This window comes from Sphingobium sp. CFD-2, from assembly GCF_024611135.1.
Classification (GTDB): Bacteria; Pseudomonadota; Alphaproteobacteria; order Sphingomonadales; family Sphingomonadaceae; genus Sphingobium; species Sphingobium fuliginis.
In genome coordinates this window covers 4,050,957-4,106,571 of the sequence record NZ_CP084405.1, presented here as the reverse complement: position 1 = coordinate 4,106,571, position 55,615 = coordinate 4,050,957, and the positions used below count along the sequence as shown (strand labels likewise).

General features: G+C 64.6%; 55 protein-coding genes, 2 tRNA genes and 1 pseudogene (2 of these 58 only partly in view). 36 read left to right on the top strand and 22 right to left on the bottom strand.

All coding sequences use genetic code 11. From position 1 onward, the window contains the following. Positions 1–619 carry the 5' portion of a bifunctional DNA-formamidopyrimidine glycosylase/DNA-(apurinic or apyrimidinic site) lyase gene (gene mutM / locus LDB29_RS20305; RefSeq protein WP_025551635.1) on the bottom strand. It extends 194 nt beyond the left edge of the window, so 619 of the gene's 813 nt are visible here — the first part of the coding sequence; the start codon lies at positions 617–619; its stop codon lies off the left edge, out of view. A gap of 123 nt (positions 620–742) precedes the next feature. Here mutM and LDB29_RS20300 point away from each other — a divergent pair, with 123 nt between their 5' ends. Both LDB29_RS20300 and ubiB read left to right on the top strand, forming a co-directional pair. Further along, positions 743–1,474, top strand: coding sequence for a class I SAM-dependent methyltransferase (locus tag LDB29_RS20300; RefSeq protein WP_025551633.1), 732 nt, complete (start codon positions 743–745; stop codon positions 1,472–1,474). A gap of 49 nt (positions 1,475–1,523) precedes the next feature. Next, positions 1,524–3,065, top strand: a complete 1,542-nt coding sequence (gene ubiB / locus LDB29_RS20295; protein WP_044661614.1) for a 2-polyprenylphenol 6-hydroxylase — start codon at positions 1,524–1,526, stop codon at positions 3,063–3,065. Positions 3,066–3,138: 73 nt separating this feature from the next. Here ubiB and LDB29_RS20290 read toward each other — a convergent pair whose 3' ends face one another. Next, a complete protein-coding gene (locus LDB29_RS20290; protein ID WP_025551631.1) occupies positions 3,139–3,888 on the bottom strand; it encodes a hypothetical protein in 750 nt (249 codons plus the stop codon). Positions 3,889–3,921: 33 nt separating this feature from the next. Continuing rightward, a complete protein-coding gene (gene rlmB / locus LDB29_RS20285; protein ID WP_025551629.1) occupies positions 3,922–4,662 on the bottom strand; it encodes a 23S rRNA (guanosine(2251)-2'-O)-methyltransferase RlmB in 741 nt (246 codons plus the stop codon). Positions 4,663–4,766: 104 nt separating this feature from the next. On the opposite strand from rlmB, the gene LDB29_RS20280 reads away from it, so the two are divergent. The 3 genes from LDB29_RS20280 to LDB29_RS20270 all read left to right on the top strand — a co-directional run bounded on the left by LDB29_RS20280 (position 4,767) and on the right by LDB29_RS20270 (position 9,661). Continuing rightward, a tRNA-Tyr gene (locus LDB29_RS20280) sits at positions 4,767–4,853 on the top strand. Between the two features lie 133 nt (positions 4,854–4,986). Further along, entirely contained in the window at positions 4,987–7,278 is a 2,292-nt protein-coding gene (locus LDB29_RS20275; RefSeq protein WP_025551669.1) for a glycoside hydrolase family 3 N-terminal domain-containing protein, read from the top strand. Between the two features lie 502 nt (positions 7,279–7,780). Further along, a complete protein-coding gene (locus tag LDB29_RS20270; RefSeq protein WP_025552016.1) occupies positions 7,781–9,661 on the top strand; it encodes an ABC-F family ATP-binding cassette domain-containing protein in 1,881 nt (626 codons plus the stop codon). Positions 9,662–9,756: 95 nt separating this feature from the next. On the opposite strand, the gene LDB29_RS20265 is transcribed toward LDB29_RS20270, so the two are convergent. Beyond that, entirely contained in the window at positions 9,757–10,854 is a 1,098-nt protein-coding gene (locus tag LDB29_RS20265; protein WP_025552018.1) for an AI-2E family transporter, read from the bottom strand. A gap of 42 nt (positions 10,855–10,896) precedes the next feature. After that, positions 10,897–12,144: a YceI family protein gene (locus LDB29_RS20260; RefSeq protein WP_025552020.1), complete on the bottom strand. Its 1,248-nt coding sequence runs from the start codon at positions 12,142–12,144 to the stop codon at positions 10,897–10,899. Positions 12,145–12,359: 215 nt separating this feature from the next. Between LDB29_RS20260 and LDB29_RS20255 the strand changes: the two genes are divergently transcribed. Then, positions 12,360–12,797, top strand: a complete 438-nt coding sequence (locus LDB29_RS20255; RefSeq protein ID WP_025552022.1) for a thioesterase family protein — start codon at positions 12,360–12,362, stop codon at positions 12,795–12,797. A gap of 37 nt (positions 12,798–12,834) precedes the next feature. Here the strand turns inward: LDB29_RS20255 and LDB29_RS20250 are convergent, their stop codons facing one another. Further along, positions 12,835–13,218, bottom strand: a complete 384-nt coding sequence (locus LDB29_RS20250; protein WP_257555596.1) for a DUF983 domain-containing protein — start codon at positions 13,216–13,218, stop codon at positions 12,835–12,837. 93 nt (positions 13,219–13,311) lie between these two features. Here LDB29_RS20250 and pabB point away from each other — a divergent pair, with 93 nt between their 5' ends. The 7 genes from pabB to LDB29_RS20215 all read left to right on the top strand — a co-directional run bounded on the left by pabB (position 13,312) and on the right by LDB29_RS20215 (position 20,068). Beyond that, positions 13,312–14,487, top strand: coding sequence for an aminodeoxychorismate synthase component I (gene pabB / locus LDB29_RS20245; RefSeq protein WP_025552026.1), 1,176 nt, complete (start codon positions 13,312–13,314; stop codon positions 14,485–14,487). A 45-nt stretch (positions 14,488–14,532) separates the two neighbouring features. Beyond that, positions 14,533–15,156, top strand: a complete 624-nt coding sequence (locus LDB29_RS20240) for an aminotransferase class IV (protein WP_025552028.1) — start codon at positions 14,533–14,535, stop codon at positions 15,154–15,156. Between the two features lie 305 nt (positions 15,157–15,461). Beyond that, the gene (locus LDB29_RS20235) at positions 15,462–16,403 is read left to right on the top strand and encodes an IS110 family transposase (protein WP_193666736.1); all 942 of its coding nucleotides are present in this window, start codon (positions 15,462–15,464) and stop codon (positions 16,401–16,403) included. Between the two features lie 197 nt (positions 16,404–16,600). Further along, positions 16,601–17,803, top strand: a complete 1,203-nt coding sequence (locus LDB29_RS20230; protein ID WP_257555592.1) for a pyridoxal phosphate-dependent aminotransferase — start codon at positions 16,601–16,603, stop codon at positions 17,801–17,803. A gap of 316 nt (positions 17,804–18,119) precedes the next feature. After that, positions 18,120–18,281 (top strand): hypothetical protein, encoded by a 162-nt coding sequence (locus LDB29_RS20225; protein ID WP_167706728.1) that lies wholly within the window; start codon positions 18,120–18,122, stop codon positions 18,279–18,281. Continuing rightward, complete coding sequence (gene msrA, locus LDB29_RS20220) at positions 18,268–18,939, top strand: peptide-methionine (S)-S-oxide reductase MsrA (protein WP_025549916.1); 672 nt, start codon at positions 18,268–18,270, stop codon at positions 18,937–18,939. The genes LDB29_RS20225 and msrA overlap by 14 nt, the downstream gene beginning before the upstream one ends. A 13-nt stretch (positions 18,940–18,952) precedes the next feature. Further along, positions 18,953–20,068 (top strand): zinc-binding dehydrogenase, encoded by a 1,116-nt coding sequence (locus LDB29_RS20215; RefSeq protein ID WP_025549917.1) that lies wholly within the window; start codon positions 18,953–18,955, stop codon positions 20,066–20,068. A 188-nt stretch (positions 20,069–20,256) separates the two neighbouring features. On the opposite strand, the gene LDB29_RS20210 is transcribed toward LDB29_RS20215, so the two are convergent. Then, positions 20,257–20,574 (bottom strand): 2Fe-2S iron-sulfur cluster-binding protein, encoded by a 318-nt coding sequence (locus LDB29_RS20210; RefSeq protein ID WP_025549918.1) that lies wholly within the window; start codon positions 20,572–20,574, stop codon positions 20,257–20,259. 76 nt (positions 20,575–20,650) lie between these two features. Here LDB29_RS20210 and LDB29_RS20205 point away from each other — a divergent pair, with 76 nt between their 5' ends. Genes LDB29_RS20205 through LDB29_RS20195 form a run of 3 tightly spaced genes read left to right on the top strand, consistent with a single transcriptional unit; the run spans position 20,651 to position 22,007 of the window. Beyond that, positions 20,651–21,268: a DNA-3-methyladenine glycosylase gene (locus LDB29_RS20205; protein WP_099186239.1), complete on the top strand. Its 618-nt coding sequence runs from the start codon at positions 20,651–20,653 to the stop codon at positions 21,266–21,268. After that, a complete protein-coding gene (locus LDB29_RS20200; protein WP_025549919.1) occupies positions 21,269–21,544 on the top strand; it encodes a hypothetical protein in 276 nt (91 codons plus the stop codon). It begins immediately after the preceding gene. 25 nt (positions 21,545–21,569) lie between these two features. Next, complete coding sequence (locus tag LDB29_RS20195; RefSeq protein ID WP_044661542.1) at positions 21,570–22,007, top strand: response regulator; 438 nt, start codon at positions 21,570–21,572, stop codon at positions 22,005–22,007. Here the strand turns inward: LDB29_RS20195 and LDB29_RS20190 are convergent. Both LDB29_RS20190 and murA read right to left on the bottom strand, forming a co-directional pair. Then, the gene (locus LDB29_RS20190) at positions 21,952–23,475 is read right to left on the bottom strand and encodes a sensor histidine kinase (RefSeq protein WP_025549921.1); all 1,524 of its coding nucleotides are present in this window, start codon (positions 23,473–23,475) and stop codon (positions 21,952–21,954) included. The two genes, LDB29_RS20195 and LDB29_RS20190, sit on opposite strands and share 56 nt — an antisense overlap. After that, on the bottom strand, positions 23,468–24,751 hold the full coding sequence (gene murA / locus LDB29_RS20185; protein WP_025549922.1) for a UDP-N-acetylglucosamine 1-carboxyvinyltransferase: 1,284 nt from the start codon (positions 24,749–24,751) through the stop codon (positions 23,468–23,470). The genes LDB29_RS20190 and murA overlap by 8 nt, the downstream gene beginning before the upstream one ends. Before the next feature lie 205 nt (positions 24,752–24,956). Here murA and LDB29_RS20180 point away from each other — a divergent pair, with 205 nt between their 5' ends. Continuing rightward, the gene (locus LDB29_RS20180; RefSeq protein WP_044661539.1) at positions 24,957–25,694 is read left to right on the top strand and encodes a Crp/Fnr family transcriptional regulator; all 738 of its coding nucleotides are present in this window, start codon (positions 24,957–24,959) and stop codon (positions 25,692–25,694) included. A gap of 103 nt (positions 25,695–25,797) precedes the next feature. Here the strand turns inward: LDB29_RS20180 and LDB29_RS20175 are convergent, their stop codons facing one another. Beyond that, a complete protein-coding gene (locus LDB29_RS20175) occupies positions 25,798–26,364 on the bottom strand; it encodes an HNH endonuclease (RefSeq protein WP_025549923.1) in 567 nt (188 codons plus the stop codon). Between the two features lie 124 nt (positions 26,365–26,488). On the opposite strand from LDB29_RS20175, the gene gluQRS reads away from it, so the two are divergent. From gluQRS to LDB29_RS20150, 5 genes are all read left to right on the top strand, one after another. Further along, on the top strand, positions 26,489–27,364 hold the full coding sequence (gene gluQRS, locus LDB29_RS20170) for a tRNA glutamyl-Q(34) synthetase GluQRS (protein WP_244968634.1): 876 nt from the start codon (positions 26,489–26,491) through the stop codon (positions 27,362–27,364). Positions 27,365–27,373: 9 nt separating this feature from the next. Next, entirely contained in the window at positions 27,374–27,607 is a 234-nt protein-coding gene (locus LDB29_RS20165; protein WP_025549925.1) for a twin transmembrane helix small protein, read from the top strand. Positions 27,608–27,621: 14 nt separating this feature from the next. Next, entirely contained in the window at positions 27,622–28,191 is a 570-nt protein-coding gene (locus LDB29_RS20160) for a cob(I)yrinic acid a,c-diamide adenosyltransferase (RefSeq protein ID WP_025549926.1), read from the top strand. Between the two features lie 117 nt (positions 28,192–28,308). Then, entirely contained in the window at positions 28,309–29,184 is an 876-nt protein-coding gene (locus LDB29_RS20155; protein WP_025549927.1) for a GGDEF domain-containing protein, read from the top strand. 235 nt (positions 29,185–29,419) lie between these two features. Then, on the top strand, positions 29,420–30,577 hold the full coding sequence (locus LDB29_RS20150) for an IS4 family transposase (protein ID WP_087575690.1): 1,158 nt from the start codon (positions 29,420–29,422) through the stop codon (positions 30,575–30,577). Between the two features lie 88 nt (positions 30,578–30,665). On the opposite strand, the gene infC is transcribed toward LDB29_RS20150, so the two are convergent. Then, positions 30,666–31,199, bottom strand: a complete 534-nt coding sequence (gene infC / locus LDB29_RS20145) for a translation initiation factor IF-3 (RefSeq protein ID WP_013039295.1) — start codon at positions 31,197–31,199, stop codon at positions 30,666–30,668. A gap of 127 nt (positions 31,200–31,326) precedes the next feature. Beyond that, positions 31,327–33,324 (bottom strand): threonine--tRNA ligase, encoded by a 1,998-nt coding sequence (gene thrS / locus LDB29_RS20140; protein ID WP_025549928.1) that lies wholly within the window; start codon positions 33,322–33,324, stop codon positions 31,327–31,329. A gap of 173 nt (positions 33,325–33,497) precedes the next feature. Here thrS and LDB29_RS20135 point away from each other — a divergent pair, with 173 nt between their 5' ends. The 3 genes from LDB29_RS20135 to LDB29_RS20125 all read left to right on the top strand — a co-directional run bounded on the left by LDB29_RS20135 (position 33,498) and on the right by LDB29_RS20125 (position 36,212). Continuing rightward, entirely contained in the window at positions 33,498–33,935 is a 438-nt protein-coding gene (locus tag LDB29_RS20135) for a biopolymer transporter ExbD (protein ID WP_025549929.1), read from the top strand. Positions 33,936–34,056: 121 nt separating this feature from the next. Then, complete coding sequence (locus tag LDB29_RS20130) at positions 34,057–35,133, top strand: YjgN family protein (protein ID WP_025549930.1); 1,077 nt, start codon at positions 34,057–34,059, stop codon at positions 35,131–35,133. A 5-nt stretch (positions 35,134–35,138) separates the two neighbouring features. Further along, positions 35,139–36,212 (top strand): M48 family metallopeptidase, encoded by a 1,074-nt coding sequence (locus LDB29_RS20125; protein WP_025549931.1) that lies wholly within the window; start codon positions 35,139–35,141, stop codon positions 36,210–36,212. A 107-nt stretch (positions 36,213–36,319) separates the two neighbouring features. On the opposite strand, the gene rpmB is transcribed toward LDB29_RS20125, so the two are convergent. Continuing rightward, positions 36,320–36,613 (bottom strand): 50S ribosomal protein L28, encoded by a 294-nt coding sequence (gene rpmB, locus LDB29_RS20120; RefSeq protein WP_025549932.1) that lies wholly within the window; start codon positions 36,611–36,613, stop codon positions 36,320–36,322. A gap of 148 nt (positions 36,614–36,761) precedes the next feature. On the opposite strand from rpmB, the gene LDB29_RS20115 reads away from it, so the two are divergent. Both LDB29_RS20115 and LDB29_RS20110 read left to right on the top strand, forming a co-directional pair. Then, positions 36,762–36,983, top strand: coding sequence for a hypothetical protein (locus LDB29_RS20115; protein ID WP_025549933.1), 222 nt, complete (start codon positions 36,762–36,764; stop codon positions 36,981–36,983). Positions 36,984–37,059: 76 nt separating this feature from the next. Further along, complete coding sequence (locus LDB29_RS20110) at positions 37,060–37,518, top strand: nucleoside deaminase (RefSeq protein ID WP_025549934.1); 459 nt, start codon at positions 37,060–37,062, stop codon at positions 37,516–37,518. Here LDB29_RS20110 and LDB29_RS20105 read toward each other — a convergent pair. Next, positions 37,480–39,381: a hypothetical protein gene (locus tag LDB29_RS20105; RefSeq protein ID WP_025549935.1), complete on the bottom strand. Its 1,902-nt coding sequence runs from the start codon at positions 39,379–39,381 to the stop codon at positions 37,480–37,482. The genes LDB29_RS20110 and LDB29_RS20105 overlap by 39 nt on opposite strands. A gap of 142 nt (positions 39,382–39,523) precedes the next feature. Between LDB29_RS20105 and LDB29_RS20100 the strand changes: the two genes are divergently transcribed. Then, positions 39,524–39,940 carry a GtrA family protein gene (locus tag LDB29_RS20100; RefSeq protein ID WP_061936530.1) on the top strand — a complete coding sequence of 139 codons (417 nt, stop codon included), beginning with the start codon at positions 39,524–39,526 and terminating at the stop codon, positions 39,938–39,940. A 48-nt stretch (positions 39,941–39,988) separates the two neighbouring features. Here the strand turns inward: LDB29_RS20100 and LDB29_RS20095 are convergent, their stop codons facing one another. From LDB29_RS20095 to LDB29_RS20085, 3 genes are all read right to left on the bottom strand, one after another. After that, entirely contained in the window at positions 39,989–40,789 is an 801-nt protein-coding gene (locus tag LDB29_RS20095) for a LytTR family DNA-binding domain-containing protein (protein ID WP_020821166.1), read from the bottom strand. Continuing rightward, entirely contained in the window at positions 40,786–41,892 is a 1,107-nt protein-coding gene (locus tag LDB29_RS20090) for a sensor histidine kinase (RefSeq protein WP_025549936.1), read from the bottom strand. Before LDB29_RS20090 ends, LDB29_RS20095 begins: the two co-directional genes overlap by 4 nt. Before the next feature lie 146 nt (positions 41,893–42,038). Then, the gene (locus LDB29_RS20085) at positions 42,039–42,518 is read right to left on the bottom strand and encodes a helix-turn-helix domain-containing protein (RefSeq protein ID WP_025549937.1); all 480 of its coding nucleotides are present in this window, start codon (positions 42,516–42,518) and stop codon (positions 42,039–42,041) included. Positions 42,519–42,630: 112 nt separating this feature from the next. Between LDB29_RS20085 and LDB29_RS20080 the strand changes: the two genes are divergently transcribed. Further along, on the top strand, positions 42,631–44,736 hold the full coding sequence (locus LDB29_RS20080) for a bifunctional (p)ppGpp synthetase/guanosine-3',5'-bis(diphosphate) 3'-pyrophosphohydrolase (RefSeq protein ID WP_044661528.1): 2,106 nt from the start codon (positions 42,631–42,633) through the stop codon (positions 44,734–44,736). A gap of 372 nt (positions 44,737–45,108) precedes the next feature. Here the strand turns inward: LDB29_RS20080 and rplL are convergent, their stop codons facing one another. Both rplL and rplJ read right to left on the bottom strand, forming a co-directional pair. Then, positions 45,109–45,489, bottom strand: a complete 381-nt coding sequence (gene rplL, locus LDB29_RS20075) for a 50S ribosomal protein L7/L12 (protein WP_007687446.1) — start codon at positions 45,487–45,489, stop codon at positions 45,109–45,111. 84 nt (positions 45,490–45,573) lie between these two features. After that, positions 45,574–46,089 (bottom strand): 50S ribosomal protein L10, encoded by a 516-nt coding sequence (gene rplJ, locus LDB29_RS20070; protein WP_025551854.1) that lies wholly within the window; start codon positions 46,087–46,089, stop codon positions 45,574–45,576. Between the two features lie 727 nt (positions 46,090–46,816). Here rplJ and clpS point away from each other — a divergent pair. Both clpS and LDB29_RS20060 read left to right on the top strand, forming a co-directional pair. Next, positions 46,817–47,176: an ATP-dependent Clp protease adapter ClpS gene (gene clpS, locus LDB29_RS20065; RefSeq protein ID WP_244968633.1), complete on the top strand. Its 360-nt coding sequence runs from the start codon at positions 46,817–46,819 to the stop codon at positions 47,174–47,176. Positions 47,177–47,434: 258 nt separating this feature from the next. Continuing rightward, entirely contained in the window at positions 47,435–47,800 is a 366-nt protein-coding gene (locus LDB29_RS20060; protein WP_257555567.1) for a hypothetical protein, read from the top strand. 71 nt (positions 47,801–47,871) lie between these two features. Here LDB29_RS20060 and istB read toward each other — a convergent pair whose 3' ends face one another. Together istB and istA are read right to left on the bottom strand one after the other, a co-directional pair. Then, positions 47,872–48,639, bottom strand: coding sequence for an IS21-like element helper ATPase IstB (gene istB, locus LDB29_RS20055; protein WP_054944222.1), 768 nt, complete (start codon positions 48,637–48,639; stop codon positions 47,872–47,874). Continuing rightward, a complete protein-coding gene (istA, locus tag LDB29_RS20050) occupies positions 48,636–50,132 on the bottom strand; it encodes an IS21 family transposase (protein ID WP_082430708.1) in 1,497 nt (498 codons plus the stop codon). The genes istB and istA overlap by 4 nt, the downstream gene beginning before the upstream one ends. A 127-nt stretch (positions 50,133–50,259) precedes the next feature. Between istA and LDB29_RS29430 the strand changes: the two are divergent. The 3 genes and pseudogenes from LDB29_RS29430 to LDB29_RS20040 all read left to right on the top strand — a co-directional run. After that, positions 50,260–50,406: pseudogene (locus LDB29_RS29430) on the top strand (beta-L-arabinofuranosidase domain-containing protein); the annotation flags it as partial. Continuing rightward, positions 50,392–51,450, top strand: coding sequence for a DUF6805 domain-containing protein (locus LDB29_RS29425; protein WP_373886355.1), 1,059 nt, complete (start codon positions 50,392–50,394; stop codon positions 51,448–51,450). The pseudogene LDB29_RS29430 and the gene LDB29_RS29425, both read left to right, overlap by 15 nt. A 198-nt stretch (positions 51,451–51,648) precedes the next feature. Further along, positions 51,649–53,034, top strand: coding sequence for a glycoside hydrolase family 43 protein (locus LDB29_RS20040; RefSeq protein ID WP_257555566.1), 1,386 nt, complete (start codon positions 51,649–51,651; stop codon positions 53,032–53,034). A gap of 390 nt (positions 53,035–53,424) precedes the next feature. On the opposite strand, the gene LDB29_RS20035 is transcribed toward LDB29_RS20040, so the two are convergent. Beyond that, positions 53,425–53,515: transfer RNA gene (locus LDB29_RS20035), tRNA-Ser, on the bottom strand. A 52-nt stretch (positions 53,516–53,567) separates the two neighbouring features. On the opposite strand from LDB29_RS20035, the gene LDB29_RS20030 reads away from it, so the two are divergent. Both LDB29_RS20030 and ald read left to right on the top strand, forming a co-directional pair. Next, positions 53,568–54,497, top strand: a complete 930-nt coding sequence (locus tag LDB29_RS20030) for a peptidylprolyl isomerase (RefSeq protein ID WP_099185192.1) — start codon at positions 53,568–53,570, stop codon at positions 54,495–54,497. A gap of 91 nt (positions 54,498–54,588) precedes the next feature. Next, positions 54,589–55,615, top strand: the 5' portion of a protein-coding gene (gene ald, locus LDB29_RS20025; protein ID WP_025551745.1) for an alanine dehydrogenase. 89 nt of this gene lie beyond the right edge of the window; the window shows 1,027 of its 1,116 coding nt (coding positions 1–1,027); it begins with the start codon at positions 54,589–54,591; its stop codon lies beyond the right edge, outside the window.

Here is a 55,615-nt window from a genome sequence, read left to right as displayed (position 1 = left end):
CCTCCCGAATCGCGTCGACCAGCAGGGCGAGGCGGGCGCGGCCGATCCGGCCCGCTTCGCGCGTCGGGGCGATGCCGGCCATGTGGAGCGCCTCGCAGACATAGATATTGCCCAGCCCGGCAACGATGCGCTGGTCGAGCAGCGCGGCCTTGATCGACGCCGCCTTGCCCTTGAGGGCGGCGGCCAGCGCGTCGGCCGTGAAATCCGGCCCCAGCGGCTCGGGTCCCATGCGGGTGAAGGGGTTATGGGCCTCCCACGCCTCGCTGCGGACCAGGTCGAGCGAGCCGAAGCGGCGCGGGTCGTTGAGCGACAGAAGCCGCCCTCCCCCGGTCCCGATCAACAGATGGTCATGCGGCCCGATCTCCGCCGGATCGATTCGCCAGCGGCCCGACATGCCGAGGTGGAAGATCAGCGTGTCGCCGCGGTCGGTGTCGATCAGGCCGTATTTGGCGCGGCGCGACAGGCCGGTGACGGTGGCGCCGGTCAGCCGCTGGCGCAGGTCGACGGGTATCGGAAAGCGCAGGTCGGCGCGGCGCGGCTCGACCCGCGTCAGGAGCGAGCCCTGCAGGACCGATCGCAGGCCCGCGACGGTGGTTTCGACTTCGGGAAGTTCGGGCATGGCCCTCTATGGAGCGCCCCGGACCGCCCGGCAACAGGCCTCTTGCCGCATGCGGCGCCATGGACATTTTACCCGATCTCGGAGGTTTCCTCTCCCCGGAAAAATGCTCTAGAGCGTGCGCCCATGAGTGAAACCGCTTCCTTTGGCTATCGCGATGTCGAAGCCGCCGAAAAACAGGGGATGGTCCGCGCCGTCTTCTCCAATGTGGCGTCCAAATATGATCTGATGAACGACGCCATGTCGGGCGGCGCGCATCGGCTCTGGAAGGACCAGTTCGTCAGCCGGGTGAAGCCGCGCCGGGACGAGCTTATCCTGGACATGGCGGGCGGCACCGGGGACATCGCCTTCCGCATGCATCGCCATGGCGCGCGGGTGACGGTTTCCGACATCAATCCCGAAATGCTGGCCGTGGGCGTCGATCGGGCGAGGAAGAAGGGGCTGGAAGGCCTCATCTGGTCGGAGCAGAATGCCGAGGAGCTGAGCTTTGCGGACCGGGCGTTCGACGCCTATACGATCGCCTTCGGCATCCGCAACGTGACCCATGTCGACAGGGCGCTGCGCGAGGCGCATCGGGTGCTGAAGTTCGGCGGGCGCTTCTTCTGCCTGGAATTTTCCACCACGACATGGCCGGGCTTTTCCGACGTCTATGACGTCTATTCGCACCGGCTGGTGCCCAGGCTCGGCAAGCTGCTGGCCGACGATGAGGACAGCTATCGCTATCTGATCGAATCGATCCGCCGCTTCCCCCCCATGCCGGCGTTCGAGCGGATGATCCGCGACGCCGGCTTCGTGCAGACGAAGGTGGAACCGATCCTGGGCGGGCTGGTGGCGATCCATAGCGGGTGGAAAATCTGATGGGGCGCCCGTCACGTCCTTCTCCCGCAGGGGAAGGGCATAAATAGCGATGCCTTCCCACCTCACGCATATCTGGCGGCTGCTGAAATGGGGCCGCACCCTGGCGCGGCATGGCGCGCTGACCGGGATCGAGCGCGATCCGCTGACGCCGACGCCGGTGCGGCGGCTGGTGCGGGTGGCGCGGCTGGGCGCGCGGGTGCCCCGGCAGCCGCGCTATGCCGACGCCTTCCAGTCCATCGGCCCGGCGGCGATCAAGCTGGGCCAGACGCTGGCGACGCGTCCCGACCTGGTGGGGGAGGATGCGGCGAACGACCTGCTGCGCCTGCAGGACGCCCTGCCCCCCGTGCCGTTCGCCACCATCCGCGCGCAGATGGAGCAGAGCTTCGGGCGGCCGCTGGAAACGCTCTACAGCCGCTTCGACGAGGTGCCGGTGGGCGCCGCCTCCATCGCGCAGGTGCACCGCGCGGTGACGACGGACGGGCGCGATGTCGCGGTGAAGGTGATCCGCCCCGGCGTCATCGACCAGTTCAACCGCGACATCCAGACCTATGAATGGGCCGCCGCCCATGTCGAGATGCTGGGCGGCGAAGTGGCCCGCCTCCGCCCCCGCCTCGTCATCGCCAACATGAAGCGCTGGACCGCGCGCGAACTCGACCTGCGGCGGGAAGCGGCCTCGGCTTCGGAACTGGGCGAGGCGATGGAGGCCATGCCCGGCTATCGCGTGCCCGCCATCGACTGGGACCGCACGACCGGCAAGGTCATGACGATGGAGTGGATCGACGGGGTCAAGATCTCCGACCGGGACGCGCTGATCGCCGCCGGCCATGATGTGAAGGAAATCGCGGCAAGGCTGGTCAACGCCTTCCTGCGCCAGGCGATCGCCGAAGGCTTCTTCCATGCCGACATGCATCAGGGGAACCTGTTCGTCACCGCCAATGGCGACATCGTCGCGATCGACTTCGGCATCATGGGCCGCATCGACCGGCGCGCGCGCATGTGGCTGGCGGAAATCCTCTACGGCCTCATCACCGGCAATTACCGCCGCGTGGCGGAAATTCACTTCGAGGCGCAATATGTGCCGGGCCATCACAATGTAGAGGAATTCGCCACCGCGCTCAGAGCCGTGGGCGAACCGATGCGGGGCAAGCCGGTGCGCGAACTGTCGGTCGGCGGCATGCTGGACGGCCTGTTCGCCATCACCCGCGATTTCGACATGCAGACCCAGCCGCACCTGCTGCTGCTCCAGAAGACGATGGTGATGGTGGAGGGCGTCGCGACCGCGCTCGACCCCGACATCAACCTGTGGGAGACGAGCGGCCCCTATGTGAAGGAATGGCTGCGCGCCGAACTGGGGCCGGAGGCGAAGGCCGCCGACGCGCTGATCGAGAATGTCCGGATCTTGCAGCGCCTGCCGGGCCTTGTGAAGCGGATCGAGGAAGCCTTTCCGGAAAAGGGCGGCGCCCCCCCTCCGCCGCCCCTGACGGAGGTCAGGCTGATCCGGGTGGGCAGCGGCTGGCGCTATATGCTCGTGGCCTTGCTGGCGGGGATGGCCGGCGCGGGCGCGATGGCGGCGGCTACGACCTTTTGGTGACGGCCGGCTCCTGGTTGCGAGCCCGCCGTCGGGCACGGCCTCGACGCCAACCCGCCAGTAATGCGTCCTCAGCCTAGGGCCTGAACTTCAGCGTGGCCGCCGGCGCCTCGCCGGTCAGCGGCGTGATCTTCCAGACGATCCGTTTCCCCTGCGCCACGTCCTGCGCGCCGTCTTCCTGGTTCTGGCTGACGATCTCCGCATCGGTGGTGAGGGTGAAGGTGCCGTCCAGCGCCTTGGCGGCATCGTCGCCGCCATTGCCGCCCATCGGGTTCTGGCTCTTGTCATAGCCGTTGGAATAGCCCGGCGCCTTCACCCGCGCCCGGTCTTCCCCACGCAGTTCCACCGCCACGAAGGGCAGCACGATCTGCGCGTCGCTGTTGAAGGGAAAAAGGAAGGCGTGGGTCAGCCGGCCGCTGATCGCATAGTCGATCTCGAACCGGCGATTGCCCATGTAGCGGGCCGACCGAAAGCCCTTCTCCTTCGACAGCGCCGCCGCGATCGCCTGCATCTGCTGATCGTCGCCCTTGTCGTCCTTGACGTCGAAACGCTCCTCGGCCTTGCCCTGCGTCCCGGACCGGAGCGCCGTGCGCAGGCTGCTCTGCTGGTCCCTGGGCGTCGCGCCGTCGATCGGATCGTCATTGCCCGGCATCGAACCCAGGCCCTTGCCCATGTCCGATGCCAGTATCTCGCCCTTATAGGTAAAGCTGAAGCTCCGGTCGGCGCGGATGTCGAGCGTGGAATCGAACCTGCCCGGCGTCACCAGGCAGGCGGAGAGCAGCAGACTGGCCGCCAGCACGGCGGCCGAGCGCAGAAAGACCGTCACGATCGAACCCCCTGTCGTCCGTGGCCCCGGCCGCTACCGGCTGGCAGCCGCGTAGAGGGCGATCGCCGCCGCATTGGAGACGTTCAGGCTCTCCATGCGCGGGCTGATCGGCAGTTTAGCCAAAATGTCGCAATGCGCCATGCTGTTGTGACGCAGCCCTTCGCCCTCGGCCCCCAGCACCAGCGCGACGCGGGACGTGCCGATGGCCTCGCCCAGCGTCTGCTCCGCCTCGCCGTCCAGCCCGATGCGCCAGTAACCGGCTTCCGCGATCTCATCCAGCGCCCGGGCAAGGTTCACGACCCGCACCCAGGGCACGATCTCCAGCGCGCCCGACGCGGCGCGCGCCAGCACCCCCGATTCGGGCGGCGCATGGCGGTCCTGCGTCACGATGCACAGCGCGTCGAACGCCGCGGCGGACCGCAGGATCGCGCCGACATTATGCGGGTCCGTCACCTGGTCCAGCACCAGCACGGGCCTGTTATCGTCCTGCCCCGCCTCCAGCACGTCGCCCAGCCAGACATCGTCCAGCGGCTCCACCTCCGCCACGATCCCCTGATGCGGCGCGTCCGACGGCACCATGCGGCCCAGATCGGCGCCATCGGCATAGACGATGGGCAAGACGGGCGGCAGGTCGAGCGCGTTCAGCGCCTCCCTCGTCCCCCATATCTTGCGCACCACCCGGTCCGGATTGGCGAGCGCGGCGATGACGGCATGCCGTCCATAGAAGCGGGGAAAGGTCCCTTTGGCCTTTCCGGTGCGATTTCCTCTTTTCATGGGAAGCGCTCTTTTCACATTGGGCCATTGACAGGCAAGTCTCCTTTCGCCATTGGAGCGCCCTCCAGCCGGTCGGGGCACCCTCCGACGCCGGTTAGGCGACTGGACAGGTGGCCGAGTGGTTAAAGGCAGCAGACTGTAAATCTGCCCGGGTTTCCCGTACGCTGGTTCGAATCCAGCCCTGTCCACCATCGCTGATCATAGGCGCCGCCGCCGGGCCGAATTGATCCGCTTCAGGGCTCATCCCATCTCTCCACAGCTTGCTTTCCTGCGCGCATTGACGGGATAAGTGCGGTTCATCCGGAATCTGTTACGCTCCCCTTGATGACCCCAGTTCCTCCCGCGACCCGCCGCGCCGTCCTGACCGCCGCCCTTGCCGGCTTCCTGACCCTTCCCCTGCCCCGCCGCGCCCTTGCCGCGACGGAGGTGGAGCGCGTGGACGATCTGATCGCGCGCATGACCATAGAGGAGAAGGCAGGGCAGATGACCTGCCTGGCCGACAGTTTCCGCCCCTATAATCCCCCCAATCCGCAGGTCGGCATCCAGAATGAAAGGCAGCTTGCCGACGAAATCCGCAAGGGCCGGGTCGGCTGCCTGTTCAACGGCATCGGCGTCGCGGGCGCGCGCCGCGCGCAGGAAATCGCGCTGAGGCAAAGCCGCCTCGGCATTCCGCTGCTGTTCGCGGGCGACGTCATCCACGGCCTGAAGACGATCTTCCCCGTGACCCTAGCCGAATCCGCCAGTTTCGATCCGTCGCTGGCGGAACGCACGGCGCGCGCCATGGCGGTGGAGGCGACGGCGGCCGGCCTGCACCTGACCTTTGCCCCCATGGTCGACGTCGCCCGCGACCAGCGCTGGGGCCGGGTGGTCGAGGGAGCCGGGGAGGATGTCGCTCTGGGCGGCCTCTTCGCCGCCGCCCGCGTGCGCGGCTTTCAGGGGCGCGACCTGCGCCGCGACGATTCCCTGCTCGCCTGCCCCAAGCATTTCGCCGCCTATGGCGCCGTCGCCGGGGGCCTCGAATATGGCAGCGTCGACATCAGCGACGAAACGCTGCGCGAAACCCATCTCCCGCCCTTCGGCGCCGCCTTCGCGGCGGGGGCGCTCACCACCATGGCGGCGTTCAGCGAGATCAACGGCGTGCCCGCCACCGCCGACCGCGACCTGCTCACCGACACGCTGCGCGGCGAGATGAAGTTCCGCGGCTTCGTCTTTTCCGACTATACGGCGGACGAGGAACTGATCGCCCACGGCTATGCCGAGGATGAGCGCGACGCCACCCGCCTCGCCATATTGGCCGGGGTCGACATGTCGATGCAGAGCGGCCTTTACATCCGCCACATCCCCGATCTGGTGAAAAGCGGCGCGGTGCCGATGGAAACGGTCGACGTCGCCGTCCGGCGCATCCTTTACGTCAAGACCGCCATCGGCCTGTTCGACAATCCCTGGCGCTCGCTGGACGAGGAAGCGGAAAAGACCCGCATCTCCACCCCCGCCCATCGCGCCTTGGCGCGGGAGGCGGCGGCGCGTTCCATCGTGCTGCTCCAGAATGATGGCGTCCTGCCGCTCGATCCCGCCCGGGCGCAGACCATCGCGCTCATCGGCCCGTTCGGCGAGGACAGGGAGAATGTCTACGGCCCCTGGGCCTTTTACGGCGACAAGGGCAAGGGCATCGACATCGCCACCGGCCTGCGCGCCGCCATGCCGGACCCGGCCAGATTGCTGGTCGCGCCGGGCAGCGGCATATTGACGCCCATCGACGGGGGCGTCGCCAAAGCGGTGGAAACGGCGAAGGCGGCGGACATCGTCATCCTGGCGCTGGGCGAATCGCAGGACATGTCGGGCGAGGCGCAGTCCCGCACCGCCATCGAAATCCCCGTCGTGCAGCAGGCGCTGGCCGATGCCGTCGCCGCGACCGGAAAGCCCGTCATCGTCCTTCTCCGCCACGGTCGCGCCCTGGCGCTGCATGACGGGGTGGCGAATGCGCAGGCGATCCTCGCGACCTGGTTCCTCGGCTCCGAATCCGGCCATGCCATTGCCGACATCCTGTTCGGCAAGGAGAACCCGTCCGCCAAGCTGCCGGTCAGCTTCCCCTGGGAATCGGGGCAGGAACCCTTCTTCTACGACCGCAAGTCGACCGGCCGCCCGGTGATCGACAACCGCACCGAATATCGCTCGCGCTACGCCACCACCGACAACAGCGCGCGCTATCCCTTCGGCCACGGTCTCAGCTACAGCGATTTCACGCTGGAAGGGTTGAAACTGTCCGACACGGCGCTGCGCTGGGACCGCGCCATCGAAATCACCGCCCGCCTCACCAACAAGGGCACCCGCAAGGGCAGCGAAGTCGTCCAACTTTATATCCGCGACCGCGTCGCCAGCCGTACCCGCCCGATCCGCGAGTTGAAACGCATCCAGCGCGTCACCCTCAACCCCGGCGAGAGCAGGACGGTGCGCTTCTCCCTGTCCCGCACCGACCTGCAATTTGTCGGCGCGGGCAGCAGGATCATCGCCGAACCGGGCCTGTTCGACCTCTGGCTGGGGCAATCATCCAATGGCGGCCTCCACAGCCAGTTCACGCTTTATGCGGCGGAAACCACGCCCGCTTTCCCCCAATAAACCATCATCCCCACCCCGGATCGCGTCCATCCCGATCCCGTCACCTCTTTCCCCATTTCGTCATCCCCATCTCACTCCCGTCATCCCCACCTCACTCCCGTCATCCCCGTCTCACTCCCGTCATCCCCCACCTCACTCCCGTCATCCCCGTCTCACTCCCGTCATCCCCGCGAAGGCGGGGACCCATCTCCTGCCCGTTCCCCTTGACGCCTCCCAAAGGACATGGACTCCCCCACCGCCCAACCCCCTGTCCTACACGGCCCCGACCATGCCATAACCCCACCGGCTCTTTCCACCGTCAACCCATTCCACCCGCCCTAAGCGGGCGCCCTCCGCACACCCATTCCGCAAAAATTCTCCTATTGCGAAATCAACGCCACCACTCCGCACCCACGCAAATGCGTCGGCCACAACGCCGTGAACTTCGCAGGCATGAGGCAGTCTGCAAAACTCCGCCTCAACGCCTTCACCACCCCACGCACCTCTGCTAGAGGCCCCCTCCATGCTCAACCTGAACGGCATCACCGTGCGCCTCGGCGGCCGCACTATTCTCGACCGCGCCAGCGCTTCCCTGCCGCCGCGCAGCCGCGTCGGCCTGATCGGCCGCAACGGCGCGGGCAAATCGACCCTGATGAAGGTGATGATCGGCCAGATCGACCCGGACGAGGGCAGTTGCGACATGCCCCGCGACACGCGCCTCGGCTATATCGCGCAGGAAGCGCCCTCGGGCACGGCCACCCCCTTCGACACCGTCCTCGCCGCCGACAGGGAACGCGCCGAACTGATGGCGGAGGCGGAACATACGCAAGACCCCGACCGCCTCGGCCATATCTACGAACGGCTGAACGCGATCGACGCCTATACCGCGCCGGCCCGCGCCGCCCGCATCCTCGTCGGCCTCGGCTTCGACGAGGAAATGCAGGGCCGCCCGCTCGACAGCTATTCGGGCGGCTGGAAGATGCGCGTCGCCCTCGCCTCGCTGCTTTTCTCCAACCCCGACCTGCTGCTGCTCGACGAACCGTCGAACCATCTCGACCTCGAAGCGACGCTCTGGCTGGAAAATTTCCTCAAGGCCTATCGCGGCACCGTGGTCGTCATCAGCCATGAACGCGACCTGCTCAACAATGTGGTCGACTATATCCTGCATCTGGAGGGCGGGAAGATCACCCTCTATCCCGGCGGCTACGACGCCTTCGAACGCCAGCGCGCCGAACGCCTCGCGCAGCAGGAGGCCGCCCGCGCGAAACAACAGGCCGAACGCGAGAAGTTGCAGGACTATGTCGCCCGCAACTCCGCCCGTGCCTCCACCGCGAAACAGGCCCAGTCCCGCGCCAAGGCATTGGCGAAGATGCAGCCCATCGCGGCGGCCATCGAGGACCCGACGCTGCATTTCGGCTTCCCCAGCCCGCCGGAACTGCGCCCGCCGCTCATCACCATGGACATGGCGGCGGTCGGTTACAACGACACGCCCGTCCTGCGCCGCGTAAATCTGCGCATCGACCCCGACGACCGGCTGGCGCTGCTCGGCCGCAACGGCAATGGCAAGACCACGCTCGCCCGCCTGATCGCCGCGCAGTTGAAGCCGATGGAAGGCGCGATGAACGCCTCGGCCAGGATGAATGTCGGCTATTTCACCCAATATCAGGTGGAGGAGCTGGACGTCGGCGACACGCCGCTCGAACATATGAGCCGGGTGATGAAGGGCGCCACCCCCGCCGCCGTCCGCGCCCAGCTGGGCCGCTTCGGCTTCTCCGGCGAGCGCGCGACGCAGAAGGTCGGCTCCATGTCGGGCGGGGAAAGGGCGCGGCTGGCCCTCGCCCTCATCACCCGCGACGCGCCGCATCTGCTGATCCTCGACGAACCGACCAACCATCTCGACGTCGACAGCCGCGAAGCGCTGGTGCAGGCGCTGAACGACTATTCGGGCGCGGTGGTCATCGTCAGCCACGACCGCCACATGATCGAACTGGTCGCCGACCGGCTGGTGCTGGTCGACAATGGCACGGCCCAGCCCTTCGACGGCAGCCTGGAGGATTATACCGACATCATCCTGCGCAAGGCCGACGGCAATGGCGGCAATGGGGGTACGGGGGGCGATGCCCCGAAGACCGACCGCAAGGCGGAAAAGCGCAACGCCGCGCAATGGCGCGAACGGCAGAAGGCGGCGAAGAACGCCGTCAGCAAGGCGGAAAAGGAGATGGCCATGCTGACCGCCGAACGCAGCCGCATCGACCAGGCGCTGTTCGACCCCAAAAGCGCGACCGGCGCGGAGGCGAAGATGACCATGACCGAATTGATGGTGAAACGCGCCGACCTGGAAAGGAAACTGGAAGCGGCGGAAGAAAGCTGGATGGAGGCCAGCGCCGCGCTGGAGGAGTTATAGATCGCGGAAACCAGGCTCCGTTCGGGCCGTTTTCACGAGCCACCTGTCCCGTTCAAATGTCGAAGCCCTTCACTTTCTTGAAGGGAAGCGCCTGATCATTCCGTCAAAGGCCCCTCCAGCCCATCCGCCCCCGTCCGCATCTTCGTCACGATGTTCCAGGTCGCGATGAACAGCGCCGCGATCACCGGCCCGATGACGATGCCGTTGAACCCGAACAGGTCGATCCCGCCCAGCGTGGTGATCAGCACCACATAGTCGGGAATCCGCGTGTCCCGCCCGACCAGTATCGGTCGCAGGATATTGTCCACCATCCCGATCACGAACATGCCGCAAAAGGCGAGTATCAGCCCCTTCGCCACCGCCCCGGTGACAAACAGATAAATGGCGACCGGCACCCAGATCAGCCCGGTTCCGACCGCCGGAATCAGCGAGAACGCCCCCATCAGCACGCCCCAGAGCAGCGCACCCGGCAAGCCCAGCGCCCAGAACACCACGCCGCCGATCAGCCCCTGGACGATGGCGACGACGATGCTGCCCTTGATCGTCGCACGCGTGACGACGACGAACTGATTGATCAGGGCCCGGCGATGCGCGGTCCGCATCGGCGCGGCCCTGTCCACCATCGCCGCCAGCTTCGGCCCGTCGCGCAACAGGAAGAAGGTAAGGTACAGCATCACGCCCAGCGCCATCAGGAAGCTGAACGCGCTCTGCCCGATCTGCAGCGCCTGCGTCGCGACCGTGCGGAAGCTCGACGCGACGCCGGCGCTCAGCATTTCGCGCACGGCGGCGAAGTTGGTTATGCCCAGCCGGTCGAGAAAGGCCGCGGCCCAGCCAGGCAGGCTCGCCTGGAACTGCGCGAACATCCGCGCGAAGTTGATCTCGCCGCTTTGCACCTTGGCGTAGAAGAGGGTCGCTTCCTGCACCAGCGCCATGGCCAGGATGATCGCCGGCACGATCACCAGCGCGACGATCAGCAACAGCGTCAGCGCCGCCGCGCTGTTCCGGTGCCGGGGCATCATGCCGATCAGCCCCTGGTTGACCGGCGCGAACAGGATGGCGGCGATCACGCCCCACAATATGGCGGCGAAGAAGGGCTCCACCACCAGCGCGAAGGCGACCGAGACGATGAGGACGAAGCCCAGGAAGACCCCATCCTCTATGCGCGCGCTTGGCTTTTCCGTGCTCCTGTCCATGACGCCGCTTTGGCAGAAGTGCAGCGCCAAATCCATGCCTGCTTATTCCGCCTGCGCACTGAACCCGAAGCTGACCGACACCTTGGGGTCCAGTCCCGCGCTGCTCTCGCCATTGCCGACGCCGAAGGACGCGCGCGCGATGGTGGCCGATCCTGAGACCTTCCGCGCCTTCCCGGTGCCGGAAAGGGTGAAGCGGATGCTCTGCGGCTTGCTTACCCCCTTGAGGTTCAGTGTGCCCGAAGCGCGATAGCCGTTCGTCCCCGTCTTCTCCGCGCCCCTCGCGGTGAAGACGGCCCTGGGGTGCGCCGCCACGCCGAAGAATTCGTCCCCGGCCAGCATGCCGTCCTTATAGCTGTCCCCGACGCTGGCGCTCGCCAGGTCGATCTCCACGCGGATGTCCGCGCTGTCCGGATGATCCGGGTCCATGACGATCTTCGCCGTCCATTTGGAGAAGCGGCCGCTGATCGTCTCGCCGCTGTTACCGACGGAAAAGCCGATGGTCCCGCCCGGCTGCACCGACCAGGCGGGCGGCGGCCCCACCGGTTCTTCCGCGACCGCCGCATTGCCGGCTTCGGCCGGGGCCGCGGCATTGCCGGCATTGACGGCATCGTCGGCCGGCTCAGCGGCATTGGCGGGCATTTCCTCTTCCTCCTCGGCCGCCGCCGGCAGGACCGGCAAGGCCACCGCCTTCGCTGCGGGCGCTGGCAGGACGGCGCGCCCAAGGACGAACCCCACCGCGATCAGCGCGGGCAAGGCTGCCAGCAACAGCGGCGAACGCGCCGGCATCATCCGCCACAGCAACCCATCGCCCATCAGCACATGATGCCGCAGCGCACCCCCGACGTGCAGGACGAACAGCGCGATGCCGATCCAGGCGATCAGGGCGTGTCCGCCCTCGGCCAGTTCATGCGCGCTCATGGGCAGGGGCAGATGAGGCAGGGGGACGATGCCGAAGATCAAGGTCGGCACCTTCACCTTCGCGGTCGACACCAAGGCCCATCCGGTGAGCGGCGCGCCCAGCATGAACAGATAGAGGCCCGCATGCACCGCCTTGGCCAGCGCGCCCTGCCAGCCGCGCTCGACCGGCGCGGGACGCGGCTTCCAATAGCGTATGGCGATGCGGGCGAAGGTCAGCAGCAGGATCGAGATGCCGATCGACTTATGCCACTGGAACAGCGCGAAGCCGCGCGCGCCAAGATCCTCGAGCGCCCATCCCACCGCGATCTGGAAGGCAAGCAGGGCGGCGATCGCCCAGTGCAGGAAAATGGCCAGCCGACTATAGCGTTGCATCGAAACCCCCATGCGCGACAATCCGGCCCGGAAGCTATGCTGCACCTGCGCCGAAGTCCACCGCCGCGCCCGGAAACGATCCGTTACCTCAGCAGAACGATAAGCTTCGCGCCTGTGTCATAAAGGTCGCAGTCCGATCAATTTCGACCCGATGATTGCATCCCCGCCGCCAAGGGCTAAGAGCATAGGAAAACAGGACATAGGACAAGCAGGACATGGCCAAACCCGAATCCTGGCGCCTCCGCCCGGAAGCTTATCGTTTCGTCACCAGCATCGACACCCGCTTCCAGGACATCGACACGATGGGCCACATCAACAATGTGGCGATCTCCGGCATATTCGAAACGGCCCGCATCCGCTTCCACCATCATCTGGGCCGCCATCCGCAGGAACAGGGGGTGCGCTGGCTGGTCGCGAACGTGAACCTCAATTTCGTCGAGGAATCCCACTTTCCCTATCCGTTCGAGGTGCACTGCGCGATCGGCCATATCGGGCGCACGAGCTGGACGATCAGTTCGGCGGGCTTTCAGAAGGGCATATGCGTCGCCACCGCCGACACGACCGTCGTGACCCATGGTTCGGAAGGGCGCCGCACCATCGACGAGAGTCTGCGGGAGGCGATGGAACGCAACTTCATCATCCGTCCGGACTGATGGGATCGCATCGATTTTCAACCGATCATGGCCCGCTCTAGCGGAAGCCGTCCATGCGGCGGCTCCACTGGAAGGCGATGACCGCCGCCTTGGCGGGCTGGATCATCGCCAGCGCAAGCAGGATCGCAAGACCCGGCCATAGCGCCGCCTGCACCCCCAGCGGAATATCCAGCGCCGCATTCACCTCTATCATCAGCGGCACGAGCAGGTGCCCCAGCAGCAATATGACGATATAGGCCGGGAAATCGTCCGCCCGCGATGCGTCCCAGGCCTGTCCGCAATGGCGGCAGGCGGAACTGGGCTTCAGGAAGCGGGCGAACATCCGGCCTTCGCCGCAGGCGGGACAACGGCCCCTGAGCGCCAGCGCCAGCGCCGGCCGCAGCGGCCGCGCCGCATCATCATGGGGCAATCCCTTGTTCATGCCCTCCCCCCTATGGCCAATGCGCGCGCCGTGCAACATGCCCGCGCCCTGTTAGAGCTTCCGCGCCGCGCAAAGCCTGTTAAGAGGGCGGCCATGCGCCTTCCGGGACCGACCGAAGCCTTCGTCCTGTTCGACGACGCCCGTGCCCGGGCTCCCGCCCCCGCGCGCCTCTATCGCGATCCGGTATCGGTCATCGCCGCCCATCGGCTGGCGGAGGTGCAGCCAGCGCTCGACCGGCTGTCCGAAGCGGCAGAAGCCGGGCTGCACGCAGCAGGCTTCATCGCCTATGAAGCCGGGCTGGCGCTGGAGGACCGCCTTCACCCGCTGGCGGAACGGCATCGGCAGGACAGGCCGAAGACGCCGCTGCTCTGGTTCGGCCTGTTCGAAGGGGTGCGCCTGATCGATCCCGCCGCCATGACCGGCCTGTTGCCGGACCCGGCGGGCGCCAGGGTCGATCGCCTCCAGCCGCTGATCGACGAGGCCGCCTATCGCGCCGCCTTCGCCCAGGTCCAGGACTATATCCGCGCCGGCGACATCTATCAGGTCAATCTGACCTTCCCCTGCGCCGCGCATTTCATCGGCGATCTCATGGCGCTCTATGCCGCCATCCGTCCGCGCCAGCAGGCGGGCTATGGCGGCGTGCTGCGCACCGGGGAACATTCGATCCTCTCCTTTTCGCCGGAGCTGTTCTTCACCCATGTCCGGGGCCAGTTGACCGCGCGCCCGATGAAGGGCACCGCCCCCCGCGATCCCGATCTCGCCAGCGACGCGGAACTGGCCCAATGGCTGGAGCGGGATGCCAAGCAGCGCGCGGAAAATCTGATGATCGTCGACCTGCTGCGCAACGATCTGTCGCGCGTCTCCCACGCCGGCACCGTCACCGTGCCCGACCTGTTCAAGGTCGAAACCTATCCGACCGTCCACCAGATGGTGTCGACCGTCCGGGCCCGGCTGTTACCCGGCCTGTCGCCCGTCGACGTGCTGCGCGTCCTTTTCCCCTGCGGGTCGATCACCGGCGCGCCCAAGGTCCGCGCCATGGAGATCATCGACGCGGTCGAGCCCTTTCCGCGCGGCGTCTATACCGGCTCCATGGGCTGGATCGATCCGTCGGGCGATGCCGCGTTCAATGTTGCCATCCGCACCATTTGCGTCGAAGAAGGCAGCAGGGAGGGACGCCTGGGTCTGGGATCGGGCATCGTCGCGGATTCGGATGTCGCTTCCGAATGGGCGGAATGTCTGGCCAAGGGGCGCTTCCTCGCACCGGCCTGATTCATCGCGCCATCATCGATCGGCATAAGGGGTTTGCAGTTTTCCATGGCATTGGCTGACGGACGGTTCGATCTGCTCGAAACCATGGCCTTCGATCCGGTCGAGGGCATCAGATTGCTCGAACTGCATCTGGAGCGGTTGAAGACCAGCGCGGAGGCGCTCGATTTCGCCTTCGACCGCCACAATGTGCGCAATGAACTTCAGGCCGCGACCTTCCGCCTGCGGGAGCGCAGCCGCCTTCGCCTGCTGGTGTCGCGCCGGGGTTCCATCGCCATCGAAGTGCGCGAGCACCGCACCTGGCCGCAGGCGATCATGCAGGTCGCGCTCGTCCCCCGCAACGCCCCCGCCGCCGATGCGCGGCTGGCGCACAAGACGACCGACCGTTCGCTCTACCGTGACGCCCTGCGGCGCGGCGGCACTTATGAAGTGGTGATGACGGACGAACAGGGGTTCCTGACGGAGGGCAGCTTCTCCTCCATCTTCGTCGAACGCGGCGACAAGCTGCTGACCCCGCCTTTGTCGCGCGGCCTGCTGCCCGGCGTGCTGCGCCGCAGCCTGCTCGACATGGGGGAGGCAGTGGAGGCCGATCTGCGCCCCCGCGACCTGGAAAACGGCTTCTTCATCGGCAATGCGGCGCGCGGCATGGTGGCGGCGTCGCTGGTGCGCTAGAGCATCGTGCGCAAAGGTTGGAACCGGCTTTGCGCTTGAAAGGATGCGACAACAAAAGCTTGGAGCGCGCGCCCTGCGTACGATTGAACGCAGCGCGCTTGTCTTATGACATTGCGGTCCGTTTGGGTCATGCTGGATTGCCCGGGCCGGGGTGGCCACCCCGGCCCGGGCGGAAGGGGACGGATCGTGAAAGCGCCGGTCGTTGTGGGACCGGGTTAGAGTAGGATCGCCCCTTTCTTTTCGTGTCGGCCCGAACGGATACCGGGGTTTTGGACCCGGATGACAAGCATGGGACAGCGGAAAAGATGAGCGACAATCTACCACAGACGATCGGCATCGACATCTCCAAAGCGAGCCTCGATTGCTATGCTCACCCCATCGGCGTCGAGCGCCAGTTCACCAACACGGCCAAGGGCCACAAGGCACTGATCGCCTGGCTGCGACAATGGCCGGTCGAGCGGATCGCCTATGAGGCAACGGGCACCTATCATCGGGCGCTGGAGGCGGCTCTGGCCGACTGGCCCTGCGTGAAGCTCAACCCGGAGCGCGCCCGGCGCTTCGCCCAGGCGACTGGCATTCTGGCCAAGACCGATCGCATCGATGCCATGTTGCTGGCCCGTATGGCGGCCACCTTGCAGCCGCCGGTCAGACCCGCTCGAAGCGCACAGCAGGCGCAGATAGCGGAGCTCATCAATGCCCGAGACGGCCTCGTGCGCGATCGCACCGCGCTCAAGAATCGCGAGAAGAACCTCACCATCGCCTTCCTCAAGCGCCAGTGCCGGCAGCGGCTCGAGCAGATCGAACGGCATATCGAGGCGCTCGATACCGAGATCACCAACCTGATCGCCGCCGATGCCGCGCTCGCCCGCCGGCATGAGATCCTCACCAGCATCGCCGGCGTCGGAACGCTGACCGCCAACCAGCTCATCGCCACCATGCCCGAACTCGGCAGCCTCGAGAACAAGCAGGCCGCATCCCTCGCCGGTCTCGCCCCCGTCGCTCGACAGTCCGGACAATGGAAAGGCAAGAGCTTCATCCGCGGCGGACGCGCCAACGTGCGGCAGGCTCTCTATATGCCGGCCCTCGTCGCCGCCCGGTACAATCCCGATCTCAAGGCAAAATATCAGCAGCTCGTTACTGCCGGCAAGCCCGCCAAGATCGCCATCACCGCCGTCATGCGAAAGCTCGTCGTCACCGCGAACGCCATGCTCAAAGCCGATCGATGCTGGACGCAATCTCCAGCTTGATCATCACGGATACTCTAGGGGCACGGGCAACCCTTTTCCGCACGCATGAATTGCAGATATTCCTCCCTCCCGGCCCTATAATCTGCCGTTACGGCCAGCCGAAGCCAACTGGCGGTTGCCCCTTCTTTCGTTGCACACTAAGGAGCCTCGCGTCCGCTTCACGCGGACCTAGGGGATTCTAGAGAAAGATTGTCATGATGAGCCAGACTTCCGCAGCCCTCGGTCGCATCCAGCCCTCCGCCACCCTGGCGATGAGCGCGCGCGTGAATGCCCTGAAAGCCGAAGGCGTGGACGTCATTGGCCTCTCCGCCGGCGAACCGGACTTCGACACGCCCGATTTCGTGAAGGAGGCGGGGATCGCGGCGATCCGCAAGAACCTTACCCGCTATACCGACGTGGACGGCACCGCCGACGTCAAGGAAGCCGTCGCATTCAAGTTCAAGCGCGACAATGGCCTCCTCTACAAGCGCAGCCAGATCAGCGTGAATTCGGGCGGAAAGCACACGCTGTTCAACGCGCTGGTCGCGACCGTCGACATGGGCGACGAGGTCATCATTCCGGCGCCCTATTGGGTCAGCTATCCCGACATCGTGAACTTCGCGGGCGGCACGCCGGTCTTCATCGAGGCGCCGGCAAGCCAGGGCTACAAGATCACCGCCGCCCAGCTGGAAGCCGCGATCACGCCCAAGACCAAGTGGGTCATGCTGAACTCGCCTTCCAACCCGTCAGGCGCAGCCTATTCGGCCGAAGAGCTGAAGGCGCTGGGCGAAGTGCTGCTGCGCCATCCCAATGTGCTGGTGATGACGGACGATATGTATGAGCATGTCTGGTACGCGCCCACCCCCTTCGCCACCATCGCGCAGGTTTGCCCGGACCTCTACGACCGCACGCTGACGGTCAACGGCTGCTCCAAGGCTTTTTCCATGACGGGCTGGCGCATCGGCTTTGCCGGCGGCCCGGAATGGATCATCAAGGCGATGGGCAAGCTCCAGTCGCAATCGACCAGCAATCCCTGCTCGATCAGCCAGGCCGCCGCCGTCGCGGCGCTGACCGGCGACCAGGATTTCCTGGAAGAGCGCAACGCCGCCTTCAAGAAGCGCCGCGACATGGTCGTCGCCATGCTGAACGACGCACCGGGCCTGGACTGCCCGATGCCGGAGGGCGCCTTCTACGTCTATCCCGATGCCAGCGGCCTGATCGGCAAGACGACGCCCAAGGGGCAGGTCATCGACAGCGACGAAGCGCTGATCGGCTATTTCCTGGACGAAGCGAAGGTCGCCGCCGTCCACGGCGCCGCCTTTGGCCTCTCTCCGGCCTTCCGCATCAGCTACGCGACTTCGGAAGAGGTGCTGCGCAAGGCCTGCACCCGCATCCAGGAAGCCTGCGCCGCTTTGAAGTGAGCCCTCTTCAATCCCCCCGGGCTTAGCCTGGAGCGGGACCAGCGAAGCTGGAGGGAAGGACCGGACGCCAAGTCTGTCCTTCCCCTCCCCCATCACCTCCATTTCGGAAACGGAAAATTTCTCCGGCGCCGTCTTGCAGATGGAGAGCGGGGGTCTATATCCCGTTTCGAACCGAAACTGGCCTTGCCCGACATCCATCGTCCCACATCGGACGTTGGTCGAAACTGCCCTGGCGCAGCGTTCATCCGGGACTAAGCCGCGCGACATTCATTTCCGCCCGCTTGCGGCGACCAAGACGACCGAAAGGAAGAACGCCATGTTGGCCTTCTTGAAATCCGACCTGTTCCTGCGCTTCATGGGCGGGTTCGCGATCGGCGCTATCGGGGTCTTCGTGCTTCAGCCGAACAGCGACGCGCCGCCGCTGACCAGTCCAGCCATGGCGGCATCCGCCCCGGCCGCTGGCAATGCGGCGCGCTGACGGCATCGCGCTTGCTTTTCTGGCGGCCTTGGCCGTCGCTTCCCCTTTGCGTGCCGAACGACCGGTCCTCGCGCCCGCCCCGGCGGTTGACGCAGTCCCCGCCCGCAAGCTTGAAACCGCCATCTTCGCGGGCGGTTGCTACTGGGGCGTGGAAGGCGTCTTCTCCCATGTAAGGGGTGTCCGCCTCGCCGTCTCCGGATTCGCAGGCGGTCCTCGGGGCCGCAGGGTCGATTACGAGCAGGTCAGCCAGGGCGATACCGGCTTTGCCGAGGCCGTTCGCGTCACCTACGATCCCCGGCAGGTCAGCTACGGCACGTTGCTGCGCATCTTCTTCTCGGTGATCGCGGACCCGACCACGCTCGACTATCAGGGCCCGGACCACGGCACCCAATATCGCAGCGCGCTGTTTCCCCTGAATGCAGGGCAGGACAGGGCGGCCCGGGCCTATCTCGCCCAACTCGGTCAATCGGGCCTCTGGCGTGATCCCATCGTCACCCGAATAGAAGGCTTCACCGGCTTCCAGGATGCGGACCGCCATCATCAGGACTTCCTGACGAAGAACCCGCGCCATCCCTATATCCAGCGTTGGGACATGCCGAAGCTGGCCGCCCTCAAGGCGATGTTTCCGGCATTCTACAGCGACCGCCCCTCAGCCTGAAAAGGGAGTTTTCATGAGCGACACCCACGGCCTCAAGCTGCTTTCGACCCTGGATGAGGACGGCCGCCTGATCGTCGAACTGGCCGAAGAAACGCTCCCCGCTCCCACGGGCGATCAGGTGCTTGTCCGGGTGGAAGCCGCGCCGATCAACCCGTCCGACCTTGGCCTGCTGTTCGCTTCCGCCGATGTGGCAAATGCGGATTATGCCGAAGGCCGGATCGTCGCCCGCATGCCCGATCCCGCGCGCCGCGCGCTTGCGGGGCGGGTCGGCCAATCCATGGCCATCGGCAATGAAGGCGCGGGCACCGTCATCGCCGCGGGCGAGGCACCGGAAGCCCAGGCCCTGCTCGGCAAGCGGGTCGCGATGATCGGCGGCGGCATGTACGCGGAACATCGCCTGCTCGCCGCCAGCGGCTGCATGGTCCTGCCCGACGATGTCACCGCGGAGGAGGGCGCATCGGCCTTCGTCAATCCGCTGACGGCGCTTGGCTTCGTCGAAACAATGAAGCGCGAAGGGCATAAGGCGATCGTCCACACCGCCGCCGCGTCCAATCTGGGCCAGATGCTGGTGCGCATCTGCCAGGAGGACGGCATTCCGCTGGTCAATATCGTCCGCAATGAAGCGCAGGTGGCGATCCTCAGGGATATGGGCGCGGAATATGTGCTGGACAGTTCCAGGGACGACTTTCTCGTCCAGCTTCAGGACGCGGTCGCCGCCACGGGCGCGACCATCGCCTTCGACGCGATCGGCGGCGGCCATCTGGTCAGCCAGATCCTCCATGCCATGGAGCAGGCCGCGAGCAAGGACGCGCCCTATAGCCGCTATGGCTCGAACGTTCTGAAGCAGGCCTATGTCTACGGTGCGCTGGACCTGTCGCCGACCATCCTGACGCGCAGCTTCGGCTTTGGCTGGAACGTCGGCGGCTGGCTGCTTTTCCCCTTCCTGCAAAGGACGGACGCGGAAACGGCCGAACGCCTCCGCCAGCGGGTGCGCGACGGTCTGACGACGACTTTTGCCAGCCATTACAAGGCGCGCATCTCCCTCAAGGAAGCGCTGACCCGCGACGCCGTGCTGACCTACAATGCCCGCCGCACGGGGGAGAAATATCTGATCGTCCCGAACGGCTGATGGCGGGCAGAGGGCAGCAGTCGCGCCCAACGCGACCCGGGGCGCCGCTTTTCTTCCGAAACGCACAGGTCTGAATGGCAGCGCCCCCGGATCAAGTCCGGGGGTGACGCGGAGGACGATGTCAGGAACCAGCCCTCAGAGCGCGCTGCGTCAATCAGGCGCAGGTCGCTCCCTTCTGCCGGCCGACCTCAATCTTCCGGCGCGATGGTGACGCGCAGGCCGTCCAGCGAATCGCTGAACGTCAGCTGGCAGGACAGGCGGCTGGTCTCGTTGCGATGGTCGGAGCTGTCGAGCAGGTCGTTCTCATCATCGCTGATCGGCGGCAGGTTGTCGGCAAAGGCCGGATCGACGAAGACGTGGCACGTCGCGCAGGAGCAGCAGCCGCCGCAGAGCGCCAGCAGTTCGTCAAAGCCGTTGTCGCGGATGATTTCCATCACGGAAAGGCCGTTCTCCGCCTCGACCGCCTGCTCTTCGCCCGAACGGTTGACCACAATCAGTTTCGCCATGTACCCAGGTCCCTTAAATTTTTCCCGCCGCTCATGTCGGACGGGCAGCGGGAAATCAAGGGCCGGACGACAATTCATGGTAAATACAGCAGAAGAATTGCGGGCCAGCCTGGACGCCATCGCCGCGATGGAGCCCGGTTTCGCCGCAGCGATAGGTCGGGTCGGCTATCCGCCGCCCCGCCTCCGCGAGCCCGGCTATGAAACGCTGCTGCGCACCATCGTCGGCCAGCAGGTGAGCGTCGCCGCGGCCGCAGCGGTCTGGCGCAAGCTGGAGGCGGAACTGGGCGCGGGCTGCGCGCCGGACGCCCTGCTCGTCCGCGATTTCGATACGCTGCGCGCCTGCGGCCTGTCGCGGCAGAAGCAGGGCTATGCCAGAAGCCTGGCCGAGCTGGTGGTCAGCGGCGGCATCGACCTGCACGACCTGCCGGACGATGATGAGGACGCCATTGCGCAACTGGTGCGGATCAAGGGGATCGGGCGCTGGTCGGCGGAAATCTACCTGCTGTTCGCGGAAGGACGGCCGGATGTCTGGCCGGCGGGCGATCTGGCCGTGCAGATCGAGATCGGACGGATATTGGGCCTGGCCGAACGCCCCAGCGAAAAGCTGACGCGGGAACTCGCCGAACGCTGGCGTCCCCATCGCGGCGCCGCGGCGATCATGGCCTGGCACCATTATAATACGGAGGTTTTGTAAGTGCCCCTGCCCCATGCCCGCTACATCGTCCTGGAACATGAGGGCGTCTGGAAGATCAATCTCGACAACCGCTATTACGGGCCGTTCGCGACGCGGGAGGAAGCGGTGGAAAACGCCACCGGGACAGCGCAGAAGGCCAGCGGCGCGGGCTATCCCGCCTCGGTCCTGCTGATGCAGGGCACGGCCTTCGAAACGCTCTGGACCAGCGTGCAGCCCGACAGCGCCCGAAAAAATTTTTCGCATCTGCGGGAACCGCCCCGCGATCCGCGCATTTAACGCCTCCGGTTGCGTGGACGTTGGGATGAGCAAAAAGGTTCTGATCGTAGAAGACGAGATTTTCGTCGCGCTGGAGATCGAGCATATCGTGGAGGATGCAGGCTTTACGGTCGGCGCCATCGCGGCCGATCGTCAGGCGGCGCTGGATGCGGCCGACGATTGCGACATCGCCCTTGTCGATCTCAATCTGCGCGACGGACCGACCGGTCCCGGCATCGGCGTCGAACTGGCCAGCCAATATGGCATACGGGTCATCTATGTGACGGCCAATCCCGCGCAGATCGGGGCGGCTTCCACCGCCGCGCTCGGCGTCATCACCAAGCCGTTCCGGGCGCACAGCATAGCCGAAACGCTGCATCTCGCCGCCACCGACCGACCGGAACTGGAGGCCGCCGAGATCGCGGGCTTCACCCCTTTCCTGCCGGCATCCGACTCATGGAGCGCGCTGGAATCCAGAGGCTGAGGCCAAGGCCTTCGGGTCGCCAGTCGCGCGTCATCCGCCCGCCCAGTTGCCGTTCGATGCTGAGCTGCATCAGCCGGCTGCCGAAGCCCTCATGCGTCGCCGGAAGCGCCGGCGGTCCACCCTCTTCCCGCCAGTCGATGCGGATGTCCTCGCCCTCTCTCCCCACGAGGATCGCAACCCCGCCCGAAGGAACGGAAAGCGCGCCATATTTGGCGGCATTGGTCGCCAGTTCATGGAACAGCAGCGCCAATGGCGTGGCGGAGCGGTCGTCTATCGCCGGATTATCGCCTGAGAAGCGTATGCGCGGCCCCAGCGCGTCGCGATAGGGCGCGAAAATCTGTTCCAATATGCCCCAAAGCCGACCCTCGTCCTGGTCCGGCTGCGAATTGGGGCCGTGGGGCCGCACGAAATCATGGGCGCGTCCCAGCGCCATGATGCGGTCGCGCAGGTCGTCGGCCGCCGCGCGAATTTCGGGATGCTGGCGCGCCGACAGGCCGATCAGGCCGGAAATCACCGAAAAGATGTTCTTGATACGGTGGGAAAGTTCATGGGCGATGACCTCCCGCTCCTCCACCATCGCGATCTGGTCGTTGATGTCGGTGCAGGTGCCGATCCAGCGGGCGATCGCACCCTCCTCGTCCCGGATTGGCAGCGCGCGACCCAATGTCCAGCGATAATCGCCGCTGTGATGGCGCAGCCGATATTCGATCTCATAGGGCTCGCCGGTCTTCAGCGAATGGCGCCAGCGTTCCCAGGCCCGCTCCTGATCCTCCGGATGGAACATGCCGTTCCATCCCTCGCCATCGGTCGATCCCAGGGGAACGCCGGTGAATTCGTACCAGCGGGCGTTATAATAGTCATGATAGCCGTCCGGCAGCGTCGACCAGACCATTTGCGGCATGGTGTCGGCCAGGGTCCGGAACATGCGGTCGCTTTCCGCCACCGCCTGCGCATCCCTTTGCTGCCGGGCGATCACGTCGCGGTCGCGGCGACGGCCCTCCAGCTCGACCATGACCTGACGGGCCAGCAGGGAAATCCCCTGGCGCTGCACATCCGTCAGACCTTCACGCGGTCTGTCGTCGATGACGCATAGCGCGCCGAGCGAAGCCCCCTCGCCATCGATCAGCGGCGCACCGGCATAGAAACGGATGAAGGGCGCCGCGGTGACGAGCGGATTGTCGCGGAAATCGGGGTTCTGCGCAGTATCGGGCACCACGAAGATGCCGCTTCCTTGCATCGCATGGGCGCAGAAGGACATATCGCGCGGCGTTTCCTCCGCATCCAGCCCGGTGCGGGCCAGGAAGCGTTGGCGGTCATCCTCCACAATGCTGACCAGAGCGATGGGCGTCCCGCACAGCGCAGCGGCGAAGGCGGTGATCTGGTCGAGCGTGGCAAAGCCACCGGTATCGAGATCGTATCGCGCCAGCAACGCCGCGCGGTCCGTCTCGAGCCCGCGTCCTTCAGCCATCGCTGACGCGCTCTATGTCGGCGCCGACGGCGGAGAGCTTCTCCTCCAGCCGCTCATAGCCGCGGTCGAGATGATAGACGCGGTTGACCTGGGTCTCGCCTTCCGCGGCGAGGCCCGCGAGGATGAGGCTCATCGAGGCGCGCAGATCGGTCGCCATGACAGGCGCGCCGACCAGCCGATCAACGCCGCGCACCACCGCGGTGCGGCCGTTGACGCCGATGTCCGCCCCCATGCGCGCCAGCTCGGGCACGTGCATGTAGCGATTCTCGAAGATCGTCTCGGTCAGCACCGACGCGCCGTCGGCCAGCGTCAGCATCGCCATGAACTGCGCCTGCATGTCGGTCGGGAACGCCGGGAAGGGCGCGGTGGAGATGGTGAGCGGGCGAAGCCGGCCGTCCGCCGACACCCTGATGCCGTCCTTCAGTTCCTCGACATGAACCCCGGCGTCGCGCAGCGCGGCGAGGATGGCGTGCATGTCTTCGGCGCTGGCTCCGGCAAGTTCCAACGAGCCGCCGGTGATCGCCGCGGCGCAGGCATAGCTGCCCGCCTCGATCCGGTCGGGCATCACGCTGTAGGTCGCGCCGTGCAGGCGGGGCTTGCCGTGAATGGTCAGCTTGTCGGTGCCCACGCCTTCAATGTCGGCGCCCATGGCGATCAGCAGGTTGCAGAGGTCGACGATCTCCGGCTCTCGCGCCGCATTTTCCAGGATGCAGACGCCCTTGGCCAGCACCGCCGCCATCAGCGCATTCTCGGTCGCGCCGACCGACACCACCGGGAAGGTGTAGATGCCGCCCGGCAGGCCGCCGTCGGGCAAGCTGGCGCGGACATAGCCGGCGTTGATCTCTATGATAGCGCCGAGCGCCTCCAGCGCCTTCAGGTGCAGGTCGATGGGGCGGTTGCCGATGGCGCAACCGCCGGGCAGCGACACCCGCGCCTCGCCCGCGCGGGCGAGCAGCGGGCCGAGCACCAGGATCGATGCGCGCATCTTGCGCACGATGTCATAGGGCGCCTCGGTCGAGGTGACGCGGCCAGCGCGCAGGGTCATGACGCGGCCGAAATCCTCCGGCCGGGCGCCCTCGATCATGGTCGACACGCCGAGCTGGTTCAACAGATGGCCGAAGCTGTCGACATCCGCCAGCCGCGGCAGGTTGCGCAGCGTCACCGGCTCGTCCGTCAGCAGCGCGCAGGGCAGCAGCGTGAGCGCGGCGTTCTTCGCGCCGGAAATGGGAAGGCGGCCGTTCAGCGCTTTGCCGCCGCGGATGTGAATGCGGTCCATCGGCTGGGTTCTTAACGTTAATTACGGTTTCCGCAAGGCAGTCGGCACGACGGTTCCATCGCGGGCTTCTTTCTGCGCCGCCATGAAACATTTGTGCGTTCGCCCGCTCATTATTGATCGAGTTTAGTGCAGTTTGCGGAAATGCAGCCAAAAGACGCGTGGGGCGTTTTGCCATCGTAACGACAATGTAAGCAAAAAGGTGTTTTTGGTGGCAACAAGTTGTTTCGCGGACAGGTTGGCGAAGCATGTGCCCCTGTCCGATGCGGAGAAGAAGGCGCTTACAAGGCTGGAGGAAAATCCCCGCAAGGTGAAGCGGGGCGCGATGATCCAGCGCGTCAACGAAACGGTGACGGAACTGTTTGTCCTGCGCGAAGGACGGGTAATGAGCTTCGTGATCCTGCCCGATGGAAGCCGGCAGATCCTGCGGGTCTATTTCCCGGGCGATTTCATAGGATCGGCCAGCACAATCTATAACCGCGCGCCGGAATCGCTGGTGGCGCTGTCGGATTCGATCATCTGTCCGTTCGACAAGCATGCTCTGCGCCGGCTGCTGGAGGAATATCCGCGCGTCGCCGCGTTGCTGTTCCTGCTTTCCAATGCGGAGCGGGTCGCGCTGACCGACCGGCTCGCTTCATTGGGACGCACCTCGGCCAAGGCGCGCGTGGCTTCCTTCCTGCTGGATATTTTCGATCGCCTGCGGGTGACGGACGACGGCATCACCGACAGCTTCGACCTGAAACTGACGCAGGAGGAGATCGGGGATGCCATCGGCCTCACCTCCGTCCATGTGAACCGGATGATCCGGCAGATGGAGCAGGAGGGGCTGATCAGCCGGGCCAATGGGCGGATCACCCTGCGCGACATGGCGCGGCTGGAAGAGATCGGCCATTATACCAACCGTCACAAGGATATGGACCTGGACTGGCTTCCGGGCATGGAATGAGAATGAACGCGACATGTTCCTGCGCAGGCAGGAACCCGGTTCGAACCATCGGGCCGGGCCCTTCCTTCGCAGGGGCGCGCCGCTCAGCCTTGCCGGTTTGTCGTCAAGCCAGCAATTCCACATCCCAATAAAGCCAGTCGTGCCAGCTTTCGTGCAGATAGTTGGGCGGAAAGGCCCTGCCATGTTCCTGCAACTGCCAGCTCGTCGGGCGGATCGGCGTCACATGCAATTGCATATGCGCCTCCTTCGGCGTGCGGCCGCCCTTCTTGAGATTGCAGGGCGAGCAGGCCGTTGCGACATTTTCCCAGGTCGTCCGCCCGCCCGCCCGGCGCGGAATGACGTGGTCGAAGGTCAGGTCGTTCGGGGAACCGCAATATTGGCAGGCGAACTTGTCGCGCAGGAACAGGTTGAACCGGGTGAAGGCGGGATGTTCCGACGGCTTCACATATTGCTTCAGCGCGATCACCGAAGGTATCTGCATCTGAACGCTGGGGCTGTGCACCTGCCGCTCATAGCTGGCGACGATGTCCACCCGATCCAAAAAAACCGCCTTGATGGCGGTTTGCCAGGGCCAGAGGCTCAGCGGATAATAGCTTAAAGGCGTGTAGTCCGCGTTCAGGACCAAAGCCGGACAGTTTTCCGGATGTCGTATCAGGTCGGGATGGTACATATATTACCCTTCAACCCCCTTTCGCCACCGTCCTGATCGATCAGAAACGTGACGCCAGCATGACAGCATTAACACCCCTATCCCGTCAAGGGCCTGTATGACTCAATCGGCGCAGCCACAGCATATGGTGACTCGCTTCGCCCCGAGCCCCACGGGTAGGTTGCATGTCGGACACGCCTGGTCGGCGCTGCTGGCCATGGACCTGGTCCGGACGCGCGGCGGATACTTCCTCCTGCGGATCGAGGATATAGACGGCACCCGCAGCCGGCCGGAGCATGTCGCCGGCATAATCGAGGACCTGCGCTGGCTGGGCGTCGCCTGGGATGGGGACATCGTCTTCCAGTCGGCGCGGCTGGACCGGTATCAGGCGGCGCTGGAACGGCTGGAGGCCATGGGGCTGCTCTATCCCTGCTTCTGCACCCGCGCCGACATCGCCGCCAGCACGACTGCGCCGCACGGGCCGGAGGGGCCCGTCTATCCCGGCACATGCCGCGGGCTGGATGATGCGGAACGGGCAAGGCGGATCGCATTGGGCGAGCCGCATGCCTGGCGGATCGACATGGCGCGGGCTGCCGCACGGGCAGGCCCGCTGCATTGGCGCGCCCTGCCCTTTCCGCCCAGGGAGGAAGCGGCGTCCTGCATCAGCGCCGAGCCGCTTGCCGCCGGGGATGTGGTGCTGGCGCGCAAGGATGCTCCCGCCAGCTATCATCTGTCCTGCACGCTGGACGATGCGGCGATGGGCGTGACCCATGTGCTGCGCGGCGACGATCTGCGCAGCGCGACCGACATCCACCGGCTGATCCAGGCGCTGCTCGACCTTCCGTCCCCCATCTATGTCCACCATCCCCTGCTGGTCGGGCCGGACGGCCGGCGGCTCGCCAAGCGCGACGGGTCGATCGCCCTCGCCGATCTGCGCGCGGGGGGCATGGACCCACGGCGACTGGCCGACGATCTGCGCCATGCACGCTTTCCGATTGGCATTTCCCCGGCCAGCGCCTAGATTCAGGGCATGAACACGCTGCTCGTCATCGCCCTGATCCTGGCCATGGGCGCCACCCTGTTCGCATTGATCCGGGGGATCGTCGCCTTTCTTCAGGCGACCAAGGAACAGTTGAACTCGCCCGAGGGGGGGCCGAGCCCATCCAGCCTCAAGCAGAACAGGATGATGATGAACCGCATCCTGTTCCAGGCAGTGGCGGTGATCATCGTGGCGCTGTTGCTGCTGATGAAGGGCAACGGCTGAGGGTCCCGCCCGGCATGGTGAAGCTGAACAAGATCTACACCCGTACCGGGGACGCGGGGACGACAGGCCTGGTCGACGGGTCGCGCCTGCCCAAACATGCCCCGCGCATGCAGGCGGTGGGCGATGTCGATGAAGCGAACAGCGCCATCGGGCTTGCCATCGTCGCCATGAACGACAGGCCGGAGGCGGGCTGGCTGACGACGATCCAGAACGACCTGTTCGATCTGGGCGCAGACCTCGCCACGCCCTTGCCGGAGGGAGAGGACGCTCCCTGGGCGCTGCGGATCGTCGCCTCCCAGGTCGAGCGGCTGGAGCGGCAGATCGACGCGATGAACGCCGATCTGGCGCCACTGGACAGCTTCGTCCTGCCAGGCGGGTCGCCTGCTGCCGCCGCCGTCCATCTGGCCCGCGCCGTCACGCGCCGCGCCGAACGCTCCGCCACGGCCGCGGCGGCCGACGTTGCGCTCAATGCGCAGGCACTGGCCTATCTCAACCGCCTGTCCGACCTGCTTTTCGTGCTGGCCCGGCGCCTCAACGGCAATGGAGCGGACGATGTGAAATGGGTGCCGGGCGCCTCCCGTTAACCGTTCGACTCATGCACGGCACGGTTCGTCCACGGGCCAGGCGTTAACCCTCTTCCTTCATCCCGCCTTTACACGCCGTCCCAATTTTGGCCCCCATTTCAATGACAGGGCCCCGGGATGCAATTCTACCTCGCGACCTCCTTCATCTTTCCCCGCTCCCTGCGGTTTCGCCTCTTCACCCTCTGCTTCGTGACCACCCACCTGCCGCTGCTCGGCTATATCGTCTGGGGCGCGACAACAGGACGTATCGCCTGGGCGGAGTTCATAGTCCTGACTTTGGCGACCATGGCGGGCGCGGCCGGGGCGCTGATGGGCATCGGCGCCCTGCTGGACCCGATCCATGCGCTGGCGGATGCGCTGAACCCGGTGGGGCAGCCCGGCCGGAAAGGCGGTGGGGCGACCTTGCCGGAAGTGGGGGACATTATTTCCAGGCTCTTCCACGGCGTGCGCGGAGCCGCCGCCGCGACGCGGGAACAGATCGACGAACTGAACATCGCTGCCAATGAGGACGCGCTGACCGGCATCGCCAACCGGCGCGGGTTCCTGGCGCAACTCGACGCGCTCCCGCTCGCCAAGCGCAGGGGCTGCATCGCGATCATTGATCTCGACCATTTCAAGCAGGTCAACGATATGCTCGGCCATGACGCGGGCGATCGCGTCCTGGCCGATTTCGCCACGCGCCTGTCGTCCCAGACCCGCCGCATCGACATCATCGCCCGTTGGGGTGGCGAGGAGTTCGCGATCTTCTATCAGGACGCGATGGAGGATGAGGCGAGCTGGTCGCTGGCCCGCATTGCGGAACGGATGCGGCGGGAGCCCGTGGGCACGGCGAACGAGCAGCCGATCACCTTCTCCGCCGGGCTATGCGCATGGCGCGGCGGGCCGGTGATGGCCGCCATCGGCAAGGCCGACGAGGCGCTCTACCGTGCAAAGAAGTCAGGCCGTGACCAGATCCAGCGGGCGGAGAGGCCATCCGCACCCGCTTATGGTTAGGTGGATGCAAGTGCCGTTCTGGACGCAGCCCTTCCCACCGGCGAGAGGGGGCGCCTGTCGCGCTCCCCTGCGCCAGACTTAGGCAGGGCCCCCTCCCCCATCTTCAGATGAGGAGGATTAACATTCGCAACTGACCAGAACCTGTTCCACAGCTCAGCCATCCCCTCATTTTTGAGATGACGTGGGTTGGGAAAGATGATTCTGCATTTCCGTGTCGAAGGGAGATCAGAATATCATGAACGGGAAGGCGGCGTTTTCTTCTGAAGCGGTCCATTCGTTTGTCGACGAACTGTTTGGCGAAGGCCTGCACGCGAAGCGGGTAAGATCGCTGGCGAATGCGACGGTGGGCGCGTTGCGGGCGTCATCGCTGGCGGTGAGCGCGATTGGCCACGGTCTCGCACTGGCTCAGGAAGGGCGCCTCTCGCGTCACGCGATCAAGCAGGTCGACCGGCTGCTGTCGAACGACGGGATTGATGTCGACGCGCTGATGGCCGACTGGGCCGGCTATTGCCTCGGTAGCCGCACCGAGATCGTCGTCGCCATGGACTGGACCGATTTCGATGCCGACGGGCACTCGACCCTGATGCTGTCGCTGCTTACCGAGCATGGCCGGGCGACGCCGCTACTGTGGTTGACGGTACGCAAGACGGAGCTGAAAGAGCGGCGCAATCATTATGAATATTGGATCATTACCCGGCTTGCCGAGCTATTGCCGACAGAAGTGAAGGTGCTGCTCGTCGCCGATCGCGGCTTTGGCGACACCAAGCTCTACGGCGTCCTCAAGGACGAGCTGCACTTCGACTATGTCATCCGCTTTCGCGGCAACATCAAGGTGACGGCCGCCGGGGAGAGCCGCCCGGCGAAGGAGTGGATCGGCCCATCGGGACGGGCCAGGCTGCTGCGCGAGGCGACAGTCACGGCGCAGGGTTGCCCGGTCGGCGCGGTCATGTGCGTCCACGCCAGGGACATGAAAGAGCCGTGGTGTCTCGCGACCAGCCTGACCACAGTGACGGCCAAGACCCTGATTGACCTCTACTCGCGGCGCTGGGGCATCGAATGCTCGTTCCGCGATGCCAAGGACTGGCGGTTCGGGATGGGCATGTCGGCAACCCGCGTCTCCACGCCCGCCCGGCGCGACAGGTTGTGGCTGATCGCCGCTCTCGCCATTGTGCTTCTGACCGTGCTCGGCGCCGCCGGGGAGGCCATCGGCTACGACCGGCATCTGCGCACCAGCACGACCAAAAGACGCGTGCATTCGCTGTTCCGCCAAGGGGTAATGTACTATCAACTGATCCCCAACATGACCGAAGATAGACTACGGCCTCTCATCCTGCAGTTCGAAAAGCTTATCCGCGAGCACCAGCTCCTCAAACGCACTTTCGGGATCATTTGAATGAGGGGATTCGTGAGGTTCCACAGACAGTTCGGGCGGAGCCTGCTTCCAGACCCCGCCCGACCAATGTCACCGAAGAATGGCGACCTTATTTCGGCGCCAGCACCATCAGCATCTGTCGGCCTTCCATACGCGGATAGGCTTCGACCTTCGCGATCTCGCCCACATTCTCCGCCACGCGCTGGAGCAGTTGCATGCCAAGCTGCTGGTGCGACAATTCACGGCCACGGAACCGCAGGGTGATCTTCACCTTGTCGCCTTCACCGATAAAGTCGTGGACCTTCTTCATCTTCGTATCATAATCATGATCGTCGATGTTCGGACGCATCTTGATCTCCTTGATCTCCTGCGTCCTCTGGGTCTTGCGGGCGAGGTTCGCCTTCTTCTGCGCCTCGTATTTGTACTTGCCGATGTCCAGGAACTTGCACACCGGCGGGTCGGCGTTGGGCGACACCTCGACCAGGTCCAGCCCGATCTCATAGGCGCGCTCGATCGCTTCCTGCGTATACATCACGCCCAGATTTTCGCCTTCGTCATCGATCACGCGCACCTTGGGCACGTTGATGAACTCGTTGTAACGGGGACCGGACTTCGGCGGCGGCGCCATGGGACGGCGCATCATCGGGGGACGTATAGTGGCTTCTCCTATGGTAGTTGATCGATCGACTCTGGCGGCCCTTTAGCGCAAAGCCGAAAGGGGCGGCAAGCCCGCAATCGCGGATTTGCCGGCCCCATGTGGCATTGCTGCCTCACTGCATATCGGGTGCCTTCGCCTCCTTTACAAGACGGGCGATGATGTCGTCGACAGAAAGGACGCTCTGCCCCTCCTTGCCCAGCTCGCGCAGCGCCACCGTGCCCTCGTCCGCCTCCCGGCGGCCGACGACCAGCAGATTCGGCACTTTTGCAAGGCTGTGCTCGCGCACCTTATAGTTGATCTTCTCGTTGCGGACGTCGGTTTCGGCCCTGATGCCAGCCGCCCGGAGCTTCTCCACCACCTGGCCTGCATAGCCGTCCGCATCGGACACGATGGTCGCCACCACCGCCTGCACCGGCGCCAGCCAGAGCGGGAAACGGCCCGCATAATGTTCGATGAGGATGCCTATGAACCGCTCATAGGAACCGAAGATCGCGCGGTGGAGCATCACCGGCCGGTGCCGCTCGCCATCTTCACCGACATAGGAGGCGTCGAGTCGCTCCGGCAATACCCGGTCCGACTGGATCGTCCCCACCTGCCAGGTCCGCCCGATCGCATCGGTCAGATGCCATTCCAGCTTGGGCGCATAGAAGGCGCCTTCGCCCGGCAGTTCCTCCCAGCCATATTCGGGCGTGTTGAGCCCCGCCGCCGCCACCGCGTCGCGCAGTTCATTTTCCGCCTGATCCCACATCTCGTCGCTGCCGAAGCGCTTTTCGGGGCGCAGGGCGAGCTTGATCGAATAGGTGAAGCCGAAATCCCTGTAGATCCGATCCGCCAGCGCACAGAAGGCGCGCACTTCCTCCACGATCTGGTCCTCGCGGCAGAAGATATGCGCGTCGTCCTGCGTGAACTGGCGCACACGCATCAGCCCGTGCAGCGCCCCATGCGGCTCGTTGCGGTGGCAGCAGCCATTCTCGTAGAAGCGCAGCGGCAGGTCGCGATAGCTCTTGATCCCCTGACGGAAGATCAGGACATGCGCCGGGCAGTTCATCGGCTTCAAAGCCATCCAGTCGGCATCGTCCGACACCAGCGGCCCTTCATCCTCGACATTCGGCACTTCGTCGGGGATGACGAACATATTCTCGCGATATTTGCCCCAATGGCCGGACGCTTCCCACTGGCGCGCGTCCATCACCTGCGGCGTCTTGACCTCACGATAGCCCGCATCGTCGATGGCGCGGCGCATATAGGCTTCCAGAGCCCGCCAGATGATATAGCCCTTGGGGTGCCAGAAGACCGATCCATGCGCCTCCTGCTGGAGGTGGAACAGGTCCATCTCCGCGCCCAGCTTGCGATGGTCGCGCTTGGCCGCTTCTTCCAGCCGCGTCAGATGCGCGTCGAGCTGCTTCCTGTTGAGCCAGCCGGTGCCATAGACGCGGCTCAGCATCGCATTCTTCTGATCGCCGCGCCAATAGGCGCCCGACACGCGGGTCAGCTTGAACGCCGCCGGATCGAGTTTGCCTGTCGAGGCCAGATGCGGCCCCCGGCACATGTCGAGCCAGTCGCCCCCCGACCAATAGACGGTCAGTTCCTCGCCCTCGGGAAGCTCAGCGGCCCATTCGGCCTTGAACGTCTCGCCCCCGGCCCGCCAGCGCGCGATCAGGTCCTCGCGCTTCCACACCTCGCGGCGCAGCGGCTTGTCGGCGGCGATGATCTCCCGCATCTTCGCCTCGATGGCGGGCAGGTCCTCCTCCGTGAAAGGCCGCTGCTTTCCTTCGATGACGGGGGGCGCGAAGTCATAATAGAAGCCATCGTCCGTCGCCGGGCCGAAGGTGATCTGCGTCCCCGGAAACAGCGCCTGCACCGCTTCGGCCAGCACATGGGCGAAGTCGTGCCGCGCCAGTTCCAGCGCATCGGCCTCATCCTTCGACGTCACCAGCGCCAGTTGCGCATCGGCCTCCAGCGGCCGCATGATGTCGCGCAGTTCGCCATCGACCCGCGCGGCGATGGCCGCCTTGGCCAGCCCCGGCCCGATCGCCGCCGCAATGTCCGCCGGGGTAGTGCCGGGCGCGACTTCACGCACGGAACCATCGGGCAGGGTTATCTTGAGCATGGCGGACACGGAGGGTCTTTCTGTTGAAATGGCGGATCGCGCAGCCGAAAAAGGCCGCGCCTTCCCCATAAATGGGCCGCCCGCCCTGTCAATAGAAGCCCTCTTGCCAGCGCATTGCGATCAGCGCATGATACATGTGTTGTTATATCATTATTTCAACAGGAGGGATGCATATGGCCTTGAGCTTCGCAAGACCCCGGCCGGGCGACGGGGAAACGCCGATGTCGGACATGAACACAACGCCGCTGATCGACGTGATGCTGGTGCTGCTGATCATGTTCATCATCACGATCCCGATCCAGACGCACAGCGTCGGCGTCGACCTGCCGCAAACCCCCAAGGAACTGACGCCGCCGCCGGTCGACACGGTCAAGAACAAGGTCGGCATCGACGCCGACGGCACTATCCGCTGGAACGGCGGGGCCGTCGACCGGCTGACGCTCCGCCAATATCTCGCCGCCTCGCTGCGCCTGCCTGCCGAACCGGAACTCCAGTTCCAGCCCGATGCCGGCGCGCGTTACGTGACGGTGGATGAGGTGCTGGCCGACATCCGCCGCTCAGGCGTGACGAAGCTCGGCTTCATCGGCAATGAGCGTTACGCCAGCTTTTGATCGGCCGTAAAAAATGACGATCCGCGTGATTTCAGGGGGATAGCATTCCATATGGCCATGAAACCCCTTGACCAACGGTCCCCGGCATAGTCTTCTCCCACCGGGGACCAAGGGGGGCATCATGGATCAGGAACGCATTGGCGGCGACGGCTTCGCTTTTGAGGGCAATTGGCGCGACTATGCGCCCATTGCCTTCACCAACCTGCTGCTGACGATCGTCACGCTGGGCATATACCGCTTCTGGGCGACAACGCGCACGCGGCGCTATCTCTGGGCGAACACGCGCTTCATCGACGACCGGCTGGAATGGACGGGAACGGGCAAGGAACTGTTCCTCGGCTTCCTGATGGTGCTGGCGCTGATCGGCCTGCCGTTCCTCTTCCTTCAGTTCGGCGCGCAGGCCCTCGTCCTTCAGGGGCATGGGGGCATGGCCGCGATACTGACGCTCGCGGCGTTCGTGACGATCTTCTACATGGTCGGCCTCGCCCGCTTCCGCGCGCTGCGCTACCGGCTCAGCCGGACATGGTGGCACGGCATCCGGGGCGGCAGCGACGATCAGGGCTTCGGCTACGGCATTTCCTATATGTGGAAGTCGGCGGTGGGCAGCCTGGCGCTGGGCCTGCTCGTCCCCTGGTCGATGATGTCGCTGTGGAACGAACGCTGGAACAAGATGAGCTTCGGCCCGCACAGTTTCGAATCGGCAGGCGATCACGGCCCGACCTTCCGGCGCTTCCTGCTCTTCTACCTCCTGCCGATCCTGCTGTTCGTGGGCGGAGGCGCAATGGTCGCGATGGCGGGCTTTCCGGGACAGGACGGTGCCGGCTCCCGCATGGCCGGGGCCATCTTCGGCATCATCGCGTTCGTGCTGACCTTCTATCTGGGTCTCGGCCTCATCGCGCTCGCCTTCTACGCGAGTTTCTTCCGTGAAGCGGTGGAGGGGCTGTCGCTCACGGGCCTCGACTTCCATTTCTACGCGCGGACCAAAGACTGGATATGGCTGTTCCTGGGTGACATTGCGCTGGTCCTCTGCACGATCGGCATCGGGTCGATCTTCCTGCAATACCGGCACTGGAAGTTCTTCGTGACCCATATGGGCGTGACCGGCACGATCTATACCGACGAACTCACACAGTCGCAGACGAAGACCAGCCGCCATGGCGAGGGCCTGCTCGACGCGCTGGACGTCGGCGCTTTCTGAACCGCATGTCGGACTTCCGGCTCTGGCATTATGACGGCGCGACGGCGGTCCGACGCAATGTCCTGCTTCGTACCGCCGGCACCGGCTTCGTGCTGGAGGAGCCGGAGAGCGGCTGGGCAGGCCCGCCCATAGACTGGAGCGATCTCACCGTCATCGGCCTGCAGGACGACCGTTCGGCCTATGGCCATAAGGCGATCCCCGGCTGGCGCCTGGGCTTTTCCGGCGAAGCGCCTCCCGACATAGCGCCCCATCTGCCGACGGGCGAACGCTATGGCCGCTGGATCGATCGCTTCGGCCTGTGGCCGGCGGCGGGAATCTTCACCGTCACCGCCGCGCTCATCGTCTGGGGGGCGCTCGAAGCACCCGCCGTCATCGCCCCGCTCGTCCCGCAAAGCTGGGAGAACCGCATGGGCGATGCCATGGTGGGCGATTTCGGCGGGCGGTTCTGCCACACACCGGCAGGCGATGCCGCGCTCGAACGGCTGGCGGCGCGGATCGACCCCGGCCATGAGGCCCGCGACATTTCGCTCGCCAACATTCCCATGGTGAATGCGGTGACATTGCCGGGGGGAAGGATCATCCTCTTCGATGGCCTGGTCCAGCAGGCAAAGTCCGCCGATGAAGTCGCGGGCGTGCTCGGCCATGAACTGGGCCATGTGCGCCACCGCGACACGATGACAGGCCTCATCCGCCAGCTTGGCCTCAGCGTCGTGCTGGGCGGCGCGGGGGGCAATGCCGGCAATTATCTGAACGGCGTGCTGTCGCTGAGCTATGGCCGCGGCGCGGAAAGCGCCGCGGACGGCGTCGCCATTGACCAGATGCGCGGCGCCGGGATTTCGCCTGCCGCGACGGCCGCCTTCTTTGACCGGATCGGCGGCAAGGACGAGGGCACGGAAGCGCGGGCGATAAGCTGGCTTTCCTCCCATCCCCTCTCCGCCGAACGCCGCCGCCGCTTCGACGCTGCCGTGAAGCCGGAGACATCCTACCGCCCGGCGTTGGACCAGGCACAATGGCAGGCGCTGCGCGCTTCCTGCGCCAGCGATCCGAAGGTCGCCAAATTCTGGGGCAAACCCTTTTAGGGTGCATGGGCTCGGATTGTTTAAATCAGCCAGCCCCACCATCCATGCAAACGCAAAAAAGCGGCCTGTTGCCAGGCCGCTCTTTCAAGCGAACGAAGCGAACCGAATCAGGCCGCTGCGGCGGCCTTCTTCTTCGCGATGTCGCGCTTCAGACGGCGAGCCTTCAGCGACAGCTTGTCGTCGCTGGTCTTCAGCAGCCAGTTGTCCAGGCCGCCATTATGCTCGACCGAACGCAGACCATGGGTCGACACGCGCAGCTTCACGGTCGTTTCCAGCGCTTCGGAGATCAGCGACACGTTCTGCAGGTTGGGCAGGAACACACGCTTGGTCTTGTTATTGGCGTGGGAAACATTGTGACCCACCTGGCGGCCCTTGCCGGTCAGCTCGCAAATGCGCGACATAGTCAATCAACCTTGTAATTCGGGTTCGTTCGGAAAGCGGCGCCGATAACGGGATTTTCGACGCTCGTCAACCCGCCCAGCGCCTTTCGGGGCCGCAACCCTTTCCGACTCATGAGCGTTGACGGGCCATAAGCCAAAGGAGGCGGAAATGCGATTCATTGGTGGCCTGTTGCTGATCGTGCTGCTGGTTCTGGCCGGCGGAATTGCCACCGGCTTCATCGACCTGCAGAAAACGCAGGAGGGACGGCTGCCGGAAATCGCGGTCAAGGGCGGCTCCCTGCCCAAATATGAGGCCAGCGTGGCCAGGGTCGAGGTCGGCAAACGCAAGGAGACGGTCGAACTGCCGACAGTGGACGTACAGAAGCCCTGAGGCCTGTTCTGACAGCGGGATAGCGAGGCATTACAGCCCCTCCCCCAAAGCCCCGTCATCCTGTATGGGCGAAGCCATGTCCTCGCCCTTCCCCCTGCCCGATCCGATGCGGCGTGCGCTCGATCTCGCTTATGCCGCCGCCAGAGCGGGAGAGGTGCCCATCGGCGCGGTCGTCACCCTCGACGGCCGCATCATCGGTGAAGGGGAAAATCGCAACCGGCGCGACAATGATCCCACCGCCCATGCCGAAATGGTCGCGATCCGCGCCGCGGCAATCCATCTGGGCGACTTCCGCCTCTCCGGCTGCGACCTCTGGGTAACATTGGAGCCGTGCGCCATGTGCGCCGGAGCGATCTCGCACGCCCGCATCGCCCGCCTCTATTATGCCGTGGCGGACCCCAAGGGCGGCGCGATCGAACAGGGGCCCCGCCTCTTCACCCAACCCCAATGCCTCCACCGGCCAGAGGTCTATGGCGACCTCGCCGCTGCGGAAGCATCAACGCTGCTCAAGGCTTTTTTTCTCGCCCGGCGCTGAATAGTCGATGCGGTAGAGCGTGTAGGGCAGCGTCATCCCCGTCCTCAACGGCACCGGCTTCAGCCAGCCGGGCACCTCGCCCCGCATCAGCCCGGCATAAAAGCCCCTGGGGCTGCGCGACTGATAGATGGTGCCCTCGGGAAAGCCAGGGCAGACCAGCAGATAGGTGGCATGGTGCTTCGCCGCGATCGGCCGGAACGCGTCGGCAGGGCCGTCATAGGCATGGTGCATGTCGAGGATCGTCGCGCCGTTGCGGTGATAAGGGCCGGCCACGGCGCTGTGGTGCGTCGCGACGATCAGGCGCGGTCCCAGGTCGACCATGGTGAAGATGGTGGCGGGCGGCAACTGGTCGAGCACCTGCAGCGCCGGCAGGGTGCGGCACCGGCCATTGGCCTTGTCGATGGCCTTGCGACGCAGCTGTGCCGTCGGCTTTTGCGGCTTGGGCTGTTCGCCCGTCGCCTTGACCCAGAGTTGGTTCACCTGCGGATAAAGCGGCGTTGCAAAGGCTGCCCCGGCGAGCACAGCCGCGCCCAGCGCGGCGGCCAGACGGGCGGCGGGCCGTCCCGTCGCGATCAGGCGCAGCAACCGATAGGCGGCCCAGGCGGCGGGCGGTATGGCCAGCAATTGCGCCGCCGGTCCGGCGCGAAGCTGCCAGAAGAGCAGCGCAGTGGAAAAGAGCATCATCAGGCCTACGGTGGCCCAGGCCCAGAGCCGGTCGGCGTCCCTGCGCGCGTCCCACAGCGCCCAGAGAAGGCCGATCAGGCCAGCCGCCGGAATGGCCATCAACGGCACCACCAGGCTGCGCGCCTGCACGGTGATCGGCTTGGCTTCGCGGATATTGACCAGCCACAGCTTCTCCAACTCGGGCGAGATCTGATAGGCGCCCGACAGGCATTGCGGCCAGTTCGTCCAGGCGAAGGCCGCCACCGCCGCCCCGACCAGTACCCCCGCGCCCAGCCGCGCCGGCCAGCTCTTGAGCGGGAGCAGCGCCAGCAGCACCATCCCGGCCGACACAACCGCGAAGATCGCCACCCAGATGGGCGAGATTGCGTCGCATACCATTTCCCGGTTGGCGTAGCTGGCGAACAGCACGAACAGCAGCGACGTCGCTCCGCCAAGGCTGATCGCATAGGGCAACATCCGCCGGGCCGCGCCGTCCTTGAACACCCAGCGCATCGCGATCAGCGCGCCGCCTGCCGCCAGATAGACGATCATTTCCATGCCGATGGCGATGGACAGCGCGCTGCTCACGCCCGCGACGATGCCGCCGCGCAGCCAGTTGCGGTCGACCACGCCCGCCAGCATCAGGACGGTGAAGGCCAGTTGCCAGCCATGATGGTCGATCCGCATCGGCAGGAACATGCTGATGCCCATCTGCGCGGCGAAGGGCGCCACCGCCGCCAGGAACCAGCTATTCCCCCCCGCCAGCCTTCGCGCGATGAAGCCAAGGCCCAGCATCAGCGGCAGCATCGGCAGCATCGGCGCGATGCCGCAGGCCAGCCGGTCGGCCAGCCCCTGGTCCAGGAAAGCGCGGAAGAACAGCATCAGCGCCGCCAGCGGCAGGTCCACCAGCCGCGACCAGTGGATATTGAACCCGGCGGGCGGATCCAGCCGATATTGCCGCAGGTCGTACCATGCCTGCCCGGCCAGCCAGTCCTTGACCTGCAGATAACGGATATTGTCGTCCGTATCGCTGAGCGTCAGCCAATGGATCTGCGGCCAGCGGGTGGCGATCATATAGGCCATGGCGCCGATCCACAGCAGGACGGTCAGCCACTTCCAGTTGCGCTCCGCATAGCCGGAGAATTGCGCCGCGAAAGGGGCGACATGAGCGCGCAGGACAGACCAGCTTTGCAGTTTCATGGTGGCTCGATTAGAAGGATTGCGAGCCAGATGGAACATCTGGCGGCTCGGAAATCCCGGAAAACAAAGATGCCAATGGCTTTCCGGTTCAATCCGAACCGGAAAGCCATTAGAGGCTCCGCATCAAAGCGCAACGGGGCACATGAAAATCCTCCGAATCCTCACACCGGAAAAACAGGCCCTGTTCTGGCAGATCGTCCGCTACGGACTGACCGGCCTGTTCGTGACCGCCTGTCAGGCCGCGATCTACTGGACCCTGGCCGCGCCGGTCGGCCTGCATCCCCAGGTCGCGAACGGCGTCGGCTATCTGGCGGCGGTGGCGATCGGCTATGTCACGCACAGCAGCTTCACCTTCCGCGGCCATGGCAGCCGCGACAATCAGGCGGCCCGCGGCATCCGCTTCTTCGCGGTCTCGCTGGTGAGCTATGCCTTGAACGCGCTATGGGTGTGGCTGTGCGTCACCCATATGCGTTGGCCGGAATGGTCGCCCATCCCGGCCATGCTGTTCGTGACGCCCGCCGTAGTGTTCGGGCTGAACAGGCAATGGGTGTTCCGGTGAAGAACTAGCCTGTCGGCCTTCGAGGGGGACCGCCTGCGCGGCCGAAACTCAATGCACGAACCGCGCCACCACATCGCGATAGGACCGGCTGACCTTCACCTGCGCGCCGGATTCCAGCACCAGGAAGCATTCGCCATTGGTATGCGGCTTCACCTGCCGCACCTGGCTCAGATTCACGATGGTCGAGCGGTGCACGCGCTGGAAATTGCGGGGGTCGAGCCGCTTTTCGAGATCCTTCATCGTCTCGCGCAGGATCAGCGAATTGTCGGCGGTATAAATGCACATATAGTCGCCCGCCGCGTCGATCCGCTCGATCGAATCGACATCGACGCGGAAAATCTGCCCGCGATCCTTGATGTTGATCAGCTTTTCGAAGCGATTGGCGGCAGGCGCGTCGCCATCGCCCGAAAAATCGTTCATCGCATCGGGCGCAACCTCGGCCAGCACTTCGCGCAGCTTTTCCACTTCCTGCACCTGACGCTTTTCCGAAAGCCGCTGCCGCACCCGGTCGAGCGCGTCGGCCAGCCGGCCTTCTTCGACGGGCTTCATCAGATAGTCGACCGCCTGCGCCTCGAAGGCGCGGATCGCATGGTCGCTATAGGCGGTGCAGAAGATGAAAAGCGGCGGCTCGACCTCCATCAGCCCCTGCACGACGGAAAATCCGTCGAAACCGGGCATTTGAATGTCAAGGAACACAAGGTCGGGCTTATGCGTCTTTATGGCGCGGATCGCTTCCCGGCCGTTGGAACAGGTTTCTACGATTTCGACATCCTCATGCGCTTCCAGACGCAGCTTGAGGCCTTGGATAGCCAGGCTTTCGTCGTCGACGAGGATTGTTCTGATGGTCATGCGGCCACTCTCGATGGTTCATCCAGGTTAAGCGGCATTTCGATCAGGACCGAAAAGCCGCCAGGCGTGGAACGCGTTTCGAAGCTCTGTCGTTCCCCGAAGGCCTGAATCAGCCTGTCGCGGATGTTCGCCAGACCGACGCCCGTTCCTTCGCTGGCCGGATTGTTCGGGCGGGTGAACCCCTCATTCAATCCCGGACCCGTATCGGATACGATGATCCGGACGTTTTCACCGGCAGGCTGCGCCGTGACGGAGATTTCCGCGCCCTCTTCCTTGGGCGTCACGGCATATTTGATCGCATTTTCGACCAGAGGCTGCAGCAGGAGAGAGGGGAGGCGCGACTGCGAGACCGCCGGATCGATGTTGAAGACCGGCCGCAACCGATCCTCGAACCGCATCTTCTCGATCTCCAGATACAGCTTCAGCGTCTCGATCTCCTGCTCGATCGTCACCTGCGCGGTCGGCTCGTTGATCAGCGTATAGCGCAGGAAGGAGGACAGGCGGGACAGCATGGCATTAGCCCGGTCGGTCTGCTTCAGCAGCACCAGCGTCGAGATCGAGTTCAGCGTATTGAACAGGAAATGCGGGTTGAGCTGATAGCGCAGCATCGCCAGTTGCGCGCTGGACGCCTGATTCTCCAGCCGCAGCAACTGGTCCGCCTGCTCCTCCACCGTCAGGTAGAAGTTGATCGCATAATAAAGCGCAGACCATGCCCCCAGCAATGTCATGCTGAGGTAGAAGGCGCCCAGGAACAGTTGCAGCCCCGCCGTGTCGCTGCCCCGATTCTGGGTGGAGAACACCCAGGCGTCGATGAACGCCACCAGCCCCGCCGCGACCACCACCGTGACGATGGAGGCGCCCCAGGTCACGATGGGCCGCTGCCGCTGGAGGAAGCGGAACACCACCGCGATCAGCAGCGTCACCGAATAGCCCGACACGGTCGAGATCATCACCGGGATCAGGCTGGAAAGCGGCTGCCCATTGGCGATGGTCGAGGAACCGCGCAACAGGAAGGCGCCGGCCCACCCCACGGACTGGAGGTTCCAGAAGGCGCGGTTCTTGTCCGCGAAGAAAGGCTGGGGCTGGAAACGATGAACCGACATTATCGCCAGCCTAAAGCATCAGGCAAAAAAGTGGGAACCGGTTTTTTGCGGCCGGTACGTGATCGATGAAAAAATGAAACACAAAGGGGACCCGCCATGCTGGAACGAATTCAGCATGGCCGACCGATTCAAAGCGCGCATTATCGTCAGGCAGCCGCCGCTTCCTGAGTCACCGGCGTCTCCTCATCGACGCACAACCAGATCAGATCGCTTGGCTCCAGCGCGCGGCCGTCATGGGCCTGGATGGTCATCTTGCGGATCGGCTGCCGGTCGCGGCTGTCGGCCAGCACCTGGCAGGAGATGGGACCGCAGCCCCATTTCTCACCCCATTGGCGCAGCGCGATCATCGCAGGCGCCAGATCCTGTCCCTTGTCGGTCAGGCGATATTCCACCTTGCGCCGGTCGCATTGCATCGGCTGACGCACCATGATGCCGTTTTCCACCAGCCGCGCGAGCCGATTCGCCAGGATGTTGCGGGCAATGCCGAGGGTCGACTGAAACTCCTCGAAATGCCGGATTCCCGACAGAGCGCCCCGCAAGATGAGGAACGACCAGCGTTCTCCCATCGCCTCCAATGCGCTGGGCAGCGCGCATTGTTCCAGATCCTGCGCCAGATTATGTGTCATCGTCTTCATTTGATAGCTCAAAGCCACCCGCGTTGCAAAAGCGCATCGCTATTCACCTAAGATGGGATTTTTTTGTTGCACAGCAAGGGGCATCGCGGACAATCGCAACAGGATGCTACGCCAATACGAACTTGTTGAACGGGTAAAGCGCTACGATCCGGATGCGGACGAAGCGATGATCAACCGCGCCTATGTCTTTTCCGTCCAGAAGCACGGGTCTCAGAAGCGCGCCAGCGGCGACCCCTATTTCAGCCATCCCATCGAAGTCGCCGGTATCCTGACCGATTTCAACCTGGACGATCAAACCATCGTGACCGCGCTGCTGCACGACACGATAGAGGATACGCTCGTCACCTATGAGGAGATCGAGCACGCCTTCGGCAAGGACGTCGCCCGGATGGTCGACGGCGTCACCAAGCTCAGCAAGATCGAGGCCATGTCCGAAAATGAGCGGGCGGCGGAGAATCTGCGCAAATTCCTGCTCGCCATGTCGGACGACATCCGTGTGCTGCTGGTGAAGCTCGCCGACCGGCTGCACAACATGCGCACGCTGCACTTCATCAAGAATGAGCAGAAGCGCCGCCGCATCGCGCGGGAAACGATGGACATCTATGCCCCGCTGGCGGAGCGGATCGGCATGTACGACTTCATGCGGGAGATGCAGCTCCTGGCCTTCCGCGAACTGGAACCGGAAGCCTATGACAGCATTACCAAGCGGCTGGAGCAGCTGAAGGAAGGCGGCCATGACAAGGTCGACCGGATCGGCGCGGAACTGCAATTGCTGCTGGGCGGCAAGGGGCTGCCGGTCACGGTCTCGGGCCGCGAGAAGCATCCCTATTCCATCTGGAAGAAGATGCAGGAACGCCATATCAGTTTCGAGCAACTGACCGACGTCATGGCCTTCCGCGTCATCACCGAGACGACGGAGGACTGCTACCGCGCATTGGGCGTCATCCACCAGACCTACAAGATGGTGCCGGGGCGGTTCAAGGATTACATCTCCACGCCCAAGCGCAACGGCTACCGCTCGCTGCACACCACCGTCATCCATCAGGACAATGCCCGCATCGAGGTGCAGATTCGCAGCCGCGACATGCACCATGACGCCGAACTCGGCCTCGCCGCGCACTGGGCCTATAAGCAGAAGGGCGACGCCACCGACCACCATGCAGCCTGGCTGCGCGACCTGGTCGAAATCCTGGAGCAGAGCCAGGATGCGGACGAACTGCTCGAACATACCCGCATGGCGATGTATCAGGACCGCATCTTCGCCTTTTCCCCCAAGGGCGAGCTGCACCAGTTGCCCAAGGGGTCGACGCCGGTCGACTTCGCCTATGCCGTGCACACCTCGCTCGGTAACCAGACGGTCGGCGCCAAGGTCAATGGCCGGGTCGTGCCGCTGCGCACGACGCTGGAGAATGGCGATCAGGTCGAGATCCTGAAATCCGAAGGACAGGAGCCGCAGCCCGGCTGGCTGACCTTCGCCATCACCGGCAAGGCCCGCGCCGCCATCCGCCGCTATATCCGCCAGAAGCAGCGCGGCGAGGAAGTCGCTCTGGGCGAGAAGCTCTATGAAGAAATCATCGGCCGCTTCTCCCCCGAACTGGCGAGCGAACTGGGCGACAAGGCATTGAAGGCGGCGTTGAAGCGCCTGAAGCTGGACGACCGCGCATCCCTGATGGTCGCCATCGCCACCCATCGCCTGCTCGATTCGGAAGTGATGGAGGCGCTCATTCCCGGCTCCACCAGCGTGGAGGGCATGGAGGAAGCCCATCCGCGCCAGCACGCCCCGGTATCGATCCGCGGCCTGACGCCCGGCATCGCCTATAATCTGGGCGACTGCTGCCACCCCGTCCCCGGCGACCGCATCGTCGGCGTCCGCCGCACCGGCGAACCGATCGAGGTCCACACCATCGATTGCCGTTCGCTGGAGGCGGGACAGGATGACGACTGGGTGGATTTAAGCTGGGACAGCAGGTCCAAGGGCGGCACCGCACGGCTTCAGGTGATAGTCAAGAACCAGCCGGGCGCGCTGGCGGCCGTCACCAACGTTTTCGGCGCGACCAAGGCGAACATCCTCAACCTGCAACTGGTGAACCGCGAAGGCCCCTTCCACACCGACATCATCGACCTGGAAGTCGCCGATGCCCAGCATCTGAACCGCATCCTCTCCGCCCTGCGCGGCCTCGACACGGTGGTGCAGGCGGATCGGGTCTAGAGCGTTTTCCAAGCAGATGGAATCATCTGCTGACTCGGAAAACGCGACAAAACAAAAACTTAGAGCAGTCGAGCCGATGCAATCGGATCGAAATCTGCTCTAGCGGCAGCGAAGGATGGTTGGCGGGACGCCAACTCTTCTTGCCGGCCGCGCGGGGAATGAGGATGTGGGGTGGGCTGCTGCCCTTCAGCTTTCCTGGAAGTACAGCGCGTTCTTGCGAAGGCGGGGGTATGATGCGCCCAACCGCAGCAACCGACATTCCCTCACCAATTCTGCCCAGGGAAAAGAAAAAGGGCGGCGCCAAAGGCACCGCCCCGATTTCCTCCGGCCATAGCCGGAAAGCAGCCCCGCCTGCGCGGGGCTCGACCGAACTTACTTGAGTTCGACGGTCGCGCCGGCTTCTTCCAGCTGCTTCTTGATCTTCTCGGCTTCGTCCTTGCCGACGCCTTCCTTGACGGCCTTCGGCGCGCCTTCGACCAAAGCCTTGGCTTCGGTCAGGCCCAGGCCGGTGATGGCGCGGACTTCCTTGATGACGTTGATCTTCTTGCCGCCGTCGCCGGTCAGGACGACGTCGAATTCGTCCTTGGCTTCTTCAGCAGGAGCAGCGCCGGCAGCGCCACCGGCCGGAGCGGCAACCGCGACGGCAGCGGCGGCCGAAACCCCCCACTTTTCTTCCAGAGCCTTGGAGAGCTCAGCGGCTTCGAGGACGGTCAGGGCCGAGAGCTGGTCGACCAGAGCATTGATGTCTGCCATGTTACTTTACCTATTCCCTTCTGGGCGGGGCATGAGCCCCTTAAACGAGAGTTGAAAACAATATTCTGGGAAATCCCGCGGCGATCAGGCCGCGTTCTTTTCCGCATAGGCGTTGAAGACCCGCGCGAGCTGGGCAGCCGGGGCCTGGGTGACGGTTGCGAGCTTGGTAGCCGGGGCGACCAGAAGGCCGACCAGCTTCGCGCGCAGTTCATCCAGCGACGGCATCGAGGCGAGCGCCTTGACGCCCTCCGCGTTCAGCAGCACTTCGCCCATCGCACCGCCAACGATCTCAAGCTTGTCGTTGGTCTTGGCGAATTCGACCGCAACCTTCGCGGCTGCGACCGGATCGGCCGAGGAAGCGAGCCCGACCGGACCGGTCAGCAGGTCGCTGATGCCGCTATAGTCGGTGCCTTCAAGGGCGATCTTGGCGAGGCGGTTCTTCGTAACCTTGTAGGTGCCGCCGGCTTCGCGCATCTTCTGGCGCAGCTGGGTCGACTGGGCGACCGTCAGCCCGAGGTTGCGGGTCACGACGACCACGCCGACTTCGGCCAGATGTGCGTTCAGCGCGGAAACGACCTCAGCTTTCTGATTACGATCCATGCCTTTACTCCACTTCATGTCCGCCGGAAAATCCGGTGGACGGCAAAAACCCGCGACGAATCGCGGGGCATTGGTCCGAAGGGGAGAGATCGACTGGCCCGCATCCCTCAGGGAGAACAGGCAGACCCGGACAGGCAAGGCCCGGCCGGTAAAGAACTTTTCCCCGTCTAGGCCGGAAATTAAGAAGGGCATATTCCCTTCACCGACTGTCTCGGACGGAAGACCATCGACATTTCTGCCGGGGGTCTGCTGCGGGCGCCCCTACAGATTTGGAGGCCCCCTGTCACGCAAAATCTGGCGATTGGCGATGGAAGGCGACGGAAAAGCGCCGTTTTACGCCGAAGTTCACACCATATGCGCGCATGCGCGCGAGCGCGCGTAGCCGCCCGGGTAATGGGTCCGACATTTCAAAGAAGGGAGCGGAATAGGCTGACCGCGGGGATGTAGGACAGGATGAAAGCGGTGCCAGGCCGGGCAATAGGATGTTTTTTCGCCAGCCGTGGCCGGGAGGTTACAGTCGGCAGGGCCGGTTCAGACGGTGCGATGATCCGCCGGGAGCAGGAGCGCGGAGCCCCCAGGCCAGAACGTGGAACAGAATCGCCGCCTTCCACCCCGTTCCCCCCTCCCCCAGGCCGTTCCCACCCGGAAGGATGGTTTACGCCCCGTCGGACCCCTTGCCATGCAAGAGCAAATAGCCATATCCTTCCCCATCATGAACAGCTTCTCGATGATGGCATATCCCGCGGTGATGGCGGACAAGGATCAGGACGACCAGGGCGACGGCCCGGGCGGCCCCAATGTCGGCATCGCCACGCGCACGCGCGCCCGGACGAAAAAGCCCTCTCTCTACAAGGTGCTGATGCTGAACGACGACTACACGCCGATGGAATTCGTCGTGCACGTTCTCCAGCAATTCTTTCGCATGGACATGGAGGAGGCGACGCGCGTGATGCTGCACGTCCACCAGCGGGGCGTCGGCGTATGCGGAATCTTCAGCTATGAAGTGGCGGAAACCAAGGTGAATCAGGTGATGGACTTTGCCCGCCAGAACCAGCACCCGCTCCAGTGCACCTTGGAAAAGGCCTGATGGTGTCCCGGGGCACCTGACAGGCGGGCATAACGCGAATCTCACCGGCCCACGACTCGGGGCCATGCCCGGCAATCGATGACGTGGCACGGACCCAGCGGTTCGGTGACGCCTTCAGCCTGACCAGAGGACGGCATTCTGCCAGCGCGGCCGTGCGAGGCGTTTTTCCAGACGGTGCTGTCAGTCCAACGCGAACTCGTCGCCATCAGATGCTCTTATGTCAGCCGGGCACTCCAGCATGGGGAAAGCAGCGAAGGCATGCACATCCCGGCCCGGGAACTGGAGAATATCGTGGTAGAGAAGCTCCCGACCCTGTGCAGGTATCCGTTGCAGTTCGCCATCAACATCGGCATGCTCATCGATGGCGCCAACCTGCCAGCATTCGTCGCCGGCATCGAGACGCTGGCCGGATCCGTGAGACGGCGGGACAGCGACACTCTCCGCAGCCTTCTGGCCAGAATTGAAGTAGGCCGCGACGGGATCACCATGGACTGCCGCTGCCGGGCTCTGGCGCCAGATGCTGGCAGCGGATACGGCACTGAAAGCCGGGTGGTCAGCTTCAGATGCGATGTCAACGGCGGAGTAAAAGTCGGCCATTGGGCGGCGCAAAATCAGGCCGGGTGATCCGTGTGCTGGCGAGCGCCGCGAGGGCGTAGCCCGAGTGGGGGTCGCCAACACACGGATGGTCTTTTCTGTCAGGGGTTGGAGCGTGCCTTGCGCGCCTGGCTTTGGGCCAGACGATAGCTCTCTCCGTTCATCTCGAGTATGGAGACGTGGTGGGTAAGCCGGTCGAGGAGCGCGCCTGTCAGGCGCTCGGAGCCGAACGTTTCGGTCCACTCGTCGAACGGCAAGTTGCTGGTGATCAGCGTCGAGCCGCGCTCGTAACGCTGCGAGATCAGCTCGAACAGCAGTTCCGCGCCGGTTTTCGAGAGCGGCACGAACCCCAGTTCATCGATGATGAGGAGCTTGTATCCGGCCATTTGCTTGTGGAGGCGCAGAAGGCGGCGTTCGTCGCGTGCCTCCATCATCGCGCTGACCAGCGCGGACGCGGTGGTGAAGCCGACCGTCAGGCCCTTCTGGCAGGCGGCAAGGCCGAGGCCGATCGCCACATGGGTCTTGCCGGTTCCCGAGGGACCAAGGGCTATGACGTTCTCGCGGCGGTTGATCCAGTCGCAGCGTGCCAGTTCCAGCACCTGCATCTTGTTGAGCTTGGGGATCGCGGCAAAGTCGAAGCTGTCGAGGCTCTTGGCGGCCGGGAACTTCGCAGCCTTGATCCGGCGCTCGACCATCCGGCGTTCCCGGTCGATCAGCTCCAGTTCGACAAGCCGGGCAAGGTAGCGGACGTGATCTGCGCCCTCGGCCGCGCATCGCCGGGCCAGCTTGTCATGCTCGCGCAGGAAGGTTGGTAGCTTGAGCGTCTTGAGGTGGCTGGCCAGTAACAGCTCGGGGGACGGACTGCTCATGCCGCATCCTTCGCATCGCCCGAGAGCAACTGCATGTAGGAGCGCGCCGATGTCGTCTCCACCCTGGCTCTGGGCAGATAGGGATAGATCGCCATGTCCAATCGGGGTGGTCGGCGCTCCACCCGGCACAGCAGGAGATGCTTCACGGCATCAAAGCCGATCGCCCCGATATCGAGAGCCTGCTTTACGGCCGCATGCAGATCGGCAAGCGTGAAGCTCTCCAGCAGACGCAGCACCTGCACATACTCGCGCCGACCATGCTTGCCCATACGAGCTTCCATGAGGCGGCGCAGCGTTGCAAACGCTTCGGGCAGGTGCCAGCCTTGCAGGGGCGCTGCCTGATCGAGCGCATTGATCTTCTGTTCGATCAGGGGAAGGTAATGGATGGGATCGAAGATCACGTCCTCGCGCTCGTAGCTGCGCACATGACGGGCAATGACCTCGCCCCGGCAGCCGATCACCACCTCGCCGACATAGCCCCGGATCCATACCTCCTGATGGCCGAAGCGCACCGGCACCGAGTAATCATTGGTCCGGTAACGCACCAGCGCCTGCGACGAGACCTGGCCGCTGGTCTGGTCACAAGCCTCGAACGGGGCAGCCGGCAGTTCCTGCATCGCCGCCAGATCGCGCTTCAGCCTCTCGCCGATCGTCTCGCTCTCGCCCCGCAGCCGGTCGTTCTGACGCTTGCGGCATTGCTCCTCGAGCCACAGGTTGAACGCCTCCCACGTCGCGAACCGGGGGATCGGCACCATGAAGTTGCGGCGAGCATAACCGACCAGCCCTTCAACACTGCCTTTGTCGTTCCCCCTGCCGGGACGGCCGTAACGATCGCGGATCAGGTAATGCGACAGGAAGCCGCTGAACAGCCGGGCGCGCTGCCTCGTGCCGTCGGGCAGGATCTTCGAGACCAGGCAGCGGTCGTTATCGTAGACGATCGACAGCGGCACCGCGCCGAAAAACGCGAAGGCGTGCACGTGGCCGTCCATCCATGCCTCGGCAACGGCAGCGGGATAGGCGCGCACGTAGCAGGCGTCGCTGTGCGGTAGATCGAGCACGAAGAAATGCGCCTTCTGCACAACACCGCCGATCTCGACCATGGCCTCACCAAAATCTGCCTGGGCATGGCCGGGCGCATGCGCCAGCGGCACGAACATCTCCCGGCTGCGCTGCTCGCGCTGTCGGATGTAATCCTTGATGATCGTGTAGCCGCCGGTGAAACCGTGCTCTTCGCGAAGGCGGTCAAATACCCGCTTCGCCGTATGACGCTGCTTGCGCGGAACCTGACGGTCACCATCAAGCCATGCATCGATGATCGGAACGAACGCTTCCAGCTTGGGCCGCCGCACCGCCGCCGTCCGGCGGTAACCGGGGGGCTCCGAATACGACAGCATCTTGCGGACCGTGTCGCGCGATACGTTGAAATGCTTCGCCGCCTCACGCTGGCTCATGCCGCCCGCGCAAGCAAGACGCACCTTCAGGTAAAGATCCACGGTATATATCTCCACGCCCTCCCTGCTCGCGCAAAGAAGGCAAAGTGGACGACTTTTACGCCGCCCGCAGCAGCACTTCGCCGCCGCCACCGTGGTCTAATTTTGCACCGCCGTTCTCAAGCGCGCGCACCTCAACCATATCATGAGCCAGCAAGACCCGAAGACGGGCATGTTCACCTATTTCACCGCGCTGGCACCGGGAATGGGACGGGTGCATTCCAGCCCCACCGAGGATTTCTGGTGCTGTGTCGGCTCGGGTATGGAGAGCCATTCGAAGCATGGCGAAAGTATCTATTGGAAGCGCGGCGATGCGGTTGCGATCAACCTCTATTACGCCTCCACGCTGAACGCGCCCGAAGCGAAACTCGACATGGATACCGAATTTCCGCTGGGCAATATGGTGCGGATTGCGGTGACGAATGCGCCGAAAAGGCTCGCGCTGCGCGTGCCGGGCTGGTGCGCCGACCCGTTGTTGAAGGTGAACGGCAAGACTGCGGGCGTCCGGGATGGCGGCTATCTGATGCTGACCGGACTGAAGGCGGGGGACCGGATTGAACTGTCGCTGCCCATGCCGGTACGGGTCGAATCGATGCCCGATGATGCCAAGCTGGTGGCGTTCGTCAGCGGGCCGCTCGTCCTGGCTGGTGATATGGGGCCTGGCAAGGGAGCTTGGGACGGCCTCGACCCCGCCATCGTTACCGACCGCGCCGAACCGGTGCTGGTGGCGGCTGCCGGACTGCATCACTATCGCCTGGGCGAACAGGGCAAGCCGAGCGACCTGACGCTACGCCCCTTTTTTGCGCAGCATGAGAACCGCACCGCCGTCTATTTCCGACGCTTCGACGTGGCGGAATGGCCGACCCAGGAAGCCGCGTGGACCCAAGCCTCGAAAGACCGGGCGGACTTGGCCGCGCGCACGATCGACGTGATCCGGCTGGGGGAGCAACAGCCGGAGGTGGATCACGCCTTTGCGGACAGCGGTCAGTCGGCGCCCGTTTCCCACGTCGCCGACCGCAGCCGGAACGTGAATGTCGGGTTCTTCGAATTTGACCTGGCCGTCGCGCCCGGCCCGCTCGCGCTTCAGGTCGCTTATGGCGGCGGGCAGCGCGACAAGGATTTTCGGATCATGATCGATAGCGAGCAACTGGTGCGCGAACGCTTGCCGGGGGAGAGTACTAGCGCCCGCAACGTGCAGACCTATGCGCTGCCGACGAAAATGACGCAGGGTAAGTCGAAGATTCGCGTCCGCTTCGAATCGGACAAGTGGCAGGGCGTCGAGGTCTATACGGCCCGCACCATGCGGCTCAAATCGGTCTAGAGCAGATTCCGATCCGATTGCATCGGCTCGACTGCTCTAAGTTTTTGTTTTGTCGCGTTTTCCGAGTCAGCAGATGATTCCATCTGCTTGGAAAACGCTCTAGCTCGAAATGCGACATATGCTCGAGCGTACGACACAGCAGAGTTCAAGAGGCAGAACTCGCGTCGACTATCCAGTTTGAAAATCGAAGGGATTTCAATGAACGGAATTGGTATCGGGGCGGCGACTGCAATTCTGTGTGCCCTGGCTGTGCCCTCGCTGGCTCGCGCGCAGAATCCCATCGTCCAGACGCGTTTCACGGCCGACCCTGCCCCCCTTGTGCATGATGGCGTGGTCTATCTCTACACCAGTCATGATGAGGATGACGCAACCGGTTTCAAGATGCTCGACTGGCAGCTCTACAGCTCGACGGACATGGTGAACTGGACCGATCGGGGAACCGTCGCCTCCTTGAAGACTTTTCCGTGGGCGGTGCAGAGCAACGACGCCTGGGCCCCGCAAGTCATCGCCAGAGACGGAAAATTCTACCTCTACGCTCCGATCAGTATCGCGGGGCGGCCCAAGAATGTCATTGCAGTGGCGGTCGCCGACAAGCCCGAGGGGCCTTTCGTCGATGTGTTGGGCAAGCCTTTGATCGCTCCGGCCAATGATAATATCGATCCGACCGTTTGGATCGACGACGACGGTCAAGCCTATCTCTACTGGGGCAATCCTGACCTGTATTACGTCAAGCTCAACAAGGACATGATTTCCTATTCAGGTCAGATCACCAAGGTCGATCGGATCCTGGATTATCAGGAAGGACCTTGGTTCTATAAGCGGAAAAACCACTACTACATGGCCTTCGCTTCCACCTGCTGCTCGGAAGGGATTGGCTATGCAATGAGCGACAAGCCGACGGGCCCATGGACCTATAAAGGTCCGATCATGGCTCACGACGCGCGCGCGACCGGCAACCATCCTGGCATCATCGACTACAAGGGCGGATCGTACCTGTTCGGCTTTAACTATGAACTGAACTTCGCGATGACGCCGATGCATCACGAGCGGCGCTCGGTGGCGGTCGCCAAATTCAATTACAATCCAGACGGCACGATCCCCAACTTGCACTGGTGGGACAGAACCAGCGCACCTCAACTTGAGGCGCTGAATCCTTACAAGCGCGTTGAAGCAGAGACGATAGCCTGGACTTCGCGTCTCAAGCGCGATCAGGACCGGCCATATGATTGGGCCCCGGGCGTAACGACGGCGGGGGATGCGAAATCCGGTATCTTCGTGACCACGACCAAGAATCGCAGCTACATCAAGGTCGCTGGTGTGGATTTTGGTTCCGCTGGCGCCAGACAGTTCATTGCCACCGTCGCCAACGGCCTGCCGGGTTCGATGATAGAGCTGCGTTTGGACCGTACTGATGGGCCAGTGATCGGCACTCTGCCGATCGGCGAAACCGGCGCGCCTGGCGTTTGGCAGGAGCGCCAGACAAGCATAGCAGGTGCAATCGGCACCCATGATTTGTACCTGCTTTTCAAGGGCAGCGGCGACAGGTCGCTATTCGACTTCGATCACTGGCGGTTTGTCCAATAACGACAGGGGACGGCCAGACATTTGAGCTGGCCGTCTCTTCCCGTGAGCGAGAGACACACCCCAGTCATTTGCTTCAACCATGGGATCAAACACATAGTCAGGCCGCGGACGTCAGACGAAATAGTATGGCGCCGTGCGAGGCTATGTCAGCCTCCAGCCGGTTGGCCATGAGGCCCAGGTCGGCCTTCACCTCATTGGCCGTCAATTTCCCCATGCTTCACCTCGCCGGGACACATTCCACCACACCCCCTGAAATCCACCACACTTTCCACCACATTTTATCGTGGCTGTGGGTGAATAGTAGCGGACATGACGGCCTCTGAAGGCCAGATTTTCCGTAGAAAACCATGCCTTTCGGCGGTTGACTATGAACACTGGCGAATGGGTAAATGGCGGAGCGGGAGGGATTCGAACCCTCGATACGCTTTTGACGTATACTCACTTTCCAGGCGAGCGCCTTCGACCACTCGGCCACCGCTCCGCATTGCACTGGAGGCGGCTCCCTATCGTGCGTCGGCGCGCTAGGCAAGGGGATGCTTTACTTTCCTTTCCCTCCCATGCTTGATTGCAGCATGCAAATCCGTTCCCTCGCTTTCCTGGCCGCGCTTTTCCTGCCTTCCCCGGCGCTTGCCGCCGATGCGCCAGCCACCCCGTCCGCCATCGTCGCACAGGCGCCCGCCAGCGCATGGCAGGCCATCGCGGCCGATACGCTGCTGGTCATGACGGTCGAGGGCGACAAGCGCGTCGTCATCCAGCTCGCGCCCGATTTCGCGCCCGCCCACGTCGCCAATATCCGCGCACTCGCCCGCGCGGGCTGGTGGGATGGCGAAAGCGTCTACCGCGTGCAGGACAATTATGTCGCCCAATGGGGCGATGTGACCGAGAAGAAAGCCCTGCCCTCCGGCGTCGCCACGGACATCAGGGCGGATTATGCCCGCCCCCTCGCAGCCCTCAAGACGCCCGTGACACCCTTGCCCTATCCGGACGCCTATGCCCCGCGCACCGGCTTCATCAACGGCTGGCCGGTCGCGATGGACGAGGCGTCGGCCTGGCTGCCCCATTGCTATGCCATGGTCGGCGTGGCGCGGAACCTTTCCCCGGACACGGGAACCGGCGCCGAGCTTTACGCCGTGATCGGCCAGGCCCCGCGCCAGCTCGACCGCAATATCGCGGTCGTCGGCCGGGTGATCGAAGGCGTGGACCTGCTCGCCAGCCTGCCGCGCGGCTCCGGCGATCTCGGCTTCTATGCCGCGGGGGAGAAGCGCCTGCCGATCCTCTCCGTCCGTCTCGCCAGCGACCTGCCGGAATCGCAGCGGCCACGCTATCAGGTGATGGACGTCGGCTCGCGGAGCTTTGCCGATTACCTTCGCCTGCGGGCGAACCGGAAGGACGATTTCTACGAGCGGCCCGCAGGCGGCGTCGACCTCTGCAACGCGCCGGTGCCGGTGCGGGAGGCGCCCTGAACGCTCCATTCCGCCGCAACGGGCAAATTGCCGGAACGATGCCTATCTGACGGACATTACAGCTTCGCCGGCAAGGATGGAGAAGATGGTCATGATCGTAGGCACCGTCAGGGAGATCAAGAATCACGAATATCGCGTCGGCCTGACGCCGGAGAGCGTGCATGAGCTGACCGCCCACGGCCACCGCGTGCTGGTGGAAAGCGGCGCGGGGGAGGGGATCGGCGCGCATGACGGCCTCTACGCCCGCGCGGGTGCGGAGATCGTCGACGATCCGGCCGGCATCTTCGCGACGGCGGAGATGATCGTGAAGGTCAAGGAACCCCAGCCGGAGGAGCGCGCCCTGCTGCGCCCCGGCCAGATCCTTTACACCTATCTTCACCTGGCGCCCGATCCCGACCAGGCGCGGGAGTTGATGGCGTCGGGGGCGATCGGCATCGCCTATGAAACCGTGACGGACGCTCATGGCGGGCTGCCGCTGCTGAAGCCCATGAGCCAGGTTGCCGGACGCATGGCGATCCAGGCCGGCGCGACCGCGCTGGAAAAGGCGCATGGCGGGCGAGGCGTGCTGCTGGGCGGCGTGCCCGGCGTGTTGCCCGCGAAGGTGGCTGTGATCGGCGGCGGCGTGGTCGGCTTCAACGCGGCGCAGATGGCGGCGGGTCTGGGCGCGGACGTCACCATCCTCGACCGCAGCCCGGAAGTGCTGGAGCGGCTGGGCATTCATTTCGAGGCGCGGGCGAAGACGCGCTTTTCCAACCGCGCCAATCTGGCCGAATGCGTGGCGGAGGCGGACCTGGTGATCGGCGCCGTGCTGATCCCCGGCGCCGCCGCGCCCAAGCTGGTGTCGGCGGACATGCTGAAGACCATGAAGAAGGGCGCGGTGCTGGTGGACGTGGCGATCGACCAGGGCGGCTGCTTCGAGACCAGCCACCCCACCACCCATGACGACCCCACCTATATCGTCGAGGGCATCGTTCATTATTGCGTCGCCAACATGCCCGGCGCCGTGGCGCGGACCAGCACCTATGCGCTCAACAACGTGACCCTGCCCCATGCGCTGCGAATCGCCGACCTGGGATGGAACGAAGCGCTGCGGGCGGACCCGCATCTGCTCGCCGGGC

Bases quoted from the DNA above. Each gene is read 5' to 3' on its own strand.
- LDB29_RS20300 (WP_025551633.1), top strand. From the start codon at position 743: ATGAGTGAAACCGCTTCCTTTGGCTATCGCGATGTCGAAGCCGCCGAA.
- ubiB (WP_044661614.1), top strand. From the start codon at position 1,524: ATGCCTTCCCACCTCACGCATATCTGGCGGCTGCTGAAATGGGGCCGC.
- rlmB (WP_025551629.1), bottom strand. From the start codon at position 4,662: ATGAAAAGAGGAAATCGCACCGGAAAGGCCAAAGGGACCTTTCCCCGC.
- LDB29_RS20275 (WP_025551669.1), top strand. From the start codon at position 4,987: ATGACCCCAGTTCCTCCCGCGACCCGCCGCGCCGTCCTGACCGCCGCC.
- LDB29_RS20270 (WP_025552016.1), top strand. From the start codon at position 7,781: ATGCTCAACCTGAACGGCATCACCGTGCGCCTCGGCGGCCGCACTATT.
- LDB29_RS20265 (WP_025552018.1), bottom strand. From the start codon at position 10,854: ATGGACAGGAGCACGGAAAAGCCAAGCGCGCGCATAGAGGATGGGGTC.
- LDB29_RS20260 (WP_025552020.1), bottom strand. From the start codon at position 12,144: ATGCAACGCTATAGTCGGCTGGCCATTTTCCTGCACTGGGCGATCGCC.
- LDB29_RS20255 (WP_025552022.1), top strand. From the start codon at position 12,360: ATGGCCAAACCCGAATCCTGGCGCCTCCGCCCGGAAGCTTATCGTTTC.
- LDB29_RS20250 (WP_257555596.1), bottom strand. From the start codon at position 13,218: ATGAACAAGGGATTGCCCCATGATGATGCGGCGCGGCCGCTGCGGCCG.
- pabB (WP_025552026.1), top strand. From the start codon at position 13,312: ATGCGCCTTCCGGGACCGACCGAAGCCTTCGTCCTGTTCGACGACGCC.
- LDB29_RS20240 (WP_025552028.1), top strand. From the start codon at position 14,533: ATGGCATTGGCTGACGGACGGTTCGATCTGCTCGAAACCATGGCCTTC.
- LDB29_RS20235 (WP_193666736.1), top strand. From the start codon at position 15,462: ATGAGCGACAATCTACCACAGACGATCGGCATCGACATCTCCAAAGCG.
- LDB29_RS20230 (WP_257555592.1), top strand. From the start codon at position 16,601: ATGAGCCAGACTTCCGCAGCCCTCGGTCGCATCCAGCCCTCCGCCACC.
- LDB29_RS20225 (WP_167706728.1), top strand. From the start codon at position 18,120: ATGTTGGCCTTCTTGAAATCCGACCTGTTCCTGCGCTTCATGGGCGGG.
- msrA (WP_025549916.1), top strand. From the start codon at position 18,268: ATGCGGCGCGCTGACGGCATCGCGCTTGCTTTTCTGGCGGCCTTGGCC.
- LDB29_RS20215 (WP_025549917.1), top strand. From the start codon at position 18,953: ATGAGCGACACCCACGGCCTCAAGCTGCTTTCGACCCTGGATGAGGAC.
- LDB29_RS20210 (WP_025549918.1), bottom strand. From the start codon at position 20,574: ATGGCGAAACTGATTGTGGTCAACCGTTCGGGCGAAGAGCAGGCGGTC.
- LDB29_RS20205 (WP_099186239.1), top strand. From the start codon at position 20,651: ATGGTAAATACAGCAGAAGAATTGCGGGCCAGCCTGGACGCCATCGCC.
- LDB29_RS20195 (WP_044661542.1), top strand. From the start codon at position 21,570: ATGAGCAAAAAGGTTCTGATCGTAGAAGACGAGATTTTCGTCGCGCTG.
- LDB29_RS20190 (WP_025549921.1), bottom strand. From the start codon at position 23,475: ATGGCTGAAGGACGCGGGCTCGAGACGGACCGCGCGGCGTTGCTGGCG.
- murA (WP_025549922.1), bottom strand. From the start codon at position 24,751: ATGGACCGCATTCACATCCGCGGCGGCAAAGCGCTGAACGGCCGCCTT.
- LDB29_RS20175 (WP_025549923.1), bottom strand. From the start codon at position 26,364: ATGTACCATCCCGACCTGATACGACATCCGGAAAACTGTCCGGCTTTG.
- gluQRS (WP_244968634.1), top strand. From the start codon at position 26,489: ATGGTGACTCGCTTCGCCCCGAGCCCCACGGGTAGGTTGCATGTCGGA.
- LDB29_RS20165 (WP_025549925.1), top strand. From the start codon at position 27,374: ATGAACACGCTGCTCGTCATCGCCCTGATCCTGGCCATGGGCGCCACC.
- LDB29_RS20160 (WP_025549926.1), top strand. From the start codon at position 27,622: ATGGTGAAGCTGAACAAGATCTACACCCGTACCGGGGACGCGGGGACG.
- LDB29_RS20155 (WP_025549927.1), top strand. From the start codon at position 28,309: ATGCAATTCTACCTCGCGACCTCCTTCATCTTTCCCCGCTCCCTGCGG.
- LDB29_RS20150 (WP_087575690.1), top strand. From the start codon at position 29,420: ATGAACGGGAAGGCGGCGTTTTCTTCTGAAGCGGTCCATTCGTTTGTC.
- infC (WP_013039295.1), bottom strand. From the start codon at position 31,199: ATGATGCGCCGTCCCATGGCGCCGCCGCCGAAGTCCGGTCCCCGTTAC.
- thrS (WP_025549928.1), bottom strand. From the start codon at position 33,324: ATGCTCAAGATAACCCTGCCCGATGGTTCCGTGCGTGAAGTCGCGCCC.
- LDB29_RS20135 (WP_025549929.1), top strand. From the start codon at position 33,498: ATGGCCTTGAGCTTCGCAAGACCCCGGCCGGGCGACGGGGAAACGCCG.
- LDB29_RS20130 (WP_025549930.1), top strand. From the start codon at position 34,057: ATGGATCAGGAACGCATTGGCGGCGACGGCTTCGCTTTTGAGGGCAAT.
- LDB29_RS20125 (WP_025549931.1), top strand. From the start codon at position 35,139: ATGTCGGACTTCCGGCTCTGGCATTATGACGGCGCGACGGCGGTCCGA.
- rpmB (WP_025549932.1), bottom strand. From the start codon at position 36,613: ATGTCGCGCATTTGCGAGCTGACCGGCAAGGGCCGCCAGGTGGGTCAC.
- LDB29_RS20115 (WP_025549933.1), top strand. From the start codon at position 36,762: ATGCGATTCATTGGTGGCCTGTTGCTGATCGTGCTGCTGGTTCTGGCC.
- LDB29_RS20110 (WP_025549934.1), top strand. From the start codon at position 37,060: ATGTCCTCGCCCTTCCCCCTGCCCGATCCGATGCGGCGTGCGCTCGAT.
- LDB29_RS20105 (WP_025549935.1), bottom strand. From the start codon at position 39,381: ATGAAACTGCAAAGCTGGTCTGTCCTGCGCGCTCATGTCGCCCCTTTC.
- LDB29_RS20100 (WP_061936530.1), top strand. From the start codon at position 39,524: ATGAAAATCCTCCGAATCCTCACACCGGAAAAACAGGCCCTGTTCTGG.
- LDB29_RS20095 (WP_020821166.1), bottom strand. From the start codon at position 40,789: ATGACCATCAGAACAATCCTCGTCGACGACGAAAGCCTGGCTATCCAA.
- LDB29_RS20090 (WP_025549936.1), bottom strand. From the start codon at position 41,892: ATGTCGGTTCATCGTTTCCAGCCCCAGCCTTTCTTCGCGGACAAGAAC.
- LDB29_RS20085 (WP_025549937.1), bottom strand. From the start codon at position 42,518: ATGACACATAATCTGGCGCAGGATCTGGAACAATGCGCGCTGCCCAGC.
- LDB29_RS20080 (WP_044661528.1), top strand. From the start codon at position 42,631: ATGCTACGCCAATACGAACTTGTTGAACGGGTAAAGCGCTACGATCCG.
- rplL (WP_007687446.1), bottom strand. From the start codon at position 45,489: ATGGCAGACATCAATGCTCTGGTCGACCAGCTCTCGGCCCTGACCGTC.
- rplJ (WP_025551854.1), bottom strand. From the start codon at position 46,089: ATGGATCGTAATCAGAAAGCTGAGGTCGTTTCCGCGCTGAACGCACAT.
- clpS (WP_244968633.1), top strand. From the start codon at position 46,817: ATGATGGCATATCCCGCGGTGATGGCGGACAAGGATCAGGACGACCAG.
- LDB29_RS20060 (WP_257555567.1), top strand. From the start codon at position 47,435: ATGCACATCCCGGCCCGGGAACTGGAGAATATCGTGGTAGAGAAGCTC.
- istB (WP_054944222.1), bottom strand. From the start codon at position 48,639: ATGAGCAGTCCGTCCCCCGAGCTGTTACTGGCCAGCCACCTCAAGACG.
- LDB29_RS29425 (WP_373886355.1), top strand. From the start codon at position 50,392: ATGGAGAGCCATTCGAAGCATGGCGAAAGTATCTATTGGAAGCGCGGC.
- LDB29_RS20040 (WP_257555566.1), top strand. From the start codon at position 51,649: ATGAACGGAATTGGTATCGGGGCGGCGACTGCAATTCTGTGTGCCCTG.
- LDB29_RS20030 (WP_099185192.1), top strand. From the start codon at position 53,568: ATGCTTTACTTTCCTTTCCCTCCCATGCTTGATTGCAGCATGCAAATC.